This window comes from Natrialba taiwanensis DSM 12281, from assembly GCF_000337595.1.
GTDB classification, from domain to species: domain Archaea; phylum Halobacteriota; class Halobacteria; order Halobacteriales; family Natrialbaceae; genus Natrialba; species Natrialba taiwanensis.
This window is the reverse complement of the sequence record NZ_AOIL01000017.1, coordinates 114,764-167,264: the sequence shown is the minus strand read 5'-3', so window position 1 is coordinate 167,264 and position 52,501 is coordinate 114,764. Positions and strand designations below refer to the sequence as shown.

The 52,501-nt window shown below is 63.2% G+C and carries 60 protein-coding genes, 1 tRNA gene and 1 pseudogene; 28 read left to right on the top strand and 34 right to left on the bottom strand.

Going from position 1 to position 52,501, the window contains the following annotated elements; translation table 11 throughout:
* The 4 genes from argS to C484_RS06260 all read right to left on the bottom strand — a co-directional run.
* On the bottom strand, positions 1-731 hold a 731-nt coding region (gene argS, locus C484_RS06275; protein WP_006825104.1), incomplete at its 3' end, for an arginine--tRNA ligase domain-containing protein.
* Between the two features lie 214 nt (positions 732-945).
* Positions 946-1,647 (bottom strand): uridine kinase, encoded by a 702-nt coding sequence (gene udk, locus C484_RS06270; protein ID WP_049915063.1) that lies wholly within the window; start codon positions 1,645-1,647, stop codon positions 946-948.
* A gap of 225 nt (positions 1,648-1,872) precedes the next feature.
* Positions 1,873-2,985 (bottom strand): pyridoxal-phosphate dependent enzyme, encoded by a 1,113-nt coding sequence (locus C484_RS06265; protein WP_006825102.1) that lies wholly within the window; start codon positions 2,983-2,985, stop codon positions 1,873-1,875.
* Positions 2,986-3,115: 130 nt separating this feature from the next.
* Positions 3,116-4,075 (bottom strand): succinylglutamate desuccinylase/aspartoacylase family protein, encoded by a 960-nt coding sequence (locus tag C484_RS06260; RefSeq protein ID WP_006825101.1) that lies wholly within the window; start codon positions 4,073-4,075, stop codon positions 3,116-3,118.
* Between the two features lie 198 nt (positions 4,076-4,273).
* Here C484_RS06260 and C484_RS06255 point away from each other — a divergent pair, with 198 nt between their 5' ends.
* Positions 4,274-5,665, top strand: coding sequence for an MFS transporter (locus C484_RS06255; RefSeq protein ID WP_006825100.1), 1,392 nt, complete (start codon positions 4,274-4,276; stop codon positions 5,663-5,665).
* A 45-nt stretch (positions 5,666-5,710) separates the two neighbouring features.
* Here C484_RS06255 and C484_RS06250 read toward each other — a convergent pair whose 3' ends face one another.
* Entirely contained in the window at positions 5,711-5,911 is a 201-nt protein-coding gene (locus C484_RS06250) for a hypothetical protein (protein WP_006825099.1), read from the bottom strand.
* 113 nt (positions 5,912-6,024) lie between these two features.
* Entirely contained in the window at positions 6,025-7,557 is a 1,533-nt protein-coding gene (locus tag C484_RS06245) for a stage II sporulation protein M (protein WP_006825098.1), read from the bottom strand.
* A gap of 171 nt (positions 7,558-7,728) precedes the next feature.
* Between C484_RS06245 and C484_RS06240 the strand changes: the two genes are divergently transcribed.
* Positions 7,729-8,892, top strand: coding sequence for an MBL fold metallo-hydrolase (locus C484_RS06240; protein ID WP_006825097.1), 1,164 nt, complete (start codon positions 7,729-7,731; stop codon positions 8,890-8,892).
* Between the two features lie 84 nt (positions 8,893-8,976).
* On the opposite strand, the gene C484_RS23585 is transcribed toward C484_RS06240, so the two are convergent.
* The gene (locus C484_RS23585; RefSeq protein ID WP_006825096.1) at positions 8,977-9,120 is read right to left on the bottom strand and encodes a hypothetical protein; all 144 of its coding nucleotides are present in this window, start codon (positions 9,118-9,120) and stop codon (positions 8,977-8,979) included.
* 60 nt (positions 9,121-9,180) lie between these two features.
* Between C484_RS23585 and C484_RS06235 the strand changes: the two genes are divergently transcribed.
* Positions 9,181-9,411, top strand: coding sequence for a hypothetical protein (locus C484_RS06235; protein ID WP_006825095.1), 231 nt, complete (start codon positions 9,181-9,183; stop codon positions 9,409-9,411).
* A gap of 113 nt (positions 9,412-9,524) precedes the next feature.
* Here the strand turns inward: C484_RS06235 and C484_RS06230 are convergent, their stop codons facing one another.
* A complete protein-coding gene (locus C484_RS06230; protein WP_006825094.1) occupies positions 9,525-9,893 on the bottom strand; it encodes a nuclear transport factor 2 family protein in 369 nt (122 codons plus the stop codon).
* A 282-nt stretch (positions 9,894-10,175) separates the two neighbouring features.
* Complete coding sequence (locus C484_RS24175; RefSeq protein ID WP_006825093.1) at positions 10,176-10,580, bottom strand: hypothetical protein; 405 nt, start codon at positions 10,578-10,580, stop codon at positions 10,176-10,178.
* Here C484_RS24175 and C484_RS24170 point away from each other — a divergent pair.
* The 6 genes from C484_RS24170 (at position 10,525) to C484_RS06200 (ending at position 14,956) form a co-directional block, all read left to right on the top strand.
* On the top strand, positions 10,525-10,743 hold the full coding sequence (locus C484_RS24170; RefSeq protein WP_338041830.1) for a CPBP family glutamic-type intramembrane protease: 219 nt from the start codon (positions 10,525-10,527) through the stop codon (positions 10,741-10,743). The two genes, C484_RS24175 and C484_RS24170, sit on opposite strands and share 56 nt — an antisense overlap.
* Before the next feature lie 114 nt (positions 10,744-10,857).
* Complete coding sequence (locus tag C484_RS06220) at positions 10,858-11,079, top strand: hypothetical protein (protein WP_006825092.1); 222 nt, start codon at positions 10,858-10,860, stop codon at positions 11,077-11,079.
* A gap of 146 nt (positions 11,080-11,225) precedes the next feature.
* Positions 11,226-13,121, top strand: a complete 1,896-nt coding sequence (locus tag C484_RS06215) for a Rieske (2Fe-2S) protein (RefSeq protein WP_006825091.1) — start codon at positions 11,226-11,228, stop codon at positions 13,119-13,121.
* Between the two features lie 159 nt (positions 13,122-13,280).
* Entirely contained in the window at positions 13,281-13,808 is a 528-nt protein-coding gene (locus C484_RS06210) for a DUF367 family protein (protein WP_006825090.1), read from the top strand.
* A gap of 84 nt (positions 13,809-13,892) precedes the next feature.
* Positions 13,893-14,042, top strand: coding sequence for a 50S ribosomal protein L40e (locus tag C484_RS06205; RefSeq protein WP_006107874.1), 150 nt, complete (start codon positions 13,893-13,895; stop codon positions 14,040-14,042).
* A gap of 194 nt (positions 14,043-14,236) precedes the next feature.
* Complete coding sequence (locus tag C484_RS06200) at positions 14,237-14,956, top strand: mechanosensitive ion channel family protein (RefSeq protein ID WP_006825089.1); 720 nt, start codon at positions 14,237-14,239, stop codon at positions 14,954-14,956.
* Positions 14,957-15,051: 95 nt separating this feature from the next.
* Here the strand turns inward: C484_RS06200 and C484_RS06195 are convergent, their stop codons facing one another.
* Positions 15,052-15,663 (bottom strand): MBL fold metallo-hydrolase, encoded by a 612-nt coding sequence (locus C484_RS06195; protein ID WP_006825088.1) that lies wholly within the window; start codon positions 15,661-15,663, stop codon positions 15,052-15,054.
* Positions 15,664-15,844: 181 nt separating this feature from the next.
* Here C484_RS06195 and C484_RS06190 point away from each other — a divergent pair, with 181 nt between their 5' ends.
* From C484_RS06190 to C484_RS06180, 3 genes are all read left to right on the top strand, one after another.
* Entirely contained in the window at positions 15,845-16,024 is a 180-nt protein-coding gene (locus tag C484_RS06190; RefSeq protein ID WP_006825087.1) for a DUF5786 family protein, read from the top strand.
* A gap of 27 nt (positions 16,025-16,051) precedes the next feature.
* A complete protein-coding gene (locus C484_RS06185) occupies positions 16,052-16,648 on the top strand; it encodes an endonuclease dU (RefSeq protein WP_006825086.1) in 597 nt (198 codons plus the stop codon).
* Positions 16,649-16,819: 171 nt separating this feature from the next.
* Positions 16,820-17,416 carry a uracil-DNA glycosylase gene (locus tag C484_RS06180; RefSeq protein WP_006825085.1) on the top strand — a complete coding sequence of 199 codons (597 nt, stop codon included), beginning with the start codon at positions 16,820-16,822 and terminating at the stop codon, positions 17,414-17,416.
* 5 nt (positions 17,417-17,421) lie between these two features.
* Here C484_RS06180 and C484_RS06175 read toward each other — a convergent pair whose 3' ends face one another.
* Entirely contained in the window at positions 17,422-17,799 is a 378-nt protein-coding gene (locus tag C484_RS06175; RefSeq protein ID WP_006825084.1) for a nuclear transport factor 2 family protein, read from the bottom strand.
* Positions 17,800-17,946: 147 nt separating this feature from the next.
* Between C484_RS06175 and hisH the strand changes: the two genes are divergently transcribed.
* Positions 17,947-18,615, top strand: a complete 669-nt coding sequence (hisH, locus tag C484_RS06170; RefSeq protein WP_006825083.1) for an imidazole glycerol phosphate synthase subunit HisH — start codon at positions 17,947-17,949, stop codon at positions 18,613-18,615.
* A gap of 1,484 nt (positions 18,616-20,099) precedes the next feature.
* Here the strand turns inward: hisH and C484_RS23960 are convergent.
* Complete coding sequence (locus C484_RS23960) at positions 20,100-20,864, bottom strand: alpha/beta hydrolase family protein (RefSeq protein ID WP_204366367.1); 765 nt, start codon at positions 20,862-20,864, stop codon at positions 20,100-20,102.
* A gap of 118 nt (positions 20,865-20,982) precedes the next feature.
* On the opposite strand from C484_RS23960, the gene C484_RS06160 reads away from it, so the two are divergent.
* Positions 20,983-21,570, top strand: coding sequence for a hypothetical protein (locus C484_RS06160; protein ID WP_006825080.1), 588 nt, complete (start codon positions 20,983-20,985; stop codon positions 21,568-21,570).
* Positions 21,571-21,670: 100 nt separating this feature from the next.
* On the opposite strand, the gene C484_RS06155 is transcribed toward C484_RS06160, so the two are convergent.
* Entirely contained in the window at positions 21,671-22,027 is a 357-nt protein-coding gene (locus C484_RS06155) for a zinc finger SWIM domain-containing protein (RefSeq protein ID WP_006825079.1), read from the bottom strand.
* A gap of 120 nt (positions 22,028-22,147) precedes the next feature.
* Between C484_RS06155 and C484_RS06150 the strand changes: the two genes are divergently transcribed.
* Both C484_RS06150 and C484_RS06145 read left to right on the top strand, forming a co-directional pair.
* Positions 22,148-23,269 (top strand): tRNA (guanine(26)-N(2))-dimethyltransferase, encoded by a 1,122-nt coding sequence (locus C484_RS06150; RefSeq protein WP_006825078.1) that lies wholly within the window; start codon positions 22,148-22,150, stop codon positions 23,267-23,269.
* 49 nt (positions 23,270-23,318) lie between these two features.
* Positions 23,319-24,665 carry a YihY/virulence factor BrkB family protein gene (locus C484_RS06145; protein ID WP_006825077.1) on the top strand — a complete coding sequence of 449 codons (1,347 nt, stop codon included), beginning with the start codon at positions 23,319-23,321 and terminating at the stop codon, positions 24,663-24,665.
* A gap of 122 nt (positions 24,666-24,787) precedes the next feature.
* Here C484_RS06145 and glnA read toward each other — a convergent pair.
* Positions 24,788-26,229 (bottom strand): annotated as a pseudogene (gene glnA / locus C484_RS06140) (type I glutamate--ammonia ligase).
* Between the two features lie 126 nt (positions 26,230-26,355).
* Here glnA and lrp point away from each other — a divergent pair.
* Complete coding sequence (gene lrp / locus C484_RS06135; protein ID WP_006107903.1) at positions 26,356-26,817, top strand: HTH-type transcriptional regulator Lrp; 462 nt, start codon at positions 26,356-26,358, stop codon at positions 26,815-26,817.
* Positions 26,818-27,034: 217 nt separating this feature from the next.
* On the opposite strand, the gene C484_RS06130 is transcribed toward lrp, so the two are convergent.
* The 3 genes from C484_RS06130 to C484_RS06120 all read right to left on the bottom strand — a co-directional run bounded on the left by C484_RS06130 (position 27,035) and on the right by C484_RS06120 (position 29,946).
* Entirely contained in the window at positions 27,035-28,207 is a 1,173-nt protein-coding gene (locus C484_RS06130; RefSeq protein ID WP_006825076.1) for a sodium:calcium antiporter, read from the bottom strand.
* Between the two features lie 220 nt (positions 28,208-28,427).
* Positions 28,428-29,525, bottom strand: coding sequence for a sodium:calcium antiporter (locus C484_RS06125; protein ID WP_006825075.1), 1,098 nt, complete (start codon positions 29,523-29,525; stop codon positions 28,428-28,430).
* Between the two features lie 121 nt (positions 29,526-29,646).
* The gene (locus C484_RS06120; protein ID WP_049915062.1) at positions 29,647-29,946 is read right to left on the bottom strand and encodes an ArsR/SmtB family transcription factor; all 300 of its coding nucleotides are present in this window, start codon (positions 29,944-29,946) and stop codon (positions 29,647-29,649) included.
* A 115-nt stretch (positions 29,947-30,061) separates the two neighbouring features.
* Here C484_RS06120 and C484_RS06115 point away from each other — a divergent pair, with 115 nt between their 5' ends.
* Positions 30,062-30,364, top strand: a complete 303-nt coding sequence (locus tag C484_RS06115) for an amphi-Trp domain-containing protein (protein WP_006825073.1) — start codon at positions 30,062-30,064, stop codon at positions 30,362-30,364.
* A 200-nt stretch (positions 30,365-30,564) separates the two neighbouring features.
* Here C484_RS06115 and thsB read toward each other — a convergent pair whose 3' ends face one another.
* Together thsB and C484_RS06105 are read right to left on the bottom strand one after the other, a co-directional pair.
* Entirely contained in the window at positions 30,565-32,217 is a 1,653-nt protein-coding gene (thsB, locus tag C484_RS06110) for a thermosome subunit beta (RefSeq protein WP_193364801.1), read from the bottom strand.
* 207 nt (positions 32,218-32,424) lie between these two features.
* Positions 32,425-33,258, bottom strand: a complete 834-nt coding sequence (locus tag C484_RS06105) for an SOS response-associated peptidase (protein WP_006825071.1) — start codon at positions 33,256-33,258, stop codon at positions 32,425-32,427.
* Between the two features lie 179 nt (positions 33,259-33,437).
* Here C484_RS06105 and C484_RS24570 point away from each other — a divergent pair, with 179 nt between their 5' ends.
* Complete coding sequence (locus C484_RS24570) at positions 33,438-33,569, top strand: hypothetical protein (protein ID WP_006107914.1); 132 nt, start codon at positions 33,438-33,440, stop codon at positions 33,567-33,569.
* 179 nt (positions 33,570-33,748) lie between these two features.
* Here C484_RS24570 and C484_RS06100 read toward each other — a convergent pair.
* The 7 genes from C484_RS06100 to C484_RS06070 form a co-directional block, all read right to left on the bottom strand.
* A tRNA-Ser gene (locus C484_RS06100) sits at positions 33,749-33,829 on the bottom strand.
* A 27-nt stretch (positions 33,830-33,856) separates the two neighbouring features.
* Positions 33,857-34,102, bottom strand: coding sequence for a hypothetical protein (locus C484_RS06095; RefSeq protein ID WP_049915061.1), 246 nt, complete (start codon positions 34,100-34,102; stop codon positions 33,857-33,859).
* A gap of 35 nt (positions 34,103-34,137) precedes the next feature.
* On the bottom strand, positions 34,138-34,518 hold the full coding sequence (locus C484_RS06090; protein WP_006825069.1) for a Rid family detoxifying hydrolase: 381 nt from the start codon (positions 34,516-34,518) through the stop codon (positions 34,138-34,140).
* A gap of 69 nt (positions 34,519-34,587) precedes the next feature.
* Positions 34,588-35,799, bottom strand: coding sequence for a threonine ammonia-lyase (gene ilvA / locus C484_RS06085; protein WP_006825068.1), 1,212 nt, complete (start codon positions 35,797-35,799; stop codon positions 34,588-34,590).
* Positions 35,800-36,189: 390 nt separating this feature from the next.
* Positions 36,190-37,338, bottom strand: coding sequence for a citrate synthase (citZ, locus tag C484_RS06080; RefSeq protein ID WP_006825067.1), 1,149 nt, complete (start codon positions 37,336-37,338; stop codon positions 36,190-36,192).
* Positions 37,339-37,526: 188 nt separating this feature from the next.
* Entirely contained in the window at positions 37,527-37,904 is a 378-nt protein-coding gene (locus tag C484_RS06075) for a VOC family protein (protein WP_006825066.1), read from the bottom strand.
* A 134-nt stretch (positions 37,905-38,038) separates the two neighbouring features.
* Positions 38,039-38,404 (bottom strand): cell division protein SepF, encoded by a 366-nt coding sequence (locus tag C484_RS06070; protein ID WP_006665743.1) that lies wholly within the window; start codon positions 38,402-38,404, stop codon positions 38,039-38,041.
* A 167-nt stretch (positions 38,405-38,571) separates the two neighbouring features.
* Here C484_RS06070 and C484_RS24165 point away from each other — a divergent pair, with 167 nt between their 5' ends.
* Positions 38,572-38,817: a hypothetical protein gene (locus C484_RS24165; RefSeq protein ID WP_006825065.1), complete on the top strand. Its 246-nt coding sequence runs from the start codon at positions 38,572-38,574 to the stop codon at positions 38,815-38,817.
* 25 nt (positions 38,818-38,842) lie between these two features.
* Here the strand turns inward: C484_RS24165 and C484_RS06060 are convergent, their stop codons facing one another.
* A complete protein-coding gene (locus tag C484_RS06060; RefSeq protein ID WP_006825064.1) occupies positions 38,843-39,301 on the bottom strand; it encodes a DUF5807 family protein in 459 nt (152 codons plus the stop codon).
* Between the two features lie 580 nt (positions 39,302-39,881).
* Between C484_RS06060 and C484_RS06055 the strand changes: the two genes are divergently transcribed.
* Positions 39,882-40,379 carry a PadR family transcriptional regulator gene (locus C484_RS06055; RefSeq protein ID WP_006825063.1) on the top strand — a complete coding sequence of 166 codons (498 nt, stop codon included), beginning with the start codon at positions 39,882-39,884 and terminating at the stop codon, positions 40,377-40,379.
* Positions 40,380-40,416: 37 nt separating this feature from the next.
* Here the strand turns inward: C484_RS06055 and C484_RS06050 are convergent, their stop codons facing one another.
* Positions 40,417-40,851 carry a DUF7112 family protein gene (locus C484_RS06050; RefSeq protein ID WP_006825062.1) on the bottom strand — a complete coding sequence of 145 codons (435 nt, stop codon included), beginning with the start codon at positions 40,849-40,851 and terminating at the stop codon, positions 40,417-40,419.
* A 25-nt stretch (positions 40,852-40,876) separates the two neighbouring features.
* Positions 40,877-41,272 (bottom strand): 30S ribosomal protein S6e, encoded by a 396-nt coding sequence (locus C484_RS06045; RefSeq protein ID WP_006825061.1) that lies wholly within the window; start codon positions 41,270-41,272, stop codon positions 40,877-40,879.
* A gap of 272 nt (positions 41,273-41,544) precedes the next feature.
* Here C484_RS06045 and C484_RS06040 point away from each other — a divergent pair, with 272 nt between their 5' ends.
* From C484_RS06040 to C484_RS06020, 5 genes are all read left to right on the top strand, one after another.
* Positions 41,545-41,823, top strand: coding sequence for a hypothetical protein (locus C484_RS06040; RefSeq protein WP_006825060.1), 279 nt, complete (start codon positions 41,545-41,547; stop codon positions 41,821-41,823).
* A gap of 52 nt (positions 41,824-41,875) precedes the next feature.
* Positions 41,876-42,757, top strand: coding sequence for a TetR/AcrR family transcriptional regulator (locus C484_RS06035; RefSeq protein WP_006825059.1), 882 nt, complete (start codon positions 41,876-41,878; stop codon positions 42,755-42,757).
* A gap of 44 nt (positions 42,758-42,801) precedes the next feature.
* Complete coding sequence (locus C484_RS06030) at positions 42,802-44,250, top strand: hypothetical protein (RefSeq protein WP_239640927.1); 1,449 nt, start codon at positions 42,802-42,804, stop codon at positions 44,248-44,250.
* A gap of 125 nt (positions 44,251-44,375) precedes the next feature.
* Positions 44,376-44,720 (top strand): hypothetical protein, encoded by a 345-nt coding sequence (locus tag C484_RS06025; RefSeq protein ID WP_006825057.1) that lies wholly within the window; start codon positions 44,376-44,378, stop codon positions 44,718-44,720.
* A 113-nt stretch (positions 44,721-44,833) separates the two neighbouring features.
* Positions 44,834-46,075 carry an MBL fold metallo-hydrolase gene (locus tag C484_RS06020; protein WP_006825056.1) on the top strand — a complete coding sequence of 414 codons (1,242 nt, stop codon included), beginning with the start codon at positions 44,834-44,836 and terminating at the stop codon, positions 46,073-46,075.
* Positions 46,076-46,102: 27 nt separating this feature from the next.
* On the opposite strand, the gene C484_RS06015 is transcribed toward C484_RS06020, so the two are convergent.
* Positions 46,103-47,470, bottom strand: coding sequence for a restriction endonuclease (locus C484_RS06015; protein WP_006825055.1), 1,368 nt, complete (start codon positions 47,468-47,470; stop codon positions 46,103-46,105).
* 146 nt (positions 47,471-47,616) lie between these two features.
* Between C484_RS06015 and C484_RS06010 the strand changes: the two genes are divergently transcribed.
* Positions 47,617-48,318 (top strand): hypothetical protein, encoded by a 702-nt coding sequence (locus C484_RS06010; RefSeq protein ID WP_006825054.1) that lies wholly within the window; start codon positions 47,617-47,619, stop codon positions 48,316-48,318.
* A 144-nt stretch (positions 48,319-48,462) separates the two neighbouring features.
* Here the strand turns inward: C484_RS06010 and C484_RS06005 are convergent, their stop codons facing one another.
* Positions 48,463-49,164, bottom strand: a complete 702-nt coding sequence (locus C484_RS06005) for a zinc ribbon domain-containing protein (RefSeq protein ID WP_006825053.1) — start codon at positions 49,162-49,164, stop codon at positions 48,463-48,465.
* A 311-nt stretch (positions 49,165-49,475) separates the two neighbouring features.
* On the opposite strand from C484_RS06005, the gene C484_RS06000 reads away from it, so the two are divergent.
* Entirely contained in the window at positions 49,476-49,715 is a 240-nt protein-coding gene (locus C484_RS06000; RefSeq protein ID WP_006825052.1) for a hypothetical protein, read from the top strand.
* Positions 49,716-49,769: 54 nt separating this feature from the next.
* Here C484_RS06000 and C484_RS05995 read toward each other — a convergent pair whose 3' ends face one another.
* From C484_RS05995 to C484_RS05985, 3 genes are all read right to left on the bottom strand, one after another.
* Positions 49,770-51,038: a DHH family phosphoesterase gene (locus C484_RS05995; RefSeq protein ID WP_006825051.1), complete on the bottom strand. Its 1,269-nt coding sequence runs from the start codon at positions 51,036-51,038 to the stop codon at positions 49,770-49,772.
* 158 nt (positions 51,039-51,196) lie between these two features.
* Positions 51,197-51,667, bottom strand: coding sequence for a universal stress protein (locus C484_RS05990; protein ID WP_006825050.1), 471 nt, complete (start codon positions 51,665-51,667; stop codon positions 51,197-51,199).
* A gap of 71 nt (positions 51,668-51,738) precedes the next feature.
* On the bottom strand, positions 51,739-52,290 hold the full coding sequence (locus C484_RS05985) for an Lrp/AsnC family transcriptional regulator (RefSeq protein WP_006825049.1): 552 nt from the start codon (positions 52,288-52,290) through the stop codon (positions 51,739-51,741).
* Between the last annotated feature and the right edge of the window lie 211 nt (positions 52,291-52,501).

Genomic DNA, 52,501 nt, shown 5'->3' with positions numbered 1-52,501 from the left:
AGATGTGTATAAGAGACAGGCTCGTAGGTGTCTTCGTCGCCTTCCTCGAGCCCCTGCATGATGGCTTCGATTTCGGCTTCCGCTGCTTCGACCTCGTCCTCGGGGCCGTCTTCGAGGAACGCGTTCCCGACGCGGTAGTAGCGCACGAGGTCGTACTCGATGCGGTCGCGTTCGGGTTCGGTATCGAAGTCGTCTTCGTCGAAGGTTTCGTAGGCCCAGGTGAACGTGGCGATCTGGCGGCCGGCGTCGTTGACGTAGTAGTGGCGGTCGACATCGTAGCCGGCGGTGTCGAGCAGGTTGGCGACGGCGTCGCCGATGATCGGGTTTCGCGCGCGCCCGACGTGGACGGGGCCGGTCGGGTTGGCGCTCGTGTGTTCGACGACGACGGACTCCTCGCGGTCTGCGAGGTGGCCGTATTCCTCCTCGGTCGCGGTCTGGAGGGTTTCGGCGAGGTAGGCGTCGCTCGGCAGGAAGTTCAGGTACGGCCCCTGGGTCTGCACCGCGGCGACGTAGGTCAGTTTGTCGCTGTCGATTTCGTCCGCCAGTTGCGCGGCGACCTGCGGCGGGGCCGCGCCGGCCTCGCCGGCGAGTCGGAACGCGACGCTCGAAGCGAGCACGCTCTCGACGTCTTCCGGCGGTTCTTCGATCCCGAGGTCGTCCGTGGGGAACTCGAGTTCGGCGAGTGCGGACTCGAGTGCGCCCTCGACCTCTTCGCGTAGGGCAAGGAACATACCCGCCCGTATTCAGGGGGCAAGTAAAGGGATGTCGGGTTTCGTTGCCGGTTTGTACCGTCCGGGTGCGACGGGAGTTGACGGCGGGCCCTAACCGGTGTTCGTTTCAACCTGCTGCAGCAGGTACGATCGGATAACGGATCGACAGAACACCAGAAGAACGACAGAAAAACGATAGAACTGTAGAACGACAGAACGAGAGTCCGAATTCGTTCTACTCCGACGAGTCGGCGACTGACAGGGGCATCTCGAGTTCACCAGCCTCGTCGCGACCCGGTTCGTCCTCGGGTCCGACGCGCTCGCCGCCCAGTTCGGCCTGCACCTTCTCGATGAGCAGGTCGACGGCCATCCGATTCGCGCCCTCGGGGATGATCACGTCGGCGTTCTTCTTCGTCGGTTCGACGAACTGCTCGTGCATCGGTTTAACCGTCCCCAGATACTGGTCGATGACGCCTCCCAGGTCGCGGTCGCGCTCGACCACGTCGCGCTCGATGCGCCGAAGGATACGAACGTCCGCGTCGGTCATCACGTAGACGCGAAGGTCGAGCATCTCGAGGATCGCCTCGTCGTGCAGGGAGAGGATGCCTTCGAGAACGATCACGTCGGTGGGCTCGACGTGGACGAACTCGTCCATCCGAACGTGGCGCTCGAAGTCGTACTGGGGCATCTCGATGGACTGGCCCATGAGCAACGAGTTCAGTTGGTCCCGAAGTAGTTCCCACTCGAAGGCGTTCGGGTGGTCGTAGTTGACGCCCGCGCGTTCCTCGTAGTCGAGATGGGAAAGGTCCTCGTAGTAGTTATCGAGCGGAATGCGGGTGACGGCCTCGCCGACGGTTTCGGCGACTGTCCGCGAGACGGTGGTCTTGCCGGCACCCGTGCCGCCGGCGATGCCGATGGCGAACGACGGAATACTCATCGTCCGATCCAGGTCGGTTGGCGACATTAATCCGATGATCTGCACTCGTCGTGTCTCTCCGTCGTGTCTATGGCGGGCACTCACGCCGGTAGTGTGGTCGAAGATCGAAACGGCACTCGCAAAGAGCGCTACTGACGGAAACGAAGACCCTGACCCTGGTCCGGGGAGGCAGAAACGAGTTCAACAACGGGTCTGGACCCGAAAACGCCACGCTGCAGGGGCCACTCAAAGCGTCTTCAACCCGCTGCCGGTCAGCGGAACGACGACGTCGTCGTCCGGCGCGAGCGTGCCGTTCTCGCGGTACTGCTGGAGGGCGGCGGGGGCAACGGCGCTCGTCGGTTCGACGTAGAAGCCGTTGCGGTGGAGGCGGTCGAGCGCGGCCTCGATCGGATCGTCGCCGAGCGCGATGACCTCGCCCCCCGTTTCCGTGATCGCCTCGATAATCTGGTTCTTGCGCGCCGGGAGTTCGATCTGGATGCCGTCGGCGATGTCGGTGTCGCCCGCTCCCTCGTCGTCCTCGCCGGCCGGATCGCCGCCGAGCGCCTCGACGATGGGGGCGTGGCCCGCCGCCTGCGCGCCGAGTAGTCGGGGCATCTCGTCGACGATACCGGCCTCGTTCAGCAACGAAAAGCCTCGGTAGGCCCCGAGCAGGAGCGTCCCGTGACCGACCGGGAGGACGATCGCGTCGGGCACGGTCCACTCGCGCTGTGCTGCAACCTCGAATGCGAAGGTCATCGTGCCCGCGTAAAAGGCCGGGTTCCAGGCGTGGCTCGCGTACCAGCCGTCGCCGGATTCGACCGCGTCGATGCAGGCGTCGGTCACGTCCTGCCTGCTCCCCTCGACGCGGACGGGGCGGGCGTCGGCCCGCTGAATCGTCATCAGCTTCGACTGCTTGACGGCCGCCGGCACGTAGATATCCGCCTCGATGCCGGCCCGCGCCGCATAGGTCGCGATCGCGGCCCCGGCGTTGCCCGACGAGTCCTCGACGATCTTGTCGACGCCGAGTTCAACGGCGCGCGAGAGCGTCGTCGTCGCGCCGCGGTCCTTGAACGACCCGGTCGGAAAGACGTATTCGAGTTTGAACTGGGCGTTCCACTCGTCGTCGTCGACCAGCGGCGTAAAGCCCTCGTGGAAGGTCACGTGCGGTTCGATCGGGAGGAACTCGAAGAACGTCCAGAGGCCGTCGCTCGTGTCGAGTTGGGACAGCGAAAGCGGGTCGCCTTCGGGGTGGGGACGCTCGCTGAACTCGAGTGCGCGACCGCACTGACAGCGCCACGGTTCGTTCGGACCGGCTTGATACGTCGTCTCGCATGCGGGGCAGATGAGGTCGGTTGGCATAGTCTGTGTCAGTGGTGGGGTAGTGGGTTGGTAGTAGCGTGTTAGTAGTGGATTAGTAGTGTTCGTGGCGGTGGTAGTATAGTGTAGTATCAGTCGGTATCAGTATCGGGGGATCGTGTTTGGAGCAGTTTCAGTAGGAGTCGATGTCGGTTCCGACGGAGCAGACGTATTCGCCGGTCGCGACCTGGGGAAGGCGACGAGTTCGCCAGAGGATGCCGTCGCTGTCGGCGGTAACGGTCGCCTTGGGTTCGCCGAAGGGAGTTGTGATCTCGAAGAGAACGTCGCCGGATGCGACTTGCTCGCCGAGGTCTTTCTCGAAGCTGACGAGGCCGCCGTTCGGCGAGCCGTACTGTTCGAAGCCGTTGGCGCGGGTCTGGCGCTCGAGTTCGGTCGTGCCGTCGATGAAGTCGTAGTAGGCGAGGACGTTGAAGACACCCTCGACGCCCTTCTGAATGCTCGTTTCGTCCCAGCCGACGCAGCCGCCGAGTTCGGGGTCGATGGTTGGAATTCCGTCGTCGGGAGCGGCGCGGGCGAGTTGGCCGTCCGGGCCTTTCTGGTCCAAGACGTAGCCGCAGCCGAAGGCTTTCGCGAGTTCGAGACAGTCGTCGTGGAGGCGGTGGCGTTTTCCACAGCGGACGCGGACCTCGTCGAGCATGCGACTGGTCGAGCCCTGGTGGAGATCGAGGATGAGGTCGGCCTGGGTCGCGATATCGAAGGTGGCGGCGGCGATGCGTTCGCTTGAGGTGCCGGTTTCGGTGCCGGGGTAGGCCCGGTTCATCTTCGTATCGTCGATCGGGTTCCGGTGTTCGGCGATCTGGAACGCGTGGTAATTGACGATGCCGACGATCAGGATCGTCCCGGACAGCGTCGTCGGATCGAGCTGGGGGACGACCCGCTGGAGCACCCCAACGCCGTTGAGTTCGTCGCCGTCACTCACCGCCTGCATGTAGAGCGTCCGTCCCGGTTGCTCGCCGTTGATGACGGCGACAGGGAGACCGAACGGGCTGCCATCACGAGTTTCACCCACCTCGAGACGGCCCGTGTCGATCTCACCGGGGCCTGCACTCGCCGTTCCGAGCGTCGTCGTCATATGCCCGACGACGGACCGGTTCGTCTTTATACTGTCCTTTGACATCGAATTTCCGTCCAGTTCGCGGGTCGAGCGCGAAATGTTCGGTCGGAACCACCCCCGAGACCGACCGTTCGATAGTCACCCCAGGACGTTGTGGACCATCCCACCAATATTTTGATGTAAACACAGAAGTCATTGCATCGGACACGTCTGGATATGAGTCTCGAACAGGATCGTTCCGAGACAGACGAGGCCGACCCGTTCGACGCCTTCCGGCAGTTCTTCGCGCTCGAACGGGACGTGCTCGTGCTCTCGATCGCGATGTTCGCGTTCAGTCTCGGCTTTCAGATGACGAGTCGGTACATGGGCGAGTACATGTATGCCCTCGGCGGGACCGCGTTCGTCGTCGGCCTGTTCGGGACGTTCAGCAATATCATCAGCGCCGTCTATCCGTATCCCGGCGGCGCGATTTCGGACCGGATCGGCTCGCGGTACGCCCTCACCGCGTTCGGGCTCTGTTCGACGCTCGGCTTTGCGATCTGGTTCGCCGCGCCGCTGGTGATGGATGTCGCCGTCGGGCCGACCTCGCTCGGAATCCTCGCCGTCTTCGTCGGGCTGATCTTCTCGCAGGCCTGGAAATCCTTCGGCCTGGGGGCCTCCTTCGCGATCGTCAAACAGGCCGTCGCACCCTCGCGACTCGCGGCTGGCTTCGCGAGCACCGAGACGTTCCGCCGAACGGCCTTTCTCGTCGGCCCGCTGCTCGCCGCCGTGCTGTTCTTTCCGTTCGGCTCGACCGACAGCGAGGTGCGACTCGCGTTCCAGCTCATCCTCGTCGTCGCCATCGTCTTCGGCGTCCTCGGCACGATCGTCCAACACCTCCTCTACGAGGCCGACGAGGACAGTTTCGGCGAGAAATTCGAGGGTGTCTCCCAGCTGATCACCGATCTGCGGGAAATGCCCACCGAACTCCGGCCACTGCTGATCGGGGATACGCTCGTCCGCTTCGCCAACGGCATGGTCTACGTCTTCTTCGTCATCGTCGTCACCCGATTTCGCGAGGTCGGGCTCACGCTCTCGCTGCCCGCGGCCGGGACGGTTGAACTCTCGCCGCAGTCGTACTTCGGCATCCTGCTCGGGATCGAGATGCTCGTCGCGCTGCTGGTGATGGTGCCAGCGGCCAAGGCGGCCGAACGAGTCGGGCTCAAGCCGGTCGTCACGCTCGGCTTTGCGGTGTACGCCGTCTTTCCGGTGGTGCTCATTAGCGCGCCGCCCGACGCCGCCGTTCTCGCGATCCTCTTTGCGTTCTCGGGGCTTCGCTTTGCCGGACTGCCCGCCCACAAAGCGCTCATCGTCGGTCCGGCCGAAACGGGGGCCGGCGGCCGGGTAACCGGTGCATACTACCTGCTGCGGAATCTGATCGTCATTCCGAGCGCCGCGCTCGGCGGACTCCTCTGGGATGGTTTCGATAACCCGCTAACCGGTGACGCGGTCCTCACCGGCGATCCGGTGCTCGCGTTCACCATCGCGACGGCTATCGGACTGATCGGTACCGCGTACTTCCTCGTGTTCGGCAAAGAGTTCGACGCGTATCGGCCAAATCGCGCCTGACTGAAAGCGGAGGCGGCTCGTCCGCCGCCCCGCCGTTCACGGAACTCAGCGCGAGCGACGATACACGGCGTACGAGATCGCGATCACCGCCGCAGCGACGCCGAGCACCGTCGGCACGAGTTCGGTCGATCCCCACTCCCAGCCGAGGACTTGCGTGCCGACGACGGCGACGAGAGCGACGAGGACGCCGAGCGTCGTGATGAGGTCGGATCGGGTTTCGACCAGGGCTCCGAGTACGAGGACCATGGGTGGATCTATTGTTCTCGTATCACATAGTAGTTCCCTCGAAAACGGCCGTGTAGCGGCGAAAACGATCGGTTGGGACCGAGAGCCGGCAGTCGGGGGATCGAGAGCCGAGCCTACAGGAGCACGTCGTAGTAGTACGGACTCACGAAGCCCTCGATCACGGCCGCAATCGCGAGGAGGAGTCCCACGCCGACGAGCACCCAGAACGCCCGCTCGAGTTCGTCGGCGAACGCGACGCGGCCGGTTCGCCCGCGAAACGCGCGCCAGCCGGTCAGTCCGAGCGAGATGCCGACCGCGGAGGCGATGAAGATCGCCGGAATCTCGAAGATACCGTGCGGGAGGACGAAGGCCACGAGATCGGCGAGTTCAGCCTCGGTCTGGGCGTAGAATCCCATGTAGACGCCGTTGAACACGAGCGAGGCGATCGTCGGAAGCACCAGCGCGAGGCCGCCGAAGGCGGTCGTGATCGCGACCAGCCAGTTGTTGGCGAAGAACTCGAGGGCTGCGGCCGGCGGGAAGTGGCCCTGGAGACGGGCGGCGATCGAGGTTTCGACGCCGAGATCGGCGAGGGGAGCACCGGCCCGCCAGCCGACCCAGAAGCTCGCGACGGCGAGTGCGACGACCGTGAGTTGGAGCAGCGGCGTGTGGCGAACGTACGCGGTCATCTCGTGCCAGCCGCGGCCCAGACCGGCGCGGAGTTGTGACGGCACCGATCGGTCCGGCGGGGCGGGCGGCGTCAGCCGGCCCCGATAGCCGACGTAGAGAGCGGTCTTCAGCAAGTCAAACGCCGGTAGCAGGACGAGCATCGTCACCAGCGAGGGGAACGTGACGACATCGATGCGAAATAGGACTGCCGAAACGGCCGAGAGTGCGAGGAGCGAGCCGACGGCGAGGGCGTAGTAGAACAGCGCGCCGATCGGTTCCGACCGGATGAATCCCGCCGTTTTCGAAAGCGAGCCGAAAACGCCCGCGTCGTCGACGACGACGGCGACCGGCGCGAACGCGAACAGCGCTCGGACGAGTGCAAACAGCGCGATCATGACCAGCCCGCCCAGGAGGACGACGGGAATGCCAAGCGCCGTCGCATCCGTCGCCGCCGCAACCGCGCCCGTCGCGACGGCCGTCCCGATTCCGACGACGAGGGCCACGACAACCCACAGGATGAACTCGAGGATGAACAGCCCGAGAATGCGCAGCCAGTAGCGGCGCGCACCGGCGATACCGGCGATGAGTCCGCGTTCGCCACGAACGCGACCGTAACAGGCCCCGAGCTGTGCCGCCGAAGTGATGGCATACAGCAGCGCCACGACGACCAGACTCACAAAAACCGCCGCGATGAGGAGGGCAATCGTCGCCGGCGTCACGAGGAGGTCGACGAGCGGCTCGAACTGGCTCGCCCAGGCCTCGAACGCCGCGGATTCCGGGTCGCTCGGCGGCGGTCCGAGGTTCATCTCCTGCAGACTATTCAACAGCGAGTCGAGCCGGCTGGTTCCCGCAAGGTAGAGCACCCCGATCAGGAGTGCAGCCATCGGGACGACGCGGACGACGGCCGGAGCCGCGGCCCCGAGCAGGTACAGCGGGAGGAGATCCGACGGACGACGTCGGAACACCGACACGACTGCACCGACGGCATCGGAAAGAGACATACCCTGCCTTCGAACCAGTATCAGTTAAATGAACCTATCGACAGCACGGACCCTCTTTTTCGGCTTCCTGCCCGTACGGACAATGTCATCGACCGGATCCGCTCGGTCAGATCCCGGTGTCGTGGCAACTGCGCGGCGAAACTTACGTCACTTGCGACCGTAACCCGAGCCATGGTCACCACACTCTCCGCCGATCGGCTCGCAGAACTCCAGGACGAAGGTGCCGAGTTCACCCTCGTCGATACGCGACCCGAGGACAGCTACGAGGCCTGGCACGCCCCCGGCGCGATCAACTTCCCGTTCGGGCTCGACGAAGCACTCGACGGCCGGCTCTCGGAGTTCGAGGAAACGGTCGGCGACGCCGAGCGGGTGATCACCATCTGCGCAAAAGGGCTCTCCTCGGGGAACTTCGCGACCGAACTCGAGTCGGCCACCGACGAATACGACGTCCAGACGGTCGATGGCGGCATGAAAGGCTGGAGCGGCGTCTACGAACACGTCGAGCTCGGGGCTGAACTCGAATTCGGACTCGACGACCGCAAATTGACGATCGTCCAACTGCAGCGCCGCGCGAAGGGCTGTCTCGGCTACCTCGTCGGGTGTGCGGAGACCGGCGAGGCCGTGGTCGTCGACCCAACCGCGGACGTCGACGAGTTCGAGGTCGCAGCCGAAGAGGCCGATCTCTCCATCGTCGGCGTGATCGACACGCACGTCCACGCGGACCACGTTTCGGGCGGCCGCGACCTCGCGGACAGCCTCGACGTACCCTACTATCTCGGCGCGCGAGCCGACGAACGCGATGTCGAGTTCGACTTCACGGGACTCGAGCGCAACGAGGTGCTTCCCGTCGGCGAGCGGGAACTCAAGGCCCTCGCCGCGCCCGGCCACACGAGCGAGATGATCAACCTCCTCGTCGACGACGCCGCGCTGTTGACCGCCGATACGTTACACGTCGACTCGACGGGGCGAACCGAACTCGAGTTCAATCAGGACGAGGGCGAGGAAGGCGCACGGATGCTCTACGAAACCCTCCATCGAACGATCCTCGCGGAACCCGAGAGTATCGTCGTCCTCCCGGGCCACGTCACGGTCACGCCGGAGGGCGAGTTCGAACACAGCGCGCCCGGCGACCCAATTGCGACGACCGTCCGCGACGCCCGGACCGGTATCGACCTGCTCGGACTGGACGAGGAAGCGTTCGTCGAGCGGATGGCCGACGCCGGCGAGGAACCCTCGAACTACGGGGAGATCATCGACCGCAACCGCGGCGAACTGGAACTGGCTCCCGAGGACAGAGTCGAACTCGAACTCGGCCCGAACAACTGTTCGGCGTGATGTGAGTGGGGTGTGACTGCTCGCACCGAAAGCGAGGGCCGGTTGTGTCTGAGCTGATCGGCGGGGCTCTGACGATGCTCGACGCTACGACTCGCCGGCACTCGACTGGTGCGAGTCGAGGTGGCGCGTGATCGCAGCACTCGCCCCGATGTAGGACGCAAGTCCGACGGCGACGAGAGACACCAGCGCGGCCAGCGTCGTGTAACTGAAGACGATCTCCGTTACCATGGTGAGTGCCAGTATGTACGCAAACTAAAATATTTGTACCGAAATGTAGGCTGAAGAGACATGATCCCACAGGCGTGGTCCGACCGCGTTCACCGGGTTCGACTGTTCTTCGACGAGCACCCCGCGTTGCGCAGGTTCGCGCTGCCGCTCATCTTCATGGGTGCGGTGATCACCGTCCTTCTCCTGCTCGCGTCGGATGTCACACTCGTCGAGGCTGGACAGGTTGCCGGCCTCTTTCTCCTCGCGTCGGTCGCCGTCAGCGCGGTCGGCCTCGGTGCCGAGTGCGCTTAGAGCCGTGTTCGCCTGACGGACACGAGCACTGCCGACGACTGACGAACGGCGGCCACCACATAACGACGAGGGGCAAGAACTGTCTCTTATACACATCTNGACCGATACTGCAACTACCGGGAGTACGTCTCCAGACGCACCAGTCGCTCCGCCTCGCGGTCGACCGTGAAGAAATCCGCGAACTCGAACAGTTCTCCAGACTCGTCGCATACTCGTCCGCGAACCGCGACTGCAACACTGTCGTCTCCCGTGTTCGATTCACCGTCCCGCACTTTCTGACCTGCGATCACCGCCTCCAGTTCGTGTGTCGTCTCCGGGCTCGGCCGCTCCTCGCGCATGAACGCGACGAACGCCGCCCGGCTCTCGAAGCGCCGGTCCGGGCGGCGCTGGGTGAACTCGGGAGCGAGCACCGCCTCGAGTTCATCGTAGTCGTGGGCGTCGAGCGCGTCGTAGTAGCGTCGAACGAGACCGGTGGCGTCCATAGCTGGCTGCTTTCGGCTCGACCGTAAAAAGGATGCGCGCCTGCGGTATTGATACTGGCAGTTGCGACTGGCTTCGGTTGTAGGCGGGCCATGAACTCGTGTTCAGTACAACGGTACAACGGTAGACCCTCGATCTATCAAAAATTTAATCAAGTGTGTTGTCAATATACGCACATGGGGGAAAACGGATACCGCTCTGTGGTCGCCGTGACTCGCCTCCCGCCGCTCACAATCGGGAATCTGGCCCTCGCCCTCTTTGGATTACCGCTAGTTGTTATCCTGCTACGAGTGACTAATACAGAGATTACGCCGGTCGCTACTCTCGGAATCTACTGGGCACTGGCTCTCATCGTTATCGGGATCGCCGTGAGCGGCGAGGACCTCTCGTTGCCCGAGCTCGGATTCCGGCGACCAGCCCTCGTCGACCTCGGATACATCCTTGTGACGGGAGTCAGCATTCTGTTTGTATACATCGTGACGCCACCACTCGTCGAGGCGGTGGGCCTCCCGGTGAGTGAGGGTGCTGGCGCGATGGGTGCTGGTGTCGGGATCGGCATGGCGCTCGCTCAGTCCGTGACAGTCGGGATCGTCGAGGAGATTCTGTACCGAGGATACCCTATCGAGCGACTGCTTGCGTACACAGAGAGTTCGCTTGTCGCCCGGCGGGATCACGTGGATCGCGTTCACGGTCGCACACGCTCTGAATTGGCCGCTCGGGAGCCTTCTTCAGACCGCACTGGTTGCCGCTGTTCTTACTGTTGTTTACCTCCGTCGGCGGACGCTCGTTCCCGTTGCCGGCGCACACGTCCTCGTCTGGGTCTTTGCGGCCCTTGGCCAGTTCTATGCCTAACAGTGTTGCTGATCTGGTTTTCTCATTTAGAATTCCGCCTCAAACCAAGGCAGTCAAGTCGGTAACTGCGTATACTCCCGTAACATATTTTTCTGTATCCACAGTATCGATAATATGAACGCTGTGAAGCGTCTCTACAACCGCGCTGATGAATGGGCGAAGGGGCTCTCTCGTGTGTCGTATGCAGCCCTCTTAGGACTGTCAGCAGGTATCGGCGTTCTCGTCGTCAATCTACTGTTGAGTGCCGAGTTTGCCCTTGTTCAGGCTCTCACGATGGCGCTCGTCATGTTCAGTTTGGAGTGCGTATTCGGGTTACATCAGACAACCGAAGAGTGAACGCGATGACTACGTCCCGCACTTCTCACCGGAATCTCCGAATACCGAACTCAGCTACGTTCTCCCGAGAAAGACAATAGCATCAGATAGTCTACCAAAACGACGTTCAGCGAACGTTTACACGGTTCTGCGTCGACGTGTTCGGTATGGCAACAACCGACGAAGACGGCGACGGACCGGACGACGAGTTCAGTCCCGTCGTCGCACTCGATGAACTCGAGGAGGCGGGCCGCGAACTGGCGAGTATCGACGGTACGCCGCTGGCTATCTTCCACCACGAAGGCGAGATTCGAGCCGTAAACAACCGCTGTCCGCACATGGGGTTCCCGTTGGTCGAGGGCACGGTCGACGACGGCATCCTCACCTGTCACTGGCACCACGCGCGATTCGAACTCTCCTGCGGCGATACGTTCGATCCCTGGGCGGACGACGTACAGACCTATCCCGTCGCGGTCAGAGACGGCACGGTCTACGTGAACCCGAAGCCGACACGCGAGTTGCCGCCCGCGGAGCACTGGGCCGACCGCCTCGAAACGGGGCTCGAGGAGAACTTGCGACTCGTCACCGCAAAGTCCACGATCGGATTGGTCGACGCCGGCGTCGACTACCAGGAACCGATGGCGACGACGCTCGCGTTCGGGACCCAATATCGGGACTCGGGCTGGGGGCCCGGACTCACGATTCTCGGGTGCATGGCGAACGTGATCGACGACATCGACCCCGACGACCGAAAGCGGGCGCTGTACACCGGGGTTCGCCACGTTGCAGACGACTGCGCGGGCGAACCGCCGAGTTTCGATCAGCCCGCCTTCGACACGACAGAGGTCACCTTCGACCGCCTGAAATCCTGGTTTCGGGACTGCATCGAGGTTCGAGACGCCGACGGAGCCGAGCGCTGCCTCCGCACCGCCGTCGCGGCAGGCTATTCGAACGCCGAGGTCGCCGAACTGGTCGTCGCCGGCGCAACCGACCACCCCTATCTCACGACCGGCCACGTCCTCGACTTCGCGAACAAGGCCTTCGAGAGCCTCGAGCACACGGGCTGGGACCACGCCGATACGACGCTTGCGAGCCTGGTCGAACCGCTCGTCACCGCCTCGCGCAGCGACGAACAGTCGTCCTGGCGACAACCCGTCGATCTCGTTTCCCTGCTCGAAGACACCTACGGCGGCAGCGTCACCGAGACGAGCGGCCTCGAAGAACTCGCGGCAGCGGGCGACGACCGCTCGTGGAGCCCACCCGCCGACCTCCAGGAAACGCTCCTCGGCGACGACCCCGAGGCCATCGTCGACACGCTCGCCGACGCAATCCGACAGGGGGCGACGCCCGAAAATCTCGCCGCCGAGGTCGCTCACGCCGCCGCGACGCGCGTCGCCCAGTTCGGTACCGCAAACGAGTTCAACGACTGGAACACCGTCCACCACACGTTCAGTTACGCCAATGCGGTCCACGGGTTCGCGCGGCGAACGGATGCTATCGAACTCTATCGCGGCGTCTTCGACGGCGCGCTCTCGGTTTACCTGGATCGGTTTCTCAACACGCCACCCGCGCCGATTCCGACGGTGGGCGAGAACGACACCGGCCGCGAGGCCGATGCCGTGCTCGACGACCTGCTCGAGACGTTCGACGCCGAGGGCGAGGTTGACGCGGCAGGGCGACTGGTCGCCGAGTTCTTCGACTGCGGCGGCGACGCTGCCGACCTGAAACGGACGCTCGGCCACGGCCTGCTGCGCGAGGACGCCGGGTTCCACACGCTCCAGAACGTCGAGGTGGCGTTCCGGCAGGCTGAACTCGCCGACTCGTCGTCTGTCCCCATGTTGGCAGACAGTGGCGAGGGCGGCGAGGGCGGCGAGAGCAGCGAGGACGGTGACGGCAGCGACGGCAGCGACGAGTTCGTCCCCGGCCGCGAGCAGCGTCGGCGAGTCCCGCTGATCGCGACCGCCCGCTACATGGCGGCCCACTTCCCGACCCGCCGGGAGGCCGAACAGACGTTTACGATCGCCGCGCGACTCAACCGCGGGGAGACGATCCACGAAGCGTAAGCCGGTCTCGGATGAGTTGCGCAGCGAACGCTGTCGGTGTCGGTGGTAGTGTCGGCGTCAGCAGTGGCGTCGGCGTCAGCAGTGGCGTCGGCGTCAACATCGGCGTCGGCACCGATGTCGGTCGCGGCGCTTTTGGTTCACCCCTGCATTGACACGCACGTGGAGTGTCACATCTACTACGAGGGCGACGACGACCCGGAGAAGTGCACCGCCCGCCGTCTCGAGAAGTTCGACGAGGCGACGCTTCACCGCACGATGGGACAGGTCCCCTACGGTGTCGTCCTCAACCCCCACGCCGACCGGGCACTCTCGCCGGCCGATGCCGAGGACGGCCTCGGGACACTGGTCGCCCTCGACTGCTCCTGGGAGTCCGCCGAAGCAGCCTCCTTCAAAATGAACGGCGTCCACCGGGCCCTTCCCTTCCTCGTCGCCGCAAACCCGGTCAACTACGGCCGGCCGTTTCAGCTCACGACCGTCGAGGCGCTGGCCGGTGCGTGCTGTATCTTCGGCGACCGGAGCCGGGCCGAGGACCTTCTCAAGCCTTTCCGCTGGGGCGAGACGTTCTTGACGCTCAACGAAGAGCCCCTTCGCCGGTACAGCGAGTGTGCGAACTCGAGCGACGTCGTCGCCGTTCAGGATGATTACCTGGCCGACGACGATCCCTCTTCTGGCGAGGAGGAGACGTAAGCCGATACCTGCTCCATGCGACAGCAGGTACGAAGCCACGACAGGACCACAGCGGTTATATGCACCACGAGCAAACGGAGCGACATGCCAAGTTTCGACGCGGCCGAAGATCGGATGCTCCAGAAACTGATCTGCATGCGCTGTAACGCACGAAACGCACCGGAATCCGACCGCTGCCGCAAGTGCGGTTACAAGAACCTTCGACCGAAGGCCAAGGAACCGCGCGCAGCATAATCGGCCCGTCTCTCTCTCCGCGTTCTCTCGCACCCGATAGCGCCTCGCTTCAGTTTACGGGTAGCTCAGCCGCATCTTTCTGCTCGCTCGTATCGAAGAATTTAATTCATCTATGACTAACTTGCTACTATGTATTCATCACAATTCGTGAGTGTCCGAGAAGAGAAATACCGATGCCAGGACGGTGATCGCCAATGACGCCACTGGTCGTCGACGCGCTCCAAACCGAACTCGAGGCTGTCACTGTCGACGCGTTCGCGTTTCTCATGGCCGCGTTCGTCGCCGCCATCTTCATCGCTGTCGGCGTCTTCGCCGGCCGCAAACTGCAGCCGATCGTCCGTCGGCTCGGCCGACAAATCGAACTCGACGCCCGCGTTCGCGAAACGCCATTCGGTGAACTCTTTGCCGACGAGTCAACGGCGGTTTCGAACGCTGCAGGGACACTTGCCAAGTACTACGTCGTTCTTCTCGCAGCCTTCGCCGCCGCGACGTATCTCGGTCTGTCGCCCGTGAGCGACTGGATCGAGTTCATGGTCGGCTTTGCGCCGACGGTCGTCGCCGGCTTCGCCATCCTCGTCGTCGGGTTCGTCATTGCCGACCCGATTGCGACGATCGTCCGCGAGGCGGAGGCGGTTCAGGAGAGCAGAGTTGCGCCCCTCGCTGGCGGTGCGACGAAGGCACTCGTTTGCTTCGTAGCGGCGGTTATCGGTCTCGATACGATGGGGCTGAACGTGGCGATCCTCTATACGTTCGGCCAGGCGTTTGCGTTCGCCGCCGCGCTTGGCATCGCCCTCGCGATCGGCATCGCCTTCGGCTGGGGTGGCAAGGAATACGTCGCTGCCAACGCCGACGACTGGTTCGGTCAGTCCCCAGAATCGCGCGCCGATCCAGCGGCGGTTTCGGACGACGACTGACGACTGACCACTGATTTTCCGCTATCGAGGGATGCTCGTCCCGCAAAACGAGTGCGACGAGCGGTGTGCAGTATCAGCGGTAGGTACTGCCAGCGTTACTCGTCCGGATACTTCGGCTCGCGTTTCTCCGCCCGGTCGAGTGCCGTCTCGACGACGTCGCGAACGTCACCCTGGAAGACGCCGCCGTGGCCCGCGTACATGTACTCGACGCCATCCGGTAGTCGATCGAGCAGTCGATCGATGCTCTCGATGAGTTGCTCGCGGGACTGTCCCACCATGTCGGTGCGCCCGAAACTTCCGTAGTCGAACGCGCCGTCGTCGTGGACGACCACATCGCCCGAGAACAGCGCCGTCTCCGAGACGAACGACACGTGGTCGTCGGCGTGACCCGGCGTGTAGACGACGCTGAACTCGTCGTCGCCGATCTGAACGGTATCTCCGTCGTCAATCGAATGATCCCGTTCGGGATGGTGATCGTAGGCGTACACCTCGGGGTCGAAGGCATCGCAGACGGCCTCGAGTTCACTGACGTGGTCGCCGTGCTGATGGGTCATCACGACGGCATCGACGTCGTCCGTGTACGTGCGAATCTCGTCGACGACGCCGTCCCAGGCACCTGCATCGACGAGCGTCGTTCGGTCGCCGACGACGAGGAACGCGTTACACGTGAACGTTTCTGCGCCTTCCGTAACGTGGTGGACCTCCATACGTCCCCAGTCGAGACCCGGCATCAAAATCGTGCCGTCCGCGGTAGTGTCTCGTGTTACAGCCGCAAACGGGCGCAATCGCCGTTTCTCTCGGTATATCCCTCGATATCCGAGGATTCATAAACGAATATAAACGTGTACCCCCGGAACTTTTGAACCGGTAGGTCCAAGTAGATACTGTATGGGATTCGGGAGCTACGACGAATCCGAGCAACAGGAAGTTGATGCTGATTTTGACGACGATGACGCTGTCAAATCCGGAGAGAACAGCCACGACGGAACGATCGAGTTCGAAAACGGCGCGTCCAGCGACGAACTCCTTGACCGCCTCAAGGAAATCAAAGACGAAGACGACGGCTAACGCCGAACTCGATTTCAGTCAGTGCCGATGAAACCTGGGGGACGGGCACTGGGAATCGCCGAGTCGTATCGCAGGGACCACAGTCACGATTCGACGAGCGACCGCGATCGGAGTACGCTCGCAGGTGCCGTCGTTCGGGCCGACTGCGTCGTCGACGGGCTGGCCTACGAGCACTGTCGTGTCGGCGGAACCGATGCAACCGATAGCGTCGACTCGCTCCTCGAGACGGTGGCTCGGCCCGACGTGCAATACGTCCTGCTGGGTGCCATCGCCCCGGCCTGGTACAATTTTTTCGACCTCGAACGGATTCACGAGGCCGCGGCTCGTCCAGTGATCGCCGTCACGTTCGAGTCGAGTTCAGGACTCGAATCGGGGCTTCGCGACGCGTTTTCGGGTACCGAACTCCGGCAGCGACTCGCGGTCTATCGGCGTCTGCCGTCACGAACCGAACTGACGGTCAACGGTGAGACGGTCTACGCGCGGTATCTGGGATGCGATCGCGACGAGGCCGTCTCCGTTCTTCGGGCGTTTACGCCGGACGGCGGGCGTCCGGAGCCGCTTCGCGTCGCGCGGCTTGCGGCACGGGCGGGTGATTCGTACGCCGATACGATCGGGGACGAGTAAGTGCGCGTAAGTGAGTCACCGCGAGCCGTCAGCGAGTGCGCACAGGCCGGAGAACTCGAGGAGCTGTGGCGAGATTCGTCGGCTGACGTGGCCACGGTGAGCGAGCGTTCGACTACCGAGGCAGCAGCTGCGACCCGAAAGACGTAGTAGGTGGCCCTCGGACCCACACCCATGGGAGAGATGGAGGACTTCTGTGTCACCGAGTGTACGCGCTGTCCAGCACTCGTCGACTCACGCAGCCAAATCGTCAACGGCACCGGTCCCGAGGATGCCGACATCCTGTTCGTCGGCGAGGGCCCCGGTGCACAGGAAGACAGCCAGGGCGAACCGTTCGTCGGCCGCAGCGGCTCCGTCCTCGACGACCAGCTCCGAATCGTCGGCCTCGATCGCGACTCGGTTCGCATCACAAACTGCGTTCGCTGTCGCCCGCCTGAGAACCGCGATCCCAATACGGATGAACTCGAGAACTGTCGAGGCTACCTCGAGCAAGAGATCGATCTGCTCGACCCAGACGTACTTGTCACGCTCGGGAAGGTTCCAAGCGAACACCTGCTTGACCGCTCGGTTGCCGTCACCAAAGAGGCCGGCTCCGTCGAGGAGATTCGTCTTGGCGGTGCGCCCCGCCGGCTGCTGATCTGCGTCCATCCGGCGGCGACGCTGTACGATCGAAGCCAGGAGGAGACGTTCGAATCGGCGCTCGAACGCGCTGCCGACCTCGCCGGTGTCGACGGCAGCGCCGGTGGACAGACGCGACTCGACGGCTTCTAACGGCCCTATACCTCGTCCCGATCCGTAAACGTATACCGCCGGGCGATTTGTCCCTTCTCGAGTTCGTGAACGTCGGCGAAGTCGAACTCGACGCGCTCGCCGTCCTGCACGCCCGAGAACGTACCCCGAACCGCTGCAGTGGTCCCGTCGACGAGGATGTCGTGGATTTCGTGGCTGCCGTCCTCGAGGGGGCGGCCGGTCAGGTAGAACTCGCGGAGTTCCTCGCGACCGCTGATCGAACCCTGTCCGGGGCGTTCGTATCGAACGTCGTCGGTGAAGAGCGAGACGAGTTCGTCGTAGCGTTCGGCGTCGACGGCGTCGTAGTAGTCGCGGACGACGGCTTCCGGGTCGGCGTCGGCGGTATCAGTGTCAGTATCAGCCATACGGGAACATCGTTGTCGGGAAGCCTAATGGCTGTGTTTCTCCCCGAGTTGCGGGAGAGTTGCGAGTTGTGAGCCAGGAGCCGCGAATTGTGAGTCGAACATTGCACGAATGGCAATGCACTTCAACGCTCCCCTCCGAGTTCGGGTATGAGCACCCTTGCTGCTGACACCGAGCAGTCCCTGGCCTCCGTCGTCGTCGTCGACTACGGACTGGGGAACCTGCGAAGCGTCACGCGCGGGTTAGAACGGGCGGGTGCCGACGTCGAGATCACCGACGATCCGGACGCGTTCGAAGACGCCGACGGCGTCGTGCTGCCCGGCGTCGGCGCGTTCCGCGAGGGCGTCGAGAACGCCGCCCCGATCCGTGAGGACCTCCTTGCGGTCGCCGAGCGCGGCCAGCCGCTGTTTGGCATCTGCCTCGGCATGCAGATGCTCCTGACCGCGAGCGAGGAGGGCGCAACCGACGGCGAGGCCGCCGTCGAAGGACTCGACCTCATCCCCGGAACTAACGTCCGATTCGACGATGGACAGAAAGTCCCGCACATGGGCTGGAACGAACTCGCCGTCGAGCGCGACCACCCGCTCGTCGAGGGTGTCGACGGGGAGTACGCCTATTTCGTCCACTCCTACTACGCGATACCGGACGACGAGTTCAGCGCGCTCGCGAGCACCGACTACGAGCGCGAGTTCCCATCGATCGTGGCCAACGAGGCGGGCAACGTTTTCGGGACGCAGTTCCACCCCGAGAAGAGCGGCGAGACGGGGTTACAGATTCTACGGAATTTCGTAGAGATCTGCGCTGACACCGACTCGTAGGTACACCCGCCGGAGCGACTGTTTTCGTTCGGGACGAGTTCGGCCGGGCAGTGGCGACTCGAAGCGATCGAGGTCTCACCGCGACTCCTGCTGAACTCGAACGCCGCACCGCTTGAGCGCCGCCACCACCTGCGGCGTATCGCACGCCCCGAGCATATCGACCGCGGTGAGTTGCGGCTGAAACGGCGGCAGCCGGCCGGTGGCCATCTCGGCGAAGCTCGGGCCCAAATCGCGCGTCACGACCCGGCCGACACCGTCTCCGTCGGCGGCTATCGCCGCGTACAGCGCGTGGTACGCGCCGATGCCTTCGCCGACGAAGGATGCGCGATCCGCCCCGGTTTCCGCGCGGAGGAACTCGGCGGCCCGGAGCACGTCGAAGGCGCGCATGCCGAGTAGCGACGTTCCCAACAGCAGCGCGTCGTAGGCGAGTTTGAACTCGGTTCCGTACACGCCGTCGTCGTCCTCGACCCACGAGGGGATCGGGATCGATCGGGTTCTGACCGCCCCGATGCCCCGCGGATCGAAGACCAGAACCGTTCCGTACTCGGCGGCGAGCGACCGGACGTCCGCCGTACGATCGGGGAGCGCTTCGGTTCCGCGCTCGTAGCAGACGACGGCCGGCGCGTCAGCGGTCGACTCGGCGGCGGAGTCCGCGTCCGAGACGAGCACACCCGTAACGACGATATCGGGGTCCCGCTCGGTTTTGAACCAGACGTGCTCGACGGTGAACTCGTCCTCGGCGGTCCGCGAGATGAACCAGGGGGACAGGTCGCACCGCTCGCGGTCGAGATCGAGCCGGTTGACGACCGTCCGCCGAATCCGGTCGGTGTCACAGGCATCGTCGTTGTTGCCGTCGGTGCCGTCGTCGCTTCCGCTGCCGTTGTTGTTGTTGTCAGCAGCCACATCGACGCTGTCGACCGCCGGGCGCTCCCCGACTCTCGAATCGGCCCGATCGATATCTGCCCGGAGCAACTCGTCTATCGTTCGCTCGTCGGCGTACGCCTTGCGGACGCTGCCGTCGGGCGTGCACTGCAGGACGGACGCATCGACGACCGGCCCGAGATCGTGCGGTTCGTAGGCTGCATCGCCGAGGNGGCGTACGCCTTGCGGACGCTGCCGTCGGGCGTGCACTGCAGGACGGACGCATCGACGACCGGCCCGAGATCGTGCGGTTCGTAGGCTGCATCGCCGAGGTGATCACAGAACCACTCGAAGATCCCCGTCCCGAGTTCAGCTACCGAACAGTGGGTCGTCTCGGCGGTGACGAGGGAAACGTTGTCCGCCGCGTCGTAGCGCTCGTATACGCGCCGCGTTCTGTCGACCGTTTCGTGGACGCCCTCGATGGGAAAGTGACCGTCCGAGACCGCCGCGCCGATACAGACGGGACGCGGCGCGATCGCGGTGGTGAAGTCGTCGAAATTGAGGCCGGCCGGTATCGCGCCGGGAACGGCCTGTTCGGCGTCGATCCGCTTGCCCGTCTGCAGTCACTCGTACCGTTCGGTGATCGCACAACACGGCGCGGCCGCGGCGACTCGCTCGTCGAGCATCGAGAGGAACGCCGTCTGAATGCCGCCGCCGGAGGAGCCGACAACGCCGATTCGCTCCGGATCGACGGTTGGACGGTCCGCGAGATAGTCGAGACCGCACCGGGCGTCGTGGATCATGTATCGGGCAAGGGTCGTGCCGGCGTAGAAGCACTTCTGCCCGGCGTGGCAGTGGGCGAAGACGCCACCACCGCCGCCGACGAGTCGCTCGCCCGTCTCGAGATCACGGTACTGGTGTCGCTCACCTTGCGCGATCGGATCGACGATGAGGACGACGAAGCCGTTTCGAGCCAGTTCGTGACACGCCCGCTGATTCTCCGGCGTCACCTTGGCGGCGTCGTGGTGGCCACAGAGAAAGAGCACCGCCGGGTGCGGCCCGTCGCCGGTCGGAACGTAGCAATTCGCCGTGACGTGGAACTTCGGTCGGCTCTCGAACACGACCGACTCGATGCGGTAGCCGTCCCGTCGGACGAGTTCAGTCGTCCGGACTGTCGGCTCGGCGACGCGGTCGGGAAGGCCCCCGAGACGCGACCGAAACAGCGTTCGCAGCCGGTTGCGCCGCTCCTCGAACGTAGCGCGAGAATCGATCGACCGCTTCTCGGCGCGCTCGGCGTCGAAATGCGGGGCCGCCCGCTGGGAGACGTATCGCGGGAGTTGGTCGACAACGTCGACGTACCCGTCCACGGCGGGCCCAAATCCGTCCATGGACCCGCAATTATCTGACAACGGTGATAATTGTTCTGCGAGTGCACCCGGCGACTGGCGACGATAGCACGCTCACGATGGCTGCTCGTTTTTGCCTCTCACGCACATACGACATACTATGAGTCGGCTCCAGCGCCAGGTCAGCCTCGTGCTCGGACTCGTCCTGTTCGTCGTCTTCGGCGTCACCATCATCGGCGATCTGCTTGCGGTCGAGCGGGGCCTCATGCCGCTGCCTGAACTCGGAACCGGATCAGGACCCGGAACCGGACCAGGCGGCGATGCGGGGGCCGACAGACCGATCCATCCCGAGGGCGCGCCACTCGCGCCGCTGTCAGTCGTCGGAGCCGCACTGGTCCTCCTTGGGACGAGTTCACTGTTCGTCGCCGGATGGCGCGAATCGGTACGGCTCGCGGGCAGAGAGATCGGCTGGTGGCAGTGGATGAACGTCGGATTCTGCCTGCTGGCGCTCGGCTGGATCGGGCCGTTGCTTTGGACGGTTCAGCCGGCGATGATGTCCGGGCTCGTGGCCCTTGCCGTCGCCGTTGCGACGCTCGTGTTTGGAGCCGTTCGACTCACTCGGGAGCCACCAGCGGAAATGGTTGACGGGGATCTGTTTCCGGTCGAAGTGGCGACGACGGTTATCGTCAGCGGTGTGCTGGTGATCTTCTCGGTTCTGTACGTCCAGCTCTTTTTCAGTCTCCACTGACGCTGTGCTGCGGGAGATTCACTTCACTCCGCCCCAGCCCACTCCTCACGCGTTCACAGTCACGGTCGCAGACAGCGGGACAGCCACAGCCACGGCATAGTCATAGCAGCTCTCGAACGTCCGAATACCACATATCGTGGTAGTCGACGTGACCCACCCGGCGAGCGATCGCAACCGCGAGAACGTGCCAGCAGAGGTCGGTCGGGTCGTCGGCATCGAGATTGAACTCGCTATCCTTGCAGGTACAGCCGCCGTCCTCGACGATGTACTCGTCGTCGTAGCCGACGACGATCGTAAAGTCGCGGTAGGTCTTGACCCGGTTCTCGCCGACGGCCTCGATCGCCTGGACGCCGCGATCGCCGTGGAGACGCGAAATTCGATCGACGAGTTCGGGCGTCAACTCGCTGGTTTCCTCGAGTCGGGCCTGCCAGCGCTCGACGGGCGTCGCATCCGGCACAGTCGTGACTGTGTCCCGGACTGTAAAGTCGGTTTGGTTGTCCGCGCGCCACCACCCCTGCCACCGCTACCACCATCGGTAGACCACGTCGCTTTTCGTCCGCTACCGACGAGAACCACTATGCGCGTCACCGAGGGTGAACTCGAACTCGAGGTCCCCGGCGAGCAGACGGACGGTATCGAGGAGTCGGTGTTCTACAACCCGCGCCAGGAACTGAACCGGGATCTGACGATCGCGACGCTGCGAGCCTACCGCGAGCGGGAGGACCGCGCCGAGACCTATCTCGACGCGATGACCGCCAGCGGAATCCGGGGCGTTCGAGCCGCCGCCGACGGCTGGGACGTGACCTGCTGTGACGTCAACGAAGACGCGGTCGAACTCGCACGGACGAATCTCGAGCGCAACGACTGCGAGTCGCGAGCGACCGTCGAACACCGCAACAGCAACGCTCTCATGCACGAGCAGGTCTTCGACGTGATCGACCTCGACCCCTACGGAACGCCGATGCCTTTCGCCGACGCCGCGTTCGCGAATTGCCGCGACCTGGTCTGTGTCACCGCGACCGACACCGCCCCGCTGTGTGGCGCACACTTCAACAGCGGCGTCCGCTCGTACTCCGCAGTACCGCGAAATACCGACTACCACGCCGAGATGGGCGTCCGTATCCTCCTCTCCGCGCTCGCTCGCAGCGCCGCCCGCTTCGACGTCGGCGTCGAACCCATCCTCACCCACGCGACCAGCCACTACGTCCGCACCTACCTCGAACTCGAGCACAAGGCCACCGCCGCCGACGCCGCAATCAACACCCTCGGCCACATCTCCCACTGTGAGGACTGCCTCTACCGCGAACACGAGTTCGGGCTGCACGCAGATCCGATCGAGGAGTGTCCCCACTGCGGCGGGAATCGTATGCTCACCGCGGGACCCGTCTGGCTCGGCTCGATCCGCGACGCCGCGTTCGTCGCCGCGGTTCGCGACGAAATTCCCGACGCGTTCGGTACGGCGGAGAAGGCGCGGGACTTGTGCACGACGCTCGAAACCGAACTCGACGAGCCGACCCACTACGACCAGCACAAACTCTGTCGCAACTGGGGCCTGCCCGCGAACGCGATGGACGAGTTCCTAACCGATCTGCGCAAAGCGGGCTATGCGGCTTCCCGAGCCCATTACGGCGGCACGACGTTCAAGACGGATGCGAGCGTCGGAGAGATCCGCGAGGCGACGGCATCGGCCCTCGAGTGACGCCCCGACGCCCCACCCGTATTTGGTCGCGCCCCGCGTCTAGACGCACGTGCTCGATCGCAGGGAAGCTGAACTCGAGACGGCAAAACGAATTGTCAGCCTCGCACGAACCCAACAGTTGACGCTGCTGTCGGCCGGCGTCGCCTTCTATGCGTTTATCTCCCTCGTCCCGTTGATGTTGCTCGCACTCGGGGTCGCCGCGACGCTGGGCGGAGAAACGCTCGCGAACCGGATCACGGCCGCGGCGAACGACGTCCTCACGCCGGCGGCCCAGGAGTTGCTCGCCGAAACGCTCGTCGACGAGACGGGTCGCCAGAGCGCGACCGTCGTCGGGGCGCTTGGCGTGCTCTGGGGTTCGAGTCGCGTGTTCCGCGGACTCGATCGGGCGTTCTCGGCGGTGTACGGAACGGTGGCGTCGAAGTCGTTTCTGGATACCTTCTGGGACGCGACGGTCGTCCTGCTCGTGATCGCGGTCGGGCTCACGATCGTCGGCACGCTCGAAGTGCTGGTCGAGTTCGTCCCACTACTTCGCGTCATCGGGCCGCTGTTTATCGTGCTCGGACTGTTCGTTACGTTTCTCCCGCTGTACGTCGTGTTTCCCGACGCGGGCGTCGACGTTCGTGAGGCGACGCCGGGGACGCTTCTCGCCGCGGTCGGCTGGTACGTGCTGAGTCACGCCTTCTCGCTGTACGTCGATTTCGCCGGTGGATACGCGCTGTACGGCGCGCTCGGTGCCGTCTTTCTCGTCCTCATCTGGCTGTACGCCGGGGCGATTATCCTCGTCTTCGGGGCGGTCTGTAACGCGGTCCTTGCCGACCGTGAAGTGGATCGGCAGCTACAAAGTCCCGGCGCTCGACAGATTCGACCAGAAGCGATGACCGACGACGCCACGGGGGCCGACGAGGGGACGCCGGCGGACCGCTCGGACCCGACCGAAACGACCGCGAGCGACGGACCGGATGGACCGACTGACGAGTTCAGTCGCGCCGGCCAGGGGCGTGCGAGCGCTCGAACGCGAGATCGCTCGGACGACCCCGAAGCGCTCCGCGAGGAGATCGAGCGCCTGCGCGACCGCGTCGATACCTTCGAGTCGAACGTCGAGCGCCGAACCGTCGAGCGCGACTCTCTCGAAGGCGAACTCAAGCGGTACGTTCGCAGTCGCGTTCGACACAGCCACGCCCACGGCTGGGGGCCGTATCTCGTCTTACTCTACGGAACGCTCCTGGCGATCGCCGCGTTTCGATTTCTCGACGGCGGGTGGGCGATCCTTGCGATGTTCGTCGTCTGGACGTCGACGCTCGGCGTCTACATTCTCATGGTCCTGATCGGCGCGGGCGTCTCGCTGCTCGGCTTGCCGGGCCGGTTGCGAAATCGGATCGGGCAGTGGCGGTCCTGATTCTGTCAGAAGGCGATTTCGAACGTTGAAAACGGACTGAAACGGACCGATCGCACAAAACGGCGAGAGAAACGCGACCGATCGGCGGGAAACGCTATAGAAGACGGCTCGGTATCGGCTGATTAGAACGTTTCGAGGTACCGATCGAGTTCCCACTGGGAGACATCGACCAGGTACTCTTCGAACTCTTGGCGCTTTGCGTCGACGAACTTCGAACTGACGTGGTCGCCGAGTGCGTCGACGATAGCCTCGTCCGCTTCTAAGGCGTCGACGGCCTCGCCGAGGTTCGACGGCAGCGTCGTGATGCCGTACTCCTCGCGCGTTTCCTCGTCGAACTCGTAGATGTTCTCGCGAACCGGATCGGGACACTCGAGATCCTGCTCGATCCCGTTGAGACCCGCGTGAATCATCGTTGCGATGGCGAGGTACGGATTACACGACGGGTCCGGCGAGCGCAGTTCGACGCGCGAGGCGGCGGGAACGCGCGCGGCTGGCTTGCGGATCAACGACGAGCGGTTGCGGTCGGACCAGGCGACGTAGACCGGCGCTTCGTAGCCCGGTACCAGACGCTTGTAGCTGTTGACCGTCGGATTCGCGACTGCCGTGATCGCCGGCGCGTGCTCGAGGATGCCGGCGGTGAAGGCGCGAGCCTCGTCGCTCAGGTCGAACTCGTCGTCGCCGTCGTGGAAGGCGTTCTCGCCGTCCTCGGTAAAGAGCGAGAGGTGGGTGTGCATCCCCGAGCCATTGATCTTCGGGATCGGCTTGGGCATGAACGTCGCGTGGTAGTCGTGCTGGGCGGCGATCGCCCGGACGACAGTGCGGAAGGTGGCGACGTTATCCGCCGTCGTCAGCGCGTCGTCGTACTCGAAGTTGATCTCGTGCTGGCCCTCCGCGACCTCGTGGTGGCTCGCTTCGACCTCGAAGCCCATGCTCTCGAGGCCGTAAATGATGTCCCGGCGCACGTCGCTCGCGAGGTCCTTCGGCGCGAGGTCGAAGTAGCCGCCCGCGTCGTTGGTCGTCGTCGTNCGTAAATGATGTCCCGGCGCACGTCGCTCGCGAGGTCCTTCGGCGCGAGGTCGAAGTAGCCGCCCGCGTCGTTGGTCGTCGTCGTCGCGCGACCCACCTCGTCCTCCTCGAACAGGAAGAACTCCGGTTCCGGCGCGGCGTTGACCGTATACCCCATCTCCTCGGCGCGGTCGAGAGCGCGCTTGAGCACGTAGCGCGGATCGCCTTCGAACGGCTCGCCCGTCGAGGTGTTCACGACATCGCAGATCAGCCGAGCGGATGCGCCCTCGTCGCGATCGCGCCACGGCAAGATTGCGAACGTCTCCGGATCGGGCGTCAGTCGCATATCCGATTCCTGAATCCTGACAAACCCCTCGATCGAAGAACCGTCGAAGTAGATGCCCTCAGTAAACGCCTTCTCGGCCTGACGCGCAGGGACCGAGACGTTCTTTACCGTTCCAAGAATATCAGTAAACTGGAGACGAAGAAAGTCGATATCGTTCGCCTCGATCTCGTCGAGAACCTCCTGTTCGGCACTCGTAATGTTTCCGCTTGTCATCTTTCTCGTCGTGGTAGCCAAGTAACTCGCCGACTAAAACCCTACTGCTCCAAGCAAATCTTCGATCACTCCGTCGGAATTGTATATTCGTAAATTTCTAAAGGCCAGGCTGAGTGGATGGACGTGATGACGTACGAAAATCTCGATGCAAAATTAGTAAATGCCCTTCTGGGCGACGGGCGTGCGAGCCTCCGCAGCCTCGCCGAAGAACTCGACGTCTCCGTGACGACCGTCTCAAACCACCTCTCGGATCTGGAGGACCAGGGCGTCATCGAGGGCTACACCCCTCGAATCGATTACGATGCGGTCGGCTACGACGTTACCGCCGTCATCCAGTTGCAGGTTGAGGGGAACGCACTCCCGGACATCACGGACACGCTTCGTGACCACCGCCAGATGATCAGCGTCTACGAAGTCACCGGTGACTACGACGTGATTGCTATCGGCAAGTTCAAAGACACAGACGGCATGAACGACCAGATCAAGGAGCTACTGACAGACCCAGACATCAAAGCCTCGAACACGAGCGTCGTCCTCAACGCCGTCTCCGAGAACGAGCAGTTCGAACTCGACGTCGACCGCTCCTAACGGACCGTTCGGGCCGCTCACCCGGACGAGTGGCTCGGTCACCGGTCATCACCGGCGCAACCGTCAGCGGACTCGACAGCGTTGTCTCATACGGTCTGCTGTAACGATTTACCGGCGCAACCGCAGGACGGGCGCGGTTGCGCCGGAAATGACTTACAGCAGTCCGTATCAGTCCGCTCCAACTGTGATTGTTCTCGTGCGTATTCGCGGTCATAATTCATAACGTGTAGTTTAGGGCCCAGTAGCCGCCGTAAATGACGAGCAACACTGCACCGCCGAGACGGGTTACGCGGCCACGCGCCAGCATGCCCGTCACGATGAACAAACAGACCAGAAAGACCGGCCAGTGAACGGTCATTACGGCACCCGTCGTCTCCACCGGGTGAAGAGCGGCAATGAGGCCCGCGTTTGCGGTCACGTAGAAGACCGTGCTCCCGACGATGTTCCCGACCGCGAGTTCAGGACGGCGTCGCCGAACGGGCTCGACGGTGAGTGCGAGTTCTTCGATCGAGGCGACGAAACTCAGGACCGTCGCGCCGAATGCGAGTTCGGAGATGCCGAACGCGACGAAGATGGCTTCGGCGCTGAGGACGGTGAGCAGCGAACCCGCGGTCAGACCGACGGTCGCGACGACGGCGACGCCGAGGGCGAACACGCCACTGTGCTCGTCGAGGTTCGGGGTGAGGATGAACTCGTCGAGATCGATGTCTCGCCCGGCATCCGTCTCGCCCGCTTCTGATTGCTCGCCGACGGTCGCCGGCGGTCGGTCATCGATAGTGTCCTGGGGTACAGGGGGGTGACCGTCCGCTTCGTCGCCGGAGCCGTCGTACTCGACGGGCGTCTCGCCGTCGGTCGATTCCGTCGGTGGGGTTCGGTCGTTTGAGTCGTCCGTGGAAGTGATAACGCCCTCGAGTTCGTCCGCGAGCAGGTACGTCGTCTCGGATCGGCGCTCGTACCAGTAGATGCCGACCAGCAACGGGATGAACAGCAACGTTAGCGCGACGCCGTCGATTCGATCGATCGTTCCGCCGAGCGAGAACACGAACGCCGGGAGCGGGGCGAGAACGAGGAGCGCGAGATAGACGGTCGGAACGTCCATGCGAAACGGGACGAGCAGCCCGGCGATACCGACGGCGACGGCGAGGACGAACAGCGCCTCACCGAAGACGGTTCCGAGCGCGAGATCGGGCAGGGAGACCACGGCCGCCGTAACGCCGAGAACGCCGTTTTCGAGGTCGACGCCGGCGAGGACGACCGCGAGGAAGAACCCGGAGACGCCGAGCGAGACCGCGCTCCGGGCGACGGCGTCGATGAACACCTCAACGGAGTAGATGACCGTCACTACGCCGAGAAAGAATAGGCCGACGAAGGCTGCTTCCTGGGCGACCATACGCGTCTAGACGTGGGGAAACACTTAATTCGAAACGCCGGTTCGAAAGCGGTGAGCTGCGAGCCAATCGGTTACACGCTGCGAGCCGATGTGAGATACTGCGAGCTGTTGCAAGACGGTGTGAGATCCCGCGGCCGTTGCAAGACGATACAGGACGATGTGAGATGACGCAAGCCGATTCGAGACGATACAAGACGTTTCGAGACGACGTGAAACGTCCTTAACCCGGAGCCGGAATCCCGCCGAAGACGAGAAGCGCGACGATCCAGTAGGCGGCATAGAGGCCGACGAGCGTGTATCCGTGCCACCGGCGGAGTCGCCCGGTCGAAACGAAATACGCGGCGAGTCCGGTCAGTGCAATCACCGCCGGGAGGTGAAAGACGATCACGGCGCGCGGGATCACCACGTCGCCGACGAACATGATGACGCCGACGTTCGCCGTCACGGAGAAGATCACGCTCCCGACGATGTGACCGATCCCGATCTCCGGAATGCCCCGCCGGACCGGCTCGATCGTCAACAGGAGGTTCTCGAACGTCAACACCAGCGTCAGGACGGTCGCACCGAACACCGTCTCCTCGATCCCCCACGCCTCGACGATCACTTCCGAACTCGTCTCGAGCAGGATCGCCCCTGCGACGATACCGACGAGCGACACGATCGCCAGTCCGAGCCAGAACAGCCCCTCGTACGCCCGGTCGGCGACGTACCGATCCTCCGGAATCTCCTCCAGGACGGTCCTGATATTGACGTCCGAGATCTTGAGTTCGTCTATAGCAACGCCACCGTCCGCTTCAATGCGCTCTGCGATCTCCGAGTCCCGAAAGACCGGTACGTCGCGCTGGAACTCTCGGTACACGATATACCCGAAACACACGATGAAGATGCCGACAAGAGCCACTCCATGAACGACGGTCAGCGTCTCCACGAACAGAAACGGGACCAGTACGAGCGGCGACACGGCGAGCAACAGCAGATAATCCCGCGGAATCTCGGCCGGGAACGGCCGATAGATCGCCGCACCGGCGAGCGTAATCCCCGTAATCGCCAACGCCGTCCCGAGCGCCGTCCCGAGCGCCACCTGCTCGAGTTCTCCCGCACCAAACACCAGTGCAATCGCCGTGTCGTCGAACTCAATGCCCGTAAAGACGATCGCCAGTGCGAAGATCGAGACGCCAAGGCCGAGCGCCGCGCGCGTGAGATAGCTAATGAGCTTTTCGACGCTATACGTCAGTACGATGGCCCCCAGAAGTAGTACCACGTACGCCATCCACTCCCCCTGTGACTCGATAAGCTCTTCGAGCGCGGCCTCGATCATACCTATTCCACGACGAAAGAGCGCATATAGCTATCAGCCCGTATAGACGAGTTCAGTGGAATTCTATACACGGCGGTGAGACGCCGTCGAGACGAGCGGTCACAGGTCACACCTTCGATACCTACGGCCGTGAACTGGACTGATCCGTCTCGCTGATCGGATCAGCCTGCAAGACGAACGTTCGTTCCGGCGGCGGCGCGAGTTGCAACTCCACGGCCGCCGTGAGCCGATAGTACTTCCGATTCCCCCGCATATACCAATCGACCAGTTCGGCCTCCTCTAACGTCGAGAGGTGGTGTGCCGCCGTCTTCCCGTCCATCCCGATCGCGTCCGTCAATTCCGAGACGTACTTCGGTTCCCGAGAGAGTTCCCGCAGGATCTCGAGTCGAGTGCCGTTGCCCATCGCCTCGATGAGTGACATATGTTCACATTCGATACGTGCCCACAGAAGCGTTGTGCCGGTACGGAACTCGTACTTACCGGATTTCGTGTACGTCGGTCCAGGTTTATGCCCGTCGTCGTCGTATCCCACTCGTATGAGCGACCGTGTCAACGTCCCCGACGATACCGACCACGACTCCCGAACGATTACGGACGGCTTTTTCGAACGGGAGATCTACCTGTCCCGACAGGAAACCGCTACGTTCCTTCGCGACCTCGCGGATCAACTCGAGGCAGAGACGACCGTCACCGTCGCCGGCTCGGACTGGGAGATCCCCTTCGACTACCGCGAACCCATCGAAGTCGAAATCGAGTTCACGAAACAGCGCGAGCGCGAACTCGAAATTGAACTCGAGTTCAGCGAGGCGGAGGACGGATCGGGGTTGTCGGTTCGGTAGCCATCGTAGTCTGGTCTGGTTTCGCTCTGCAGGGGCCAAAGGGGCCCAAGAGTCCGAAGCGTGTGCTTCAGTCAGGATGGAGTACGGAGTACGGACGAAAATGCGAATGTCACGTCGGGTCCGGATAAGAAGTGATCGAAACGCGGGACGAGTTCGGTTGCGAGTGCGAGTGGTTTTGGCAGTGAGTATCGCGGCCTGACTTACATCATGCCGCCCATGCCGCCGCCCATACCGCCCATGCCGCCGGCACCTGGGGCACCGCCCTCGTCGTCGCCCTTGTCGGTCGAGAGGTCGCCGGCGGAGATGATGTCGTCGATTTTGAGCACGAGGTTCGCCGCTTCGGCGGCGGACGTGACCGCCTGCTCTTTGGCGTGGGCCGGCTCGACGACGCCGGTCTCGTTGGTGTTTTCGATGTCGCCCGTGAAGACGTTCAGACCGGCTTCGACGTCGCCCTCGTCGTGGGCCGCACGCAGGTCGACGAGCGTGTCGATGGAGTCCAGTCCGGCGTTCTCGGCGAGCACGCGCGGGACGAGTTCGAGCGAGTCGGCGAAGGCCTCGACGGCGAGCTGTTCGCGACCGGAGACGGAGTCGGCGTAGTCGCGCAGGCGCGAGGCGAGTTCGACTTCGATTGCGCCGCCGCCGGCCAGGACTCGGCCGTCGGAGACGGTCTGCGCGACGACGTCGAGCGCGTCGTTGACGCCGCGTTCGAGTTCGTCGACGACGTGGTCGGTCGACCCGCGCAGCAGGAGGGTGACGCCGTGGGCGTCCTCGCCCTCGACGTAGAACAGTTCGTCTTCATCGTCGCGGGTGAGGTCTCCGTGGCCGAGGTCCGCGGCGGTCGCACTGCCGAGGTCGGAGACGATGGCCGCGTTGACGACCTCCGAGAGGAACTCGAGGTCGCTCTTTTTCGCGCGGCGGACGGCGAGGATGCCTTCCTTGGCGAGGTAGTGCTGTGCGAGGTCGTCGATGCCCTTCTGACAGAGGACGACGTCAGCACCGAGGTCGGCGATCTGCTCGACTTTCTCCTGGAGCTGTTTCTCCTCGCGGTCGAGGAACTGCTGGAGCTGATCGGGGTCCGTAACCGAAACTTCGGTGTCGATGTCGGTCTCTTCGACCTCGATGGGCTCGTTCAGCAGCAGGATGTCGGCGTCCTCGGCCGAGGTCGGCATGTTGTCGTGGACCGGGTCCTTGTCGACGATGCCGCCCTCGAGGAGGTCGGACTCGCCGGTGCTGTGACCGGTCTGGGTCTCGATGTTCAGGAACTCGAGGTCGACGACGTTGTTGCCCTCGTCGTCCTCGACGGTGACCTGGCGGATGGCCTCGACGATGAGTTCGGCGAGGTGTTCCTTATTGACCTCGGTACCCTTGCCGGTCATCGAGGTTTCGGCGACCGAGCGCAGGAGGTCCTCGTCCTCGGTGTCGACTTCGGTCGCGATGTCGTTGATCTCCTCGCGAGCCTGCTCGCTCGCCATGTGGAAGCCCTTGATGATCGCCGTCGGGTGGATGTCCTGTTCGATGAGGTCCTCGGCGTTCTTCAGGAGTTCACCGGCGATCGAGACGGCGGTCGTGGTGCCGTCTCCGGCCTCGTCTTCCTGCGTTTCGGCGACCTCGATGATCATCTCGGCCGTCGGGTTGTCGATGTCCATCTCCTGGAGGATGGTGACGCCGTCGTTGGTGATGGTGACCGAGCCCATCGAGTCGACGAGCATCTTGTCCATCCCTTTCGGGCCGAGTGTCGATTTGACGGATTCAGCGACCGCGCGAGCGGCGCTGATGTTGTAATCCTGCGCGTTCTCGTCCTTGACGCGCTGGGAGTCCTCGCTCATGACGATCATCGGCTGTCCCTGCTGCATTCGCTGGCTCATAGTCAGACGAACCATTGATTGTGCTTCTACATAAATCCATCGCTATCGACGCATTTCAACTGTCGAACGAGACCCACTCGCAGCCGAGAAAACCACAGTAGTGCGCGCCGGTGATCGATCCACAGCGATGAACTCGTTCACGCACGAGGATGGGTCACGGAACGAAAAACCCCACCATATTTAAGTATAACCGAGTCACGCTTGCGTCGATTCGACGAGCGACGGTGACTCGACACTCGGGTCGTTAACCGCGGTTGAGACCGGATAGGCGTGCATTTCTTCGGCTGGATAGGGCTGGAGAACGTCCGACGGGTCGTCGTCCGAAAGCCACCGCCGTTCGTCGGCCGGATCGAGAACCACGGCCATCCGGTGGTGCAGGTCCGACACGAGTTCGTTCGGCTTGGTTGTCACGATGGTGAACGTCTCGAGCGGACCGCGTTCGGGCGCGTCAGCTGTGCCGCCGCCGAACGCGTCGAGGCCGGCCTGGGTCGTCCCGGCACCCTGATCCGGCTCGCGGCGGACCCACAAGCCGGCCAGAGCGAACGGCCGCTCGTCCTCGAAGGCGACCCGATAGGGCTGTTTGCCGTCGTCGGTCTCGGTCCATTCGTAGAACCCGTCTGCTGGCACGAGACAGCGACCTGCAGCCGGCGTCTCGGGTTCGGGTTCAGAACCGGCGTCAGACCCGACTCCGGAGTCCGCTGTTTCGCCACCAGGAGTCCGCTGTCGGTACGCATCTCGGAAACTCGGCTTCTCGGCCACCGTCTCCGCACGCGCGTTGATGATCCCGCCGGCATCGTCGTCAGCCCACGAGGGAACCAATCCCCACTCGAAGCGCTGGATCGTCTCCGGCGCGTCGCTCGTGATGACCGGTAACTGTTGGCTCGGAGCCATGTTGTACCGCGGCGCGAACGCCTCGGCTTCCGAACCCGAACTCGAGTCGGTCGTCGCGTCGGCCCCAGGCGCGAACCGCGCCCCGAATCGATCCTCGAGTTCATCTCGCTCGAGGGTGAGTGTATAGCGACCGCACATACTGTCTCCATCGCGTGGCACGGCTAAAGCGTTGTCCGCTCGCGAGCGCGATACTGTTCCGCGCGGGACAATCGCGAGTTGAAGACGGTCTTCGTTCCGCGTATGTCCTCCTTACCATCACGAGCGCCGGTCGTAGGGCCATCGTTACGATAGGGGTCCTCGGCGGAGTTCGCGACAGGATGACCGCAACCGAGACCGAGGGCGGCCGCTACGAAACCGTGGTCAGGCAAGACGGACTGTTCGAAATCAGAGACCGCGACGAAGCCAACTGCTGGATCGCAACGGACGCGCCTGCTGAACTCGAGCGGTGAGGCTTCGGACGGTCTGCTGTACCGGTTTCCCGGCCACCCCAAGCGGGTGCGGGTGCGCTGGAACCGACTGCCAGCAGTCCGTATGAGCCGGTACCCGACGCAGCGACACACGCGTGAGACAGGAGCTGACGGGTAGCCCACTCGGAGTCAAACACCTTCGGAGAGAACGTAATGGAAAGCGCCAGGACAGGGATTTGAACCCTGAATCCCAAAGGGAACACGCTTTCCAGGCGTGCGCCTTACCGTTCGGCCATCCTGGCTCACTTATCCGTAACCACGTCCGTCGTTTAACTCTTACTTTTACCGTCGGACGACGGCTCGGAGTCCACCCTGGCTGTCGCCCGCGCTGCGAAACGGTGCTCCAGAACGTAGGCACCGATACCCGTCGCGGTTCCGACGCAGACGGCGATGACGACTCCCGCGCCGATCGACACCAGCGGCTCGACGACCAGGGTGTACCCCTGAAGGAGGACCAGAAACGCCATCGCGCCGACCGCACCCCATAGGAGGGCGGATTTGAGGCGTGGATTCATGCGTTCCATTGGAATTGGACCGGGTCGCTGGCCGGTTACTCGAGTGACGCAATCGCTTCGACCTCGATCCCGACGCCTTTCGGCAGCGCGGCGACCTCGATCGCACTCCGGGCCGGCGGCTCGTCGTCGAAGTAACTCGCGTACGTCTCGTTCATCGCATCGAACGACTCGATGTCGTCGAGGAAGACCGTGACCTTGAGGATATCCGAGGGGGTCGCGCCCTCGGCCTCGAGTACCGCGACGAGGTTGTCGAGCGCCTGCTCGGCCTGCGTTTCGATCGGGTCGTCGTCGAGCACTTCGCCGTCCGTCGTAAGCGGAATCTGGCCGGCCGTAAACAGCAGCGAGTCGTCGGTCGTCGCCTGGCTGTACGCGCCCACGGCGGCGGGTGCCTCGTCGGTTTGGATAATCCGTTTCATAGGCACCAACTCTCGACGGTCGGCCTTAAATGCAAGCGAAACGGCTTCGCCCCGCGACAGGGTGTGTGGCTACGCCAGCGTATCGACCGGGTAGCCTTCCTCGCGGAGTGCCTCGAGAAACGCATCGACGTGGTCGGGACCGCGCATCTCGAGTTCGATTTCGACTTCAGTATCGCTCATCTCGACCTCCCGCGAGGTGCGGTCGTGGTGGATCGCGTAGATGTTGACCTGGTACTCGGTGAAGATTTCGAGCAGTTGTTCGAGCGAGCCGGGTTGGTCCTTGAGGACGGTCCGAATCTTCAGGTAGCGACCGGTTTCGACGAGGCCGCGGACGATGACGTTGGTGAGCGTGTTGAGGTCGATGTTCCCCCCGGAGAGGACGGGGACGATGGTTTCGCCCTCGTCGTAGTCGAACTTCTCGAACAGCAGGGCGGCGAGCGGGACCGCGCCAGCGCCTTCGACCAGCGTCTTCGACCGTTCTAACAGGTAGACCGTCGCGACGGCGATTTCGGGATCCGAGACGGTGACGACCTCGTCGACGTACTCCTGAATGTGGCGAAACGGCTTCTCGCCGACGCTCCGCGTCGCGATTCCGTCGGCGATCGTGTCGACGCCGTCGAGCGCGATCCGCTCGCCCTTCTCGAGCGATTTCGCCGCGCTCGAGGCACCGTCCGCCTGGACGCCGATAACGCGGGCATCCGGCTTGCGCTCCTTGATTGCGGTCGCGACGCCGCTGATGAGTCCCCCGCCGCCGATCGGGACTACCACGGTGTCGACGTCCGGGCAGTCCTCCAGAATCTCGAGGCCGATCGTTCCCTGGCCCGCCATGACGAACTCGTCGTCGAAGGCGTGGACGTAAGTCCGATCCTCCTCGCGTTCGAGTTCGTGTGCGCGCTGGGCGGCCTCGTTGTAGTCGGTGCCGGCGAGGACGACCTCGGCACCGTAGTTGCGGGTCGCCTTGACCTTCGAGATGGGGGCGTGCTCGGGCATGACGATCGTCGAATCGACGCCGGATCGCGTCGCGGCGAGGGCGACGCCCTGGGCGTGATTCCCCGCGCTCGCGGTAACGACACCGGCGTCTTTCTCGGCGTCCGAGAGCGTCGCGACGCGGTTTGTCGCGCCACGGATCTTAAACGAGCCAGTGCGCTGGAAGGTCTCGAGTTTCAGGTGGACGTCGGCACCGGTCATCGACGAATAGGTGTGTGAATATTCCAGTGGTGTGTGTCGGGATGTTTCACGGACTCGGTCGAGAGCCTCGAGAACGGCAGTAAGATCGAGCATATGCGTGACTATCGGGCAACTACTGTAAGACTGTCGGGGAAGACTTGAGCGGGCGGCCCCACCCCCACCCCGACAGGACAGGAGCGTGTTGCCGGACCGGCAACACGACAGGGAACAGGGAATGCACGGCGTGTGACGTGCGAGTGTAGACGGGAACGCAGGAACCATAAAACCCACCCCTCCAAAGTGAAAGTGAAATCGCCGGACTGCGTCGGGACAGATGGGGCGTCAGACATCCGGCGGACGGCTGTCATCTGGGGCTGAAAGGAGGTGTACTATTTCGAGCATGATACGTCTCTCTCCCTGTAGGGAAGTGCAATTCACTGCATCGGCGCTCGGTGCTCGGTGATCGCCAAAAAAGACCGATCGGTCGGTCGAACGCGATGCCCGTTATCGGTCGTCGATCGGGACGAACTCCCGTGTGTCCGGACCGGTGTATCGGGCACGTGGGCGGATGAGGCGGTTATCTTCCTGGTATTCGAGGACGTGTGCGATCCAGCCCCCGGCACGACTCATGGCGAAGATCGGGGTGTACATATCGATCGGGATGCCGAGCTGGTAGTAGACCGAACCCGAATAGAAGTCGACGTTCGGGGCGATGCCCTTCTCGACTAAGCCCTTCTCCTCGGTGAGGTACTGTTCGATGGTCGTGGTGTAGTTGTACCACCTGGATTCGCCGTTTTCGGCGAGTTCTTCGCTGCGTTCTGCAAGGATCTTCGCTCGGGGGTCTTTGACGTTGTAGACGCGGTGGCCAAAGCCCGGAATCCGACGGCCTTCCTCGGTAGCCTGTTCGATCCATTCGCGGTGATCGAGGTCGCTCTCGTCGATTTCGATCAGCACTTCCATGACGTCCTGATTTGCGCCGCCGTGGAGCGGGCCGGAGAGTGCGCTGACGCCACCGGTGACGGCGCTGTAGATGTCGGCCATCGTCGAACCGATCACCATCGACGTGAAGGTAGAGGCGTTCAGGCCGTGATCGGCGTGCAGGATGAGCGCCTGGTCGAACGTTTCGGCGGCGATGTCGTCCGGTTCCTCGCCCGTAAGCATGTAGAGAAAGTTGGCAGCCAGTCCCAGGTCGGGGCGGGGATCGACTGGTTCGTCACCGAGGCGATAGCGTTCGAAGGCGGCGAGTGCGGTCGGGATTTTGGCGGTGATGCGGCGTCCCTGCCGGAGCGTCGCATCGAGATCCTCGGGATCGGCGTCCGACTCGGGTTCGGTCGCCGAGAACATCGAGACGGCAGTTCGGAGCGCGGCCATCGGCCGTTCCTCGGCGTCGGCGAGGCGCTCCATCGTCGAGAGCACGTCGTCGCTAACCGTCCGCTCCTCGGTCAGTGCATCGGTGAACGACGCGAGTTCGTCCGCGTTCGGGAGGTGGCCGTGCCAGAGGAGGTAGAGGACTTCCTCATAGGATGCGCCACGGGCGAGGTCCTCGATCGTGTAGCCGCGGTAGATCAGCTGTCCCGCGTCACCGTCGATCGAGCTCAGGTCGGACTCTGCGACCAGCACCCCCTCGAGCCCTTTTTTAAGGTCGTCTGCCATACCCTGGAATTTCCGTCGCCCATGGAAAAGTATTATCGTTTTCTCCTTCTTACCGGTCAGATCTGCTGCTATCCGGTGTACTGGCCGATTTGTGGCTGTTGAGGCGCTCTCACAATGGTTTGTGGGAACATACCGTGTCTGATTCGCTGCAGCGACTCTCAGTCAGACGGCGACTGCCGGCCGAATCGTCACTGATTCAGTCGCTCGACGAGTTCAACGACGTAGCCGTTCGGGTCTTCGACGAACGCGACGCGGCAGTCGATGTGGCTCATCGTCTCCGGCTCCGCCTGCACGGGCGGGTCCGCTCGTTCGAGCAGGCGTTCGAAGGTGTCGTCCGTGCTATCGACGCCGACAGCGACGTGGGCCATCGTTCCCGGGTCGATATCGGGGCTGCCCTCAGGATCGTACTTGAACTGGAATTCCGCGTTCTCGCCGCCGATATAGACGTTTTCGACGCCGTCGTCGGTCGTGAACGACCAGTTCTCGGCCAACCCGAGTCCGTCACAGTAGAACTCGCGCGTTCGGTCGAGATCCGAGACCCAGAGCGCCGTGTGGATAACATCCATGCGTCTCGGTGATGCGTTCGAGTGGCAAAGCACTACCGCCGATTGCGATGCTGTGGCAGGCAACAACGCGGGCGGCGAAAGCGGATGCAGCCCGGTATAGAACTCGACCGCAACGGAGCGATAGAGACAACGGATTACAACTGCTGACCCAACTTCTCGCGACTAATGCGCACGCCGGTCGGCGTGATGATCATCTGATCGTCGCCCTTGCGGACGATGTCACCGTCGACCTCCTGTGCCACCTGCCGAAGTTCGTCGACGATGTGTTCGACCGTACTATCCTCGGTGCGCAGTCGGGTGATGTCCGCAATCACGATATCGCCGTCGTAGATCGCGTCCTTGATATCGATCGCATCAGCCTGACTGGCGACTTCCGCGATGTGAACCTGCATCGCCGCCGCGTCGGCTGAACTCGCCGAAACGTCGTCGAGATTCAGTTCGACGTAGTCCTCGGCGGTCCGGGACTGGCTGCCGCCGAGAATTTTGCTCATAAGTCCCATTGGCGTTACCCACCGGGGCCGCCAGTATAGTTCTTACGTCAGACGGACTCTCAGCCAACGGTGACTGTCGAGTAATTTTCAATCGGTTGAAACGGATAGGAGACGACGGCTGCGTGTGAACGCAGCACCGCTACCGCTTTTGAGAACTCAGTTCGTGTCCCCGCTCGATGCCGTTCAGCATCTGCGTCCACGAATCCTATACGACCAAGACGCTCATCGCGGATCTCGAGGAGACGTATGAACTCGTCGTGCAGGAATACGAGGATACCCTTGAGCGATACGCGAACGCCTACGAGGCGGATTCGCTGGACGAGACGGCAGAGGGCTACTCCCGGATTCGGAACGCCGATTTCGTGGCGTTCCGAGTCACGAGTTCAATCGACTGTCTAGTGCGGCGACTCGGTCGTTCGTAGTGAGATGTGAGAAGGAGGCGGCGAGTTAGTTCTGCAGTGTCCAGCGGTCGGAGTAAGCTGTCCCGCAGGAACACTGTGCGTAGGCGTGGACGACATCTCCCTCGGCGTAGATGCCGCCAACGTCGTCGTTCTGCTCCTCGGCGAAAGCGAAAATGAACTGCGGGTCGTGGGTGTCGTCGGAGGCGGTGGTCTCCGCCTTCGTTTCATTATCTCCTTCGCGGTCCGGACACTGTCCGCTTGTCAGATCGCTGTCGATGTGCCCTTCGACACTCATTGCGGACTGGGCGAACTCCATGGCCTGCTCTCCGGTCGCTGCCTGGAACGCGTTCCGTCCGCGTTCCCCGTCGACGACGAGGAGAACGCCGTTGTCGACCGCCTGACCGAACGATTCGAGTCGGTCGTCCGAGACGTACGAGTCGGCCAGAAACAGTGCGATATCGTCGGGCCGGTCACCGGCCAGGAACTCCTCGCGTGCGGTCGTCATACCCATCAATTGGCTCTGGACGTGGAAAAGGCCGCTGTTGTCGGTCGACGTGGTGTACGGTTCGAGAACCTCCAGCCGGTTGGCACTGCTAGAGAAAACTATGCAACGCAGTCACGATACTGCGACCGTTGCCAGGGAACCGGACCCGAACTCTCGACTTCCCTCCCCAATCTATCAGATCGCGTACGAAAGCCGATCCAGAACGAACGCTGTGGCTTCCAGATGCGCGCGGTATCGTGGCTACGCTGGTTAGTTGTGGTAATTACCCCCTTATCGGCCATAACACTTATCAAAATAAATCTAATCCGCCTAAAATACACATATATATGGCATAATTGGGGAGAAAAGGAAATATATGGGCTACTAATACGCATAGAATATATTATTCGTACTATCGAAGACAACGGACAGTTATTATGTTAATTCACGTTTCTTGATTTATCTACATTCTGTATGGTCGGTTCCCTGTCGTTTATACACTGGTAGACCCAGACCTTCACTCGGCGTGACTGGTACTCGCCGTTCTCGGCAGTGCGTGGCCGGGTGACGGGCGATACCATTCACACATGGGTGATCGTGCATGCGTGAGAATACACAGAACACTGAGTCCGTCTTCGAAGCACTTTCGAAGACGGCTGCGGCCGAGACGGCAGGGGGGCAATCGCCGTCTCCCGCCGCAACTAACGGCCCACCTGACGATGTCGAGCGTGAACTCGACGACCTCCTGGCACAGGCGCTTTCAGTCTTGCCGACCGAGGACATCGAGTTCACTGACGAACTGATCAAAGAGAACCTCGATGAGATCCTGCTGGTGCTTATCACACTCCACGATGGCACACACGGGGACGAACTCCTGTCGGATCTGTCGCGGTACTTCGATACGACGTTGAGTCCGGGGACGGTGTATCCGGCGTTACACGCCCTGGAGGAGGCGGGGTATCTCACATTGCAGCGGAAGGTACGGACCAAAGAGTACTCGATCGCCGAGGACGCGACCGTTCAGTCGATGGTCGAAGAGACGATGATCCAACAACTGGCGTTCGGGTTGTTGCTCTCCGCGTTCCTGGCGCGGTACTGAGCCGTGATTCGTTTTCGAGTGCGTTTTTTCTCGTCCGCTACTCGTCGAGATCCTCCGCGATAGACGAGAGGCTCTCGTTCGGCGGTTCGTACGCGTCGTAGTACGCCGTTGCGCCGGGTTCGCGGAGCCCGTAGAGATAGTCCGGTTCGACGATATCGACCAGCACTGAACTGCCAGGGTCGATGCTGTGGTCATCGGCCCACTCGATGAGTCGGTCGGTGCCGCCGCTCGGCTCACGGGCGAGCGACGGTGTCTCGTAGATGCCGGTGACAATGAGGTTGTCGTCGACTAACGCGCGCTCGATACGGGCGAACAGTTCGTCACCGTCGAGGACGATTCTGACGACGTCGTCTGCTGTGAACGCGTCCCCTTCATCGGCGGGAAGCTCTAGTTGGACGCCCGTTGCGGTCTCCGTACACGTCGACCGAACCGTCTGTACTGACGGGTGGTCGCTCGCAATTCGATCTGCCATTGGCGGAAAAATTGTCGGCGGGTCGTTACTCGTCGGCGTCGTCGCCGAGGAGGTCGTCGATGTCGGTGCTGCCGCGGCCGACGATTGCGGCATTGATCTGCGCGACGGCGTCCGAAACCTCGCTACCGCGGACGGTAATTCGACGACGTTCACCGTCACGGGACGGACGGAAACCGGTCTGTCGGTCCTCCATCAGGACTTCCGTCAGGTTCGCACCGGCAACTGCTCCGTTGAGCGGTCTCCCGGCGTCGTCGGAGCCGCCCGTGATTTCGAGCGTGTAGCCGTCGAGGCCGACGGCGCTACCGTCGACTTCCTCGCCGATGGCCTTCCCAACGAATCGGTTTGCATCCTGTTCTGCTGCCTCGAGCTGGTAGGACGACCCGGAGTCGGGGTCGCCAACGACAACAGTGAAACTTGCCATGCACGGGAAAAAACGGTCAGTGCTCAAAAACACATCGAAACATGAGCCACATCGCGTCGGGACGGCGGTGATCAAGCCCGCGTGTGCGAGCGGAATCCGACGGTACCGCGCCGTCGACCGGAAAGCGCTGGCTCGCTCACAGGAACGGGTCACGCAGAGACACCCACCACACAGAACCGTCGACAAAACACGGTATACGGCCAGATATCAACGACCGCGGCAAACACCGGTGCGCAACCAAGACGTAGGTGTCTCGAACTCCTATACTGTCCATGCAACTCGATCCGGACCAACTCGAAAATCGCCTCCACGACGAGTTCAGCGCGACGGAATCGCAGGTTCGGGTCGTCGTCCGCCAGGCGATCGATCTCGCGGAAGCGGGCCAGTACGAGGCCGACGTTGGCACAGCGGTGACCGCTGCCGTCGTCGTGGCTGAACTCGGCGATGCGCCGTCGGGGACGGTCCCCGAGCGATGGAACTGGTGGATCGGCTCGCTCGAACTCGCCTTTGGCGGCTACGAACGGTTCGGTATCCAGCGGTATCGAACGTGACAGTGGTGGGGAACGAAACGACTTTTATGCGCTCCTGACCAAAAGGTCAGTAGTGACCGAGACCGACGTTCGTGACGCGATCATGACCGCAACTTACGAGGCGCTGTGCGAGCACGGCTACACCGATCTCACGGCCCAGCACATCGCCGACAGGACGGACAAGAGCAAGTCCCTTCTGTTCTATCACTATGACTCGAAGGAGGACCTCATCGCCGACTTTATGGGCTATCTGACCGAGTGGTTCGACGAACGCGTCGCCCAGACGGCGGAGCAACCGCCCGTCGATCGGCTGGCGATGATCGTCGACTGGTTCCTCTACGGGTCGCCCGACGCCGACGACGAACGCCGGTCATTTCACACGGCGATGCTCGAACTCCGGACCCAGGCACCGCACAACGAGCAGTACCTGGAGCAACTCCGCCGGAGTGACGATCACCTTCGAGAGACGATTGAGGAAATCCTCGCGGACGGGATCGAGGCGGGGCAGTTCGTCGACCACGATACGGAAGAGATGGCGCTGTTGCTGATCGCAACCCTCGACGGCGCACGCATTCGCCAGCTCACGCTCGACCGTGACCGGTATCTCGACCAGGTGCGTGCCAGCACGGTCACGCGGCTCTTTGCGGACATTCTGGCACCTGATATCGAGTTCCCGTCCAAACTCTCCCGCGACGATATCTCTCCCGCGCACGTCTCCGTCGAGCCCGGTTCAGAGGGCGAGCGGGACGCTGAAAACGAAACGGGAGCCGGGAGCGAGGACGCGGGCAATGATGGGGACGAGACGACAGTCGAGAGCGAGAGTGAGGCCAACACGAGCGAGAGTGAGAGCGAGCGGAAAAGCAACGCCGACGACACCGGCACCGGCCGGGAACCGAATCAGGACACAAGCACCAGCCAAGACCCGAACCGCGACACTACCGATCCAACGGAATGATCGACGGCCGACCGACCCACTAGCCACCACGTACTCAGCAAGCTATGAGCAACCATCCCTCCACAGACGAGCCGACCCGGACCACTGACGACCTGCTTTCCGACCTTTCCTCCCCAATGCGGGGCGTCGTAGCCGATGCAGTACCACCGCACGAGCGCTCGCTTCCCGTTACACTCTGTCACCTCGCAGCTGAACTCGGCTCTTCGTCTCCCACCGATCCCCTCCTCGAGTCGGTGACGACCGCCGTCTCGCTCTTTGAAGGGTACGTCCAACTCAGGCTCGAACTGCTGGCTGGTGACCGCTATGCGGGCGACCGGTCCCGCGATACTGCCATCCTCGCGAGCGACTACCTCCACGCTGGCGCGTACGAAGCGATCGCTGACGCCCCGATTCCCGACGCTCGGACGCTCGATCTCTACCGAACGCTTACGTCCGCCTCGACGACACTCTCCCGACAACTACTGACACTCGTCGATTCGACCGAGTCCCCCCGATCGAGACCGGCCGATGACCGTCTGCGAGAGCCGGAGTCGCCCGAGGACGCCGCGGTAGCTATCGACCGACGGACAGCAGCGCCACACTCGAGTTCACAACCCGGTGTCCCTCCCTCCTACGGGGACGGGGACCACTCCGGACGATCACAGCAGCCGTCCTCTCGCGCCCCCACTCGGACAGATCGCACACCGTCGACGCCCTCACAGTCACGTTCCGACGCCACTGGGCTGTCCGCGCATCCGATACCCACCCTCGCCGCAACCGCTGCTGAACTCGGTGCCGCCGCCGTCGGCGCAACGACGGAGACGAGAGCTGCAGTGGCGACCTACAGCCGCTCGCTTCTCGCTGCGCTCGCAGCCCGTTCCGTCGCGGCCGGCGACGAGGGACCACTCGAAATCGCGCTCCGAGAACTCTCGGGACGGGACGACCGTGGACGGTCAGCGGCCGTCGTGGCCGACGAATTCACCGTCGTCTCCTACACTGAAAGAGGGAGCGCTGAGCGAACGGGGGACGACGTGGACGGACCTGAAGCCGCGGACCGAGACCGGAATCGGGATCGAGATCAGGAGTCACGAGCGCTGAACTCGGGTCGCGGGACTCCCGCGTCGGTGTCGGTCTGGCCCTCGTTGACGGTGGTTTCACAGTCGATGCCGCCGGTGGGCCACTGGCTGAAGTCGGAGTCAGAGTCAGAGTCGGAGTCGAAGTCGGATCCAGGGTCGGGAACGGGGACAGGACCAGGATCAGCATCAGCAACCGAGCCTTCCGAGACCGATAGAGAGATAGACACTGCTGATGAACGTGAGGTGAGTACTGATGCCCGCAAGCGTGCACGGCAGGCAATCGAGGCGATCACTGTCGAGGCTTCGGGGCCGTCCGACGGTCAGCAGCTCCGAGACCACCTCGACCGAGCGACGCGGCTTCCCTTCGACGCAGATGATGGGAAACCGGCCGGGTCAGACGACAAGCAAGAACGGGCTGTCAGCGATGATGCGGAGTGACCGCACCGACGGGAAACCGGCGTCGAAACTGAGTTCGAACTCGAGATCAGGAACCGAACTCGCCAGCAATCACGGCAGACGAGACTGACTACGACGAGAACCGTACCGATACCACTACGATACTGATGTCACAGATTCAACTCCAACCGTCCAAACGGCCACACTGGCCCGCATACCTGCTGTCCGTATTTATCGCCGGCCTCGGACACTGGTATCTGGGCTACTGGAAACGCGGCGCGAGTTGGTTCGGGATCTACGTGCTCGCGATTGCGTTCCTGAGCGCACGGACGGTTTCCGGTGCGTTCGAACCCGATGAGCCGTTCGTCGTTACCGCGCTGCAGTTCGATGCCGTAACCTACACCGACGTTGCAGTCCCGCTTGCCGTGTTACTGGTCTGCCTTCTCGATGTCTATCTGCTCGGCCTCGCGGCGGCCCGATCGTCCGAGGACCCGACGACGTCTAACTTGTAGCTGCGTGCTGTGATCGGAACGAACTCGGCTACGATCGACGCGAACAGGGTGGACAGCATCCGCATTAGGACTAACCGACGGTATCAAACGGCCTGAATCGCTAGCTGTCCGCAATGAATATTCGGTTCCTGGGCGGTGCGGGGGAAGTCGGCCGGAGCGCGGTTCTGGTCAACGATCGTCTCCTGCTCGACTACGGGATAAAATCGGGGACCCAGCCACAGTTCCCGGGCGACGTCGATCCCGAATCGGTCGTAGTGAGTCACGGCCACCTCGACCATGCCGGCGCGGTTCCGTCGCTTCTCAGTGGCGACACCCGCCCGTCGATCCACTGGACGCCACCGACGCGAGAGCTCGCACTGACGCTCGCCCGCGACACGTTGAAGCTACACGGCGGTACGCTACAGTGTCCATTCACCGAGACCGACGTCCAGCGCGTGACGCAAGCGTCCGAGACCCACGGCTACTGCGAGACGTTTGAGGCCGCTGGCCACGAGGTGACGTTTTTCGACGCCGGCCACATCCCCGGATCAGCACACGTGCTCGTCGACGACGGGGAGACCCGGCTACTCTATACGGGCGATTTCCACACCGACGACCAGCAGTTAGTGTCCGCCACGACCGCCCGCCCCGACGCCGACGTGGTGGTCTGTGAGAGCACCTATTCCGATGTCGAACACGAGGAACGATCGACGGTCGAAAGCCGGTTCGTCGAAAGCGTCGAGCGGACACTCTGGGAGGGCGGCACCGTCGTGATCCCCGCGTTCGCTATCGGACGCACCCAGGAGATGCTACTGATCTGCGAGCGACGCGATATTCCGTGCTACGTGGATGGAATGGGAAAACGAATCACGGAGATGCTGCAGCACCACCCAACGTTCGTCCGCGACGAAGACGCGCTTCAGCGGGCGAAATCCCACGCCCGATTCGTCACCGGCCGCGACGGCCAGCGCAAGCGCATTGCGGATCAGAACACGGCGATTATAACGACCAGCGGGATGCTCCACGGCGGCCCCGCGATGACCTACGTCCCGGCGATCCGCTCCAATCCCGTCAACAAGATCGCTATGACCGGCTACCAGGTCGAGGGAACGCCCGGCCGCGACCTGCTCGATACGGGCAGTGCCGAAATCGACGGCCGGCGGATGCCCGTCAGCGCCCGGGTCCAACAGTTCGACTTCTCCGCCCACGCCGACCGAGCGGGCTTACTCGAGTTCATCGAGTCCTACCGGGACGAGACGATCCTCGTGAATCACGGCGACCGCTGTGCGGACTTCGCAGCGGAGCTCCGTGCCGACGGCTTCGATGCGAGCGCCCCCGAACGCGGCGACAGCTGGTCTGACACCGCCTACCGATAACGAACCGGACCCGCGCGGTGACGCCACTCACAGGACGCCGACCGAACTCGCGACGGCGATGCAGGCGACCAAGAGCGCAAGCACGCTTCCCACAGCCAGGGGAACGTTTTCCATGGCCTTCTCGTGAACCGCCATCGCCGCGTACTCCTCGCGGAACGCCTCCCGATTCGCCTCGTCGTAGAAGTACTTCCGGCGCAGCGCGAACCGTTCGGTGACCGCACAGCCGGTACAGACTGGCTCGTTCTCGACTCGCTCCGTCTCGATGTGGTCGTTGCAGTTGATGCTCCCGCAGTTCGCACAGTACGTGTAGGTCGCGTCTCCGTCGTCCGCCCCGCAGTGGACGCACTCCCGGAAGTCGTTCCTGGTCGTCGACCGTGCCGACTCGGCCGCGTCGAACGCGTAGCGATACGCGTACTCCCCGAGTTCGACGCGCGAGTGAACTCGCGGGAGGTAGACCGGGTCGATCGACCGGATCGACACGTCCGAGCGCGAGGGGGTGCAGGTCTTCTCGTAGTCGACGTTGTTGTCGCCGGTGTAGTGAACCGTCGTCGTGTGGGCCTGTCGGAGCCGGTCGATCGCCCACTCTTTGTATGCCGTTTCGGTTCGGCCGAATCGCTCGCGCTCGACCGCGGCGACGGTCGCGTCGAGTTCGTCCCGGCGGTCCTCGAGATCGATGCGCGATGCGGTCCGGTTCGTGACGAGGGCGCTGCGCTCGCCGCGTGCGACGCGCGGCTCGTTGCCGGCGGCGTGGATGACCAGATCGGTCGTGTCGTTCAGACTGTGGATAACGCCGACCGACGTTTCGAAGGTGGCGCTCGTGCTGGCTGAGATGGAGACCATCGGCTGGAACGTGACGCTCGTCTCGGGCGTCGGAATCGTGGCGGGATCGATGTTCTCGATCTCGCGGACGACATCGAAGACGGGCGCTGCAGGGCCCGTGCTGGGAGGGAACGGGGCGAGCGCCTCCTCGCAGAGGATCTCGATGCGGCCGTTGTAGAGGTCCATCCCGATCTCCTCGCCGATTTCGCGCAGGTCTGTACCGTCGACGAGTTCGACGCCGCCGTCGCTCTCGGTGCCGAGTTCCTGCGCGTACTCTCGGGCTGGACCGGTGAACCGCCCCGTCGTCGCGACCATGCCTCGTTTCGGGCCGTCGTAGTCGTAGGTCGCGACCGCGGAGTGGAGTTTTTGGACGACGGGGCGGCTGACGGTATCGGTGTGCTTGCACTCGACGACGACGGCCCGCCGCCGGCCGTCGACGACCTCCTCCATCAGAATGTCCCGTCCTTCGTCCGCCGTCCGTGCCGACTGGCTGACGTTCTCGTAGCCGCGGTGACGGAACACGTCGACCATCAGATCCTCGAACTCGTAGCCGGAGAGGTCGTCTAGGAGTGCCATCGCAGATAGCGAGTCTTTCCCCGGCGGTGCCGACAGTCTTTCGGCCGCGACCGTCGGGCCGGCGGATCGGTCGTGCCGGCATCGACGCTGAACTCGGCCGCCTGTAAGGTGTAGTCTTTTCCCCGCAGGCGAGGTACGCACGACACATGAGTTCCGTCGAAACCCCACATGAGACGGCGCGGGGATTCGGCCTCTCGGGAAGAGAGGTGCGCGTCATCGGCGGTGCGAGCGTACTAATGGCGATCAACGTCGCGTTGATGTACGCCTTCGTGGCGACGCCGCTCGCTGTCGTCAACGACTACCTGTTCGGCATCGCGCCGATTCTCGGCGTGGTCGTCTACGGCGCGGCGATCACCGGCGGCCAGCTCGTCGCGGAACGGGGCGTCACCAACGGCGACACGGGAATCGCGTTCGTCGGAATGGTCCTCCTGCAACTCGCGTTCGGCGTCTTCGGGGCCGGCGTCCTCTCGATCGCGCCTGCAGACGCACAACTTCAGATTCTCGGACTGACGGCGGTCGTCGTCGCCGTCGTCACGGCGCTGATCTCGGGGTACGTCTACGCGCGCAGTGCCACGTTCGAACACTGGGGGCGGTTCGCCAATTTCGCGTTCCTCGGCGGCATCGGCGTCATCGCGATCGGGAGCTTCGTCCTGCCGGAGTTGCTGCTCGTCGGCTTCGTGCTGGTGTTTCTGGGATTCGTGCTTCGGCTCGGCTACGAAATCTGGCAGGTCAGGGACAACCGGAACGCCTCGATCGGCTTGCAAACGATCGGCGTCTACATCGCCGTGGCCGGCGTCTTCGTCCACGTGCTCCAGCTCGTGTTGCGGTACGTGCTCTCCCAGGAGTGACGACCGGAGTTTTGCACAGACTGAGGCCGGTTTCGGCTTTGCCCTCTCGCTCTCAATCTGCGAAGTCGGTGTCGCCGGTTGGCTCTCGAATCGCGTGTGTTTGTCTTCTCGAACCGTTCGCTTCACTTGGCGAGACATCACCGCTCACGAGCGAGGAGACCGACGTGCACATCGCTTCCCAGCGTAGTATCGTTGTGCGAGGACCTTTGCAGCGTTGAAGTCTGCATCGATATGGTCTATTCGACAGTCCACATTTGAGCACCAGAACGTCTCGTTCGGGTGTCGATTTCCGAGAACGCCGCAGGCGTGACACTCCTGTGAGGAGTAGGCTTCGGGTACTGTCCGGACTTCGAGGGTGTACTCGGCGGCAATCGTTCGAAGGCGGAGATGAGCCGCTGCGAGGAGCCAGGAACTTCCGCAGTGGGCAGTTGGGGCAGTCAGCCACAACCACAGATCGGGTTCGAAGTGGGTGTCTTCGGTAACCAATATCGGATCCTTGCACGTGAGTGCGTACTCACAGATGTCGCGAGCGGCGGCGTCGATATCGGTGACGAGTTCGTCACGGCGCTGCTGGACGTACGCGGCGATCGTGTCGCGGTCGTACTCGCTTCCGAGCAGGCGTGCTGTTTGTGCCCGTAATTCATCGAGACAGGTACAGAGGGCGGTTCCGCGAACAGTATACGCATCCGTTGGATTGGTTACGGATACTGGACATGCCGTGTAGAGGTTGTGTTCGCCGAGATCGATGCCGATGGCGGTTCGGTCGCTCGGCTGTGTCGTTGTCGTCTCGCGTTGTCGTGCCTTCCGCGAGTAAACGGTACCCGAGCCGGTGTTTCGGCCGTCCAAACGGCGAACTGTGCCGCGGTCTCTTGGGGAATTACTTTTACCCCGCGAAGAGTCGGTTTGCATGGTCGGAAATTCCTCGAAGAGATGACCCGACCCCGGCGTGCTAGGGACACGTCGGAATTTTGATCTGAAAGGGCCGGATCGAATTAGTATTGGTCCTACTCTTACAAATAGTTACCTAACGATTCGCAATCGTATAACAACACTTAGGGCTCATATTCGAACTATTCAGGCTCGCTATCGTACGTATCGGCAGACATATAGCTATTAATCGAGCCACTGTAACCGTGGTACGACAACGGGCCGACTGGATGCGTCCAGTCGACGAACGCATCATGGAAACGATGCGCGACGAAGGCAATCTCACGCCGCAGGCCGTGGAAAAATTCGGCGTCTGTTCACGCAGCCACGCCAGCGTCCGGCTTTCGACACTCAAAAAATACGGGCTCGTCGAGCGAATTTCGCAGGGACTCTATCGGCTTACTGACGCTGGACGCGCATTCCTCGATGAAGAACTCGACGCGAGCGAACTCGACCCTCGCGAGACATAACGCTCGCCACCGCCGCAGATCCACACGAACTCCGTTCGTAGCTGCCGGTTCCGTTTACTCGGCGTCGATCTCGTCCGGGCTCGCGTCTTCGCCGTCGCCCTCGTCGGGTTCCTCGGCGACGACCGCCCGAAACGCATCGAGGATCACCTGTTTCGTCACCGCACCGCGAGAGGTCCAGTGGGTCGCGTAATCGAGCATGTCGTCGTAGATATCGGGCTTACAACCCGCCGCCTTCGGGTGGCCGCCGCCGTTTACCTTCCCCGCGACCTCGTGGCAGCGGTCGAACTCGTCCGTCCCGCGGATCGACGCGGAGCCGGCGGGCTTGACGATCACCGACGCGTCGGCTCCGTCCTCGCGCATCGCCTCGGCCACCTCGTTCTGCGAACACCGTCCGTAGGTGATCCCAACCGTGTACCCGCCGATCTCGCGGAACTCGGCCCGCCCGAGCGCCTGCTCGATAAGCTGTTCCTTTTCGACCCGCCGCTCCGCGATGAACTCCTCGACCCACGCGGGCAGGTCGACGCCGAACTCGCGGACGACCTCCACGTACTCCGCCGGATCGGTCCAGTAGGCGTAGTCCGCCAGATCGTCGCTGCGCGGATCCTCGCGCAACCAGAGGTCGTGATCCCGCGTCACCGCCGCGAGTTCTTCGTACATCTGGTCGAACTCGAACTCGAGCGAGCGGTAGACCACGTCGGCGGTACACTCCTCGTCGGAGTCGCCGACGACGAGTTCAGCGCCGGCCTCCCGCACGGCCGCGGCGACCTCGTCGTCCCACTGGTGGTGGTCGTACCAGGCGACGCTGTCGGCGGTTTCGAGCGCGGCGTCGAGTTCGTCGGCGACGTACTCGTAGCGGTCGGGACAGAGGTCGCAGACGAAGAGATCGATGCCGTCGGTGCCGAACTGGGCGACGCGGGCGAGTGCGTCCTCGACGTTGTGGGGGCTGGCGGGGACGAGCGCGACGGAGTGAGGTGTTGGCTCGGGTTCCTCGAGCGGTTCGTCGGCGTCCCCGGCGGCGAGTGCGATGTTTGCTTCGTCGGCGTCGTCGACCGCGTCCGCGACCTCGCCGTCGTCATCCTCCCTGTCGTCCGGTTCCGGAACGGCCTGCACGTCGTCGTAGGCTTCTCGGATCAGCGCGACGCAGGCGAGGCCGTCGGCGTCGGGGTCCGCGATAACGGCGGCGTCGGCTCCCTCGAGTGCGGCTTCGGTCTGTTCGTCTTCGATGTCCTCCTCGAGTTCGTCGGGGAGGAAGAAGCCGGTGCCGGGCAGGACCGACTTGCGGGCGAGCGGGAGGTCGCCGCTGTCGATGAGTTCGTCGTACATGACGGGTGATGGGTTACGGAGGGGGAAGTACTCGCTGGTCTGTCGCGGGCGCTGCAGTCGCCGGAGCGTCTCGGCGGGCACTCACTGCGCGACTGTCGGTGTCCGGGTGAGTCGGGACGAGTGTCGACGGGTCTGGATGTGGTCGCCGTCGCGACCGCTCAGACGGACGCCGTCGACTCGGCCGCGTCCTCGTCGGATTGTTGCATTGATTCGAGCTGTCGCACCGTCAGCACCGGGACGGGCGAGGTGCGGACGATTCGTTCGGCGACGCTGCCGAGTAACAGACGGTTCTCACCGTGGCGACCGCGCGTGCCGGTCGCGACGACGTCGGCGTCGACCTCGCGGGCGTACTCGCAGATTTCGACTGCCGGACGTCCCTCCCGAGTTGCGGTCGTGATCGCGCGGTCTGCGTGGTTCTCGACGGTCGCGAGTGCGGCGTCGGCGGTCGTCTCCAGCGCGGTCCGGAGTTCGTCCCGAAGTTGCTGCGGGGAAGCGTCGACTTCGCTGGCGTCGACGACCGAGAGGGCGTGGACTTCGGCGTCGAACCGGTCCGCGAGGTCGAGCGCAACGTCGACGGCCCGCGTGACGCTGTCGGAGCCGTCCGTAGCGACGACGACGGTATCGAACATAGCCGACGGTTGGACGGCGGCCGGTATAAAGTCACGGCCACCGAACACATCTCGCCTGCATCCCTGCGGCGTCAGTCGGGGGTATCGTCATCGTCGTCGAGTTCGGCGTCGGTGAGTGCGCTCACGAGCGTCTCGTACTCGAAGTCGTTGACCGCCAGGGGCTCGTCTTTGAGCGTCGTGATGACGAACTTCGAACTCGTGCGGCGGATCTCGTCGATGGCCTCGTAATCGGCGACGAGCGACTCGACCATCTGCCGATTCGGGACGTGGGCGATGACGACGAAGTCCGTCTCGCCCATCGTGAAGTAGACCTGGTTGACGCCTTCGATAGCGGTGAGTTTCTCGCCGACCGTCTGGTGATACCCCTCGTCGAAGGTCGCCCAGATTTCGGAGACGAGCGTGATCGACAGCCCCAGTTTCTCGAGGTTCATGTCGTAGCGGTCGTTCTCGAGCACGCCGGCCTCTTGCAACTGATCGAGCCGGTAGTGGACCGTCGATTTCGGAATGCCCGTCTCCTGGTGGATCTTGTCGGGGCTGGTGACGCCCGTCGATGCGACAGCCTTGAGAATTCGTACGTCCTTTTCGTCGAGGTCGACCGTATCGCGTCCTGTGTCATCGCTCATTGTGGGTTCCTCCCGTGTCCGTCCTCCCGGGACGACACTGGTCTCTCTCTACTCTGTCTGCGCAACTGCTGTAATTGTTTCTCTCATCGGCAATGAACTCAGAACGAGTTCACTGCACGGTAGATCGAATTGATGACTTTTGGTTGCCCAGAGTCCATTTCCCACATAGAATGTAGAACGATGTCTAATAACGCCAGTAGCGATAGCATTT

Bases quoted from the DNA above. Each gene is read 5' to 3' on its own strand.
- udk (WP_049915063.1), bottom strand. From the start codon at position 1,647: ATGAGTATTCCGTCGTTCGCCATCGGCATCGCCGGCGGCACGGGTGCC.
- C484_RS06265 (WP_006825102.1), bottom strand. From the start codon at position 2,985: ATGCCAACCGACCTCATCTGCCCCGCATGCGAGACGACGTATCAAGCC.
- C484_RS06260 (WP_006825101.1), bottom strand. From the start codon at position 4,075: ATGACGACGACGCTCGGAACGGCGAGTGCAGGCCCCGGTGAGATCGAC.
- C484_RS06255 (WP_006825100.1), top strand. From the start codon at position 4,274: ATGAGTCTCGAACAGGATCGTTCCGAGACAGACGAGGCCGACCCGTTC.
- C484_RS06250 (WP_006825099.1), bottom strand. From the start codon at position 5,911: ATGGTCCTCGTACTCGGAGCCCTGGTCGAAACCCGATCCGACCTCATC.
- C484_RS06245 (WP_006825098.1), bottom strand. From the start codon at position 7,557: ATGTCTCTTTCCGATGCCGTCGGTGCAGTCGTGTCGGTGTTCCGACGT.
- C484_RS06240 (WP_006825097.1), top strand. From the start codon at position 7,729: ATGGTCACCACACTCTCCGCCGATCGGCTCGCAGAACTCCAGGACGAA.
- C484_RS23585 (WP_006825096.1), bottom strand. From the start codon at position 9,120: ATGGTAACGGAGATCGTCTTCAGTTACACGACGCTGGCCGCGCTGGTG.
- C484_RS06235 (WP_006825095.1), top strand. From the start codon at position 9,181: ATGATCCCACAGGCGTGGTCCGACCGCGTTCACCGGGTTCGACTGTTC.
- C484_RS06230 (WP_006825094.1), bottom strand. From the start codon at position 9,893: ATGGACGCCACCGGTCTCGTTCGACGCTACTACGACGCGCTCGACGCC.
- C484_RS06220 (WP_006825092.1), top strand. From the start codon at position 10,858: ATGAACGCTGTGAAGCGTCTCTACAACCGCGCTGATGAATGGGCGAAG.
- C484_RS06215 (WP_006825091.1), top strand. From the start codon at position 11,226: ATGGCAACAACCGACGAAGACGGCGACGGACCGGACGACGAGTTCAGT.
- C484_RS06205 (WP_006107874.1), top strand. From the start codon at position 13,893: ATGCCAAGTTTCGACGCGGCCGAAGATCGGATGCTCCAGAAACTGATC.
- C484_RS06200 (WP_006825089.1), top strand. From the start codon at position 14,237: ATGACGCCACTGGTCGTCGACGCGCTCCAAACCGAACTCGAGGCTGTC.
- C484_RS06195 (WP_006825088.1), bottom strand. From the start codon at position 15,663: ATGGAGGTCCACCACGTTACGGAAGGCGCAGAAACGTTCACGTGTAAC.
- C484_RS06190 (WP_006825087.1), top strand. From the start codon at position 15,845: ATGGGATTCGGGAGCTACGACGAATCCGAGCAACAGGAAGTTGATGCT.
- C484_RS06185 (WP_006825086.1), top strand. From the start codon at position 16,052: ATGAAACCTGGGGGACGGGCACTGGGAATCGCCGAGTCGTATCGCAGG.
- C484_RS06180 (WP_006825085.1), top strand. From the start codon at position 16,820: ATGGGAGAGATGGAGGACTTCTGTGTCACCGAGTGTACGCGCTGTCCA.
- C484_RS06175 (WP_006825084.1), bottom strand. From the start codon at position 17,799: ATGGCTGATACTGACACTGATACCGCCGACGCCGACCCGGAAGCCGTC.
- hisH (WP_006825083.1), top strand. From the start codon at position 17,947: ATGAGCACCCTTGCTGCTGACACCGAGCAGTCCCTGGCCTCCGTCGTC.
- C484_RS23960 (WP_204366367.1), bottom strand. From the start codon at position 20,864: ATGGACGGATTTGGGCCCGCCGTGGACGGGTACGTCGACGTTGTCGAC.
- C484_RS06160 (WP_006825080.1), top strand. From the start codon at position 20,983: ATGAGTCGGCTCCAGCGCCAGGTCAGCCTCGTGCTCGGACTCGTCCTG.
- C484_RS06150 (WP_006825078.1), top strand. From the start codon at position 22,148: ATGCGCGTCACCGAGGGTGAACTCGAACTCGAGGTCCCCGGCGAGCAG.
- lrp (WP_006107903.1), top strand. From the start codon at position 26,356: ATGACGTACGAAAATCTCGATGCAAAATTAGTAAATGCCCTTCTGGGC.
- C484_RS06130 (WP_006825076.1), bottom strand. From the start codon at position 28,207: ATGGTCGCCCAGGAAGCAGCCTTCGTCGGCCTATTCTTTCTCGGCGTA.
- C484_RS06125 (WP_006825075.1), bottom strand. From the start codon at position 29,525: ATGATCGAGGCCGCGCTCGAAGAGCTTATCGAGTCACAGGGGGAGTGG.
- C484_RS06120 (WP_049915062.1), bottom strand. From the start codon at position 29,946: ATGTCACTCATCGAGGCGATGGGCAACGGCACTCGACTCGAGATCCTG.
- C484_RS06115 (WP_006825073.1), top strand. From the start codon at position 30,062: ATGAGCGACCGTGTCAACGTCCCCGACGATACCGACCACGACTCCCGA.
- thsB (WP_193364801.1), bottom strand. From the start codon at position 32,217: ATGCAGCAGGGACAGCCGATGATCGTCATGAGCGAGGACTCCCAGCGC.
- C484_RS06105 (WP_006825071.1), bottom strand. From the start codon at position 33,258: ATGTGCGGTCGCTATACACTCACCCTCGAGCGAGATGAACTCGAGGAT.
- C484_RS24570 (WP_006107914.1), top strand. From the start codon at position 33,438: ATGACCGCAACCGAGACCGAGGGCGGCCGCTACGAAACCGTGGTCAGG.
- C484_RS06095 (WP_049915061.1), bottom strand. From the start codon at position 34,102: ATGAATCCACGCCTCAAATCCGCCCTCCTATGGGGTGCGGTCGGCGCG.
- C484_RS06090 (WP_006825069.1), bottom strand. From the start codon at position 34,518: ATGAAACGGATTATCCAAACCGACGAGGCACCCGCCGCCGTGGGCGCG.
- ilvA (WP_006825068.1), bottom strand. From the start codon at position 35,799: ATGCTCGATCTTACTGCCGTTCTCGAGGCTCTCGACCGAGTCCGTGAA.
- citZ (WP_006825067.1), bottom strand. From the start codon at position 37,338: ATGGCAGACGACCTTAAAAAAGGGCTCGAGGGGGTGCTGGTCGCAGAG.
- C484_RS06075 (WP_006825066.1), bottom strand. From the start codon at position 37,904: ATGGATGTTATCCACACGGCGCTCTGGGTCTCGGATCTCGACCGAACG.
- C484_RS06070 (WP_006665743.1), bottom strand. From the start codon at position 38,404: ATGGGACTTATGAGCAAAATTCTCGGCGGCAGCCAGTCCCGGACCGCC.
- C484_RS24165 (WP_006825065.1), top strand. From the start codon at position 38,572: ATGCCGTTCAGCATCTGCGTCCACGAATCCTATACGACCAAGACGCTC.
- C484_RS06060 (WP_006825064.1), bottom strand. From the start codon at position 39,301: ATGACGACCGCACGCGAGGAGTTCCTGGCCGGTGACCGGCCCGACGAT.
- C484_RS06055 (WP_006825063.1), top strand. From the start codon at position 39,882: ATGCGTGAGAATACACAGAACACTGAGTCCGTCTTCGAAGCACTTTCG.
- C484_RS06050 (WP_006825062.1), bottom strand. From the start codon at position 40,851: ATGGCAGATCGAATTGCGAGCGACCACCCGTCAGTACAGACGGTTCGG.
- C484_RS06045 (WP_006825061.1), bottom strand. From the start codon at position 41,272: ATGGCAAGTTTCACTGTTGTCGTTGGCGACCCCGACTCCGGGTCGTCC.
- C484_RS06040 (WP_006825060.1), top strand. From the start codon at position 41,545: ATGCAACTCGATCCGGACCAACTCGAAAATCGCCTCCACGACGAGTTC.
- C484_RS06030 (WP_239640927.1), top strand. From the start codon at position 42,802: ATGAGCAACCATCCCTCCACAGACGAGCCGACCCGGACCACTGACGAC.
- C484_RS06025 (WP_006825057.1), top strand. From the start codon at position 44,376: ATGTCACAGATTCAACTCCAACCGTCCAAACGGCCACACTGGCCCGCA.
- C484_RS06020 (WP_006825056.1), top strand. From the start codon at position 44,834: ATGAATATTCGGTTCCTGGGCGGTGCGGGGGAAGTCGGCCGGAGCGCG.
- C484_RS06015 (WP_006825055.1), bottom strand. From the start codon at position 47,470: ATGGCACTCCTAGACGACCTCTCCGGCTACGAGTTCGAGGATCTGATG.
- C484_RS06010 (WP_006825054.1), top strand. From the start codon at position 47,617: ATGAGTTCCGTCGAAACCCCACATGAGACGGCGCGGGGATTCGGCCTC.
- C484_RS06000 (WP_006825052.1), top strand. From the start codon at position 49,476: ATGCGTCCAGTCGACGAACGCATCATGGAAACGATGCGCGACGAAGGC.
- C484_RS05995 (WP_006825051.1), bottom strand. From the start codon at position 51,038: ATGTACGACGAACTCATCGACAGCGGCGACCTCCCGCTCGCCCGCAAG.
- C484_RS05990 (WP_006825050.1), bottom strand. From the start codon at position 51,667: ATGTTCGATACCGTCGTCGTCGCTACGGACGGCTCCGACAGCGTCACG.
- C484_RS05985 (WP_006825049.1), bottom strand. From the start codon at position 52,290: ATGAGCGATGACACAGGACGCGATACGGTCGACCTCGACGAAAAGGAC.